Source organism: Paenibacillus sp. Y412MC10 (assembly GCF_000024685.1).
GTDB classification, from domain to species: Bacteria; Bacillota; Bacilli; order Paenibacillales; family Paenibacillaceae; genus Paenibacillus_AQ; species Paenibacillus_AQ lautus_A.
Genome location: NC_013406.1, coordinates 563,449 through 621,119, shown reverse-complemented (window position 1 = coordinate 621,119; position 57,671 = coordinate 563,449). Strand labels below are relative to the sequence as shown.

Sequence of the window (57,671 nt, the reverse complement as noted above, 5' to 3'; positions counted from 1 at the left end):
TCGCGGCCGGTCGTGCCGAATTTGTTGCCGGCCATATAGATCACGTTTGGAGCCTCGGGCAGCTGCTGCAGCTCCCCGTCGTTCAGCAGGTCGCACGAAATCGTCTGTACGCCCGCCTCCTCCAGCTCGCGCCTGGCCTCCTGGTTCGAGAACCGGGATACGCCGATGATCCGTTTGCCGCCACCGCCTTCGCGCACGGCGTTGGCGGCCAGCCTTGCAAGGCTGGGACCCATTTTTCCGCCGACGCCAAGCACCAGGATATCCCCTTCCAAAGACGCCAAATCGGCAACAAGCTGTGCTGAAGGCTCCGCCAGCTTCGCTTCTAATGCTGCAACGGTTAACATGAACAATCTCCTCCTCCGATTGATGATTCTTCTTCATCATACGGCCCCGTTTGATATAAAGACAAATCTTTAAATCGTCTTTAAATAAACGACACATAAAAAAAGCTCCCTGATGTCAGGGAGCAAACGAAACGTTCAGCACGATATATCGAAGCACGAAGAAGGCAGCGATAAAAAGGGAAGCCAGTCCGATCAGCGTAAAAATGAAGATTTTCTCTAAGCGGGAAAACGGGGCTCTCGTTCGCTTCAAGTTCATCACCTCGAATTCCATTATAGTACATAACTAATATTTTATTCTAAAAATGTAAATCGGAAGATTTGCCTCGGCCTTCCTCTCGGCACCTTCTCGATCCCCGAAATCTCCACCAACCCGTTGTCGGTCCAAAGCTGAAGCAGGCGATGCGAGCTGCGGACGGTAATGTCCAGCAGGTGGGCGAGCTCATGGACCTTATATTCGTATTTACCCGAACGGGCGCGCTGGTTCAGCAGCTTGCTTAAATAGGCGCTCGTCATGCCTGCATCTTCTGCTCGCTTGATCAGCCCTGCATCCGTAAAGGACAGCACCTCCAGCACGGGATCGGCCATCTCCAGCGGCCCTATCAGCGTACCATCCTCACGCACGATAAAACAGGCGTTGCCGCCAACCTCCTTGGACTTCCGCATCGCGATGCGCGCATGGGTTCCAGCCATGCTGGCCGACCGGCCGAATCCCATGCCGATGCTGAGCGAAATGCCGTAGGTTTTGTTCACGTCTTTGGCTAAGGGAATCGTTTTGTAACCTCCGGTTTCCCGTTCAAAGATGCCGCGCGTCGTGAAAAACAGATACTCGTCCCCGCCCAGATGGGTCAGATAACCATCCAGGGATTCCACGTAATCGAGCACCATCCGGTGAATATCCAGCTTCAACTTCTGCACCTCATGCTCATTGTTCCGTCTCAGCGCCTGCGTGCCGAAATCGTCTATATTTATCATCCCGACCACAATCTGACCTTCCCAGCTGCGGCGGGATGCCGTGGACAGCAGGGCTCGCTCCAGCGATACCACGATATCCTGATCGGAAGGAAGCAGCCATTCATTGGGTATTCCGAGCCGCGTCAGTTCTTGGGCCACGGATTCCACGCCCGTGAATGCAACAGAGCACCCGCCGGATTCGTATTGATGGCGATGAAACGCGATCAGGCTGCTCTTCGGGGCGTAAGCCGGCCCGTCGTAGACGACAGCCTGTACAGCAGGGATGCCCAGATCCTTCATGGTCCGAACCACCATCGTCTCGGTTAGGGTGTCCACCGATATGCCTCCATCCAGTCGTTCCTGCTGTCCGGCATGGAACAGCGCTTTATATAAACCCGCGTCCGTGACGGGAACGTAATGTACAGGGATCTTGACCTGACCGAGCTCCTTCACCTTGCGCTGGGACAACGGATCCGAGAGGAACAACACTTCGACTTCGCTCCCGATCCGCTCCGCCAGTGCAGGCGCTTCGTCTTCATCCTGGAAAACCAGCGGCGCAGGGTCAAAGGAAGGAAAGGTTTCAATGACCTTCATGATCTTGTCAACGATCGTCCGGGTTCCGATAATACCGATGCGGATTTGCTGGACAGGGGGGCGGGTCCGCTCCATCATGATGCCTTCACTCCCATCTTTCCCATTTCCGAGAAGCCGTGCATGAGCAGGCCGGTACGGATACCTAAATCATACCCGCTATCGAAAATTTGGCAAGCGGAACGCGGTCCTCCCTGCTAAACGAATGAACCTGCGTGCTGCCCCGAGCGTTGACTCCGTACCTCTTGCGAGAGCCATCATGACATCGCGATCCAGAACAATCACATACCCAAAAGCAACAAAAAAGAGCCATTACGGCTCTTAATCGATTTTCTTATCCAGATATATAACGAATTCATAAATCATGCGCATGGTGCGCGGTCTTGAGGTATCCTTGGATGCTGCCTTTCATATGCCTATTTATTGCTATAAGGCTACCAGCCCAGATCCAGGGTCTCCCCCGTCTCCGCATAGGTCTTCAGAATGCTCATGACCATCCACCAGCTGTCCGCTGCCTTTGCGCGGGACGGATGATCCGGCGTGTATTGATCATTGACCAGCGTTAGCTTGGTACAATTCCCTACCGGCTCAAGGGTGAACGTAATGCGGGACTCCAGCTCCTCATGATTCGCGTAATACGACGGACCCGGATGCTCGGACAGGCTCAGTGTCTTCTGCGGCTCATAAGCCAGAACATTCCCATAGACATGAACCGTCTCCTCACCGTCATTCCCCGGTCCCACATAAGCGTAAGGCTCCCCTACTTGAAAAGAAGATCTCAGTTCACTCCCGAAAAAGGTGGCCCGCGTTCCCTCCGGCGAAATCAAGACTTCCCATACCTTCTCCGGCGAAGCTCCGATATAAAACTCATAATATAACGGCTCCATTTTAGTTTCCTCCCATCTTGAAATACGAAGTAAAAACCCGCTTGTCCTACTGTGATATGATGATGTTATCAAGCAGCCGCGATCCAAGTATTGTAAAAATGCGACAGGCCGCAACCTGCGGAAGCACTTCAAGCTCAAAATCCCGTGGAGGCCAGTTGTCCATCAATCCAGGCCTGCTACGGAGATATCGGAGGTGTTTATATCCATGATTCAGCATTCTCATCAGCCCAGCCTCGGCATCTTGAACATGAAAAAAGCCGGAGAGAAATTCCAGCTCCTGCGCGTCCCCCCGTCGGAGGACCTTTCCTATTTCATCAAGCATTATTGGATCATTCATTGGGATTTAACCGATCACGAGCGCCAATCTGGTCGTTCAACCCCGTCGGACCGCTTTTTACGGTGTATCGAGCACGAGGCATTCACACCATCTAGAGGGTGGGGGGGCAAGTATTCGGCGTCAAGTTCAGACCCGGCGGTTTCTATCCGTTCGCGAACACGTCCATGGACCGTCTGACGGATTTCTCCATAGGAACCATGGAGATTCTCCAAGTTGAGCCCCATACGCTGGAGCAGGAGCTATTGACCGCAGAGGAGCCGGAGCTAAAGGTTAGGTACATGGAGGAGCTTATTCGCCGCATTCTTCCCGAAGAGGATGAACAGATCGAACGGATTCATATCATGATCGACCAAATTCATCACAACCGGGACATCATTCGGGTCGAGCAGGTCAGCGAATGTTTCCACATGAGCCCGAGATCACTTCAGCGCCTGTTCAAGCAATACGTCGGAGTAAGCCCTAAATGGGTGATTCGCCTGTACCGGCTGCAGAATGCCGCCGAAATGCTCGATGGCCTGGATCATCAGGATGTGCTGGAGCTGGCCATGGATATGGGTTATTATGACCAGTCGCATTTTATCCGGGATTTTAAAGCGGTGATCGGTAAAACGCCCGAAGTTTATATGAGGGAACGATAACCTGAAGGAGGTAACGGCATGTATACGATCCAGGCGATCGGAACGATACATAACGAAAGAAAGGCGATTCAGGATGATTATTGGGGGGATGTCATCTCGGAGATCAAGCTTGGCGAAGCATGGGATGAAAGCTCCCTGGATGGGATTGAAACGTTCAGCCACCTTGAAATCATCTATGTATTCCATCTCGTCCAGGACGACAGCATCCAATACGCGGCGAGACATCCGCGAAATAATCCGAGCTTTCCCAAGGTCGGTATCTTCGCCCAGCGCGGCAAGAACCGTCCCAACAAGCTAGGAGCCACCGTAGTGGAGTTGGTAAGCAGGGAGGGCAGGTCCGTTTTCGTTAAAGGGCTGGATGCCGTAGACGGGACACCCGTCGTTGATATCAAACCCGTCATGGAGGAATTTTTGCCGAAGACAAAGACCAAGCAGCCCGAATGGGCTACGGACATCATGTCCCGTTACTGGGAATAATGATGAAGATACTTCATATTACAAAAAAAACAGCGCTGCCGCCCGGTCCTTTGTGGTTCAAGGACCGGCCTAAGCCAGCGCTGTTTCTGTTGATCCGTATCATGCTGCATAACCTTAATTGTTAATCAGATTAATTAGAGAGGCTTTGGCCCGAGATCGGCAGACGGATCTCAACCGACGTTCCGCGCTCTTCCTCGCTCCGGATGACGATCCGGCCATTGTGGCTCTCCATGATGCGCTGGACGATCATGATGCCCAGCCCATTGCCGTCCGGCTTGGTGGTATGGAAGGGTTCCCCAATCCGCCGAAGCACGTCCTCCGTCATGCCGGAGCCGTTATCCGTAAAGGTCACGCGCTGATACCCATCCTCCACATCCATCTGGATGTGAATATTTCCGCCGTACGGCAGGGCCTCCATCGCATTTTTCAGGATATTGAGAAAAACTTGCTTGATCTGGTTCCGGTCGCACAGAATCGTTGCATTCCGGCCGAAGCATTGAGTCATCTTTATGCCGCCAAGGCTCGCCTGAATGGCGAACAAATGAAGCACTTCCTCCAGAATCTCGCCGCAATTCTCAAGCTTAAACACAGCCGCCTGGGGCTTGCCCAGGATCATGAATTCCCCTACCATCAGATTGGCCCGCTCCAGCTCGGACATGATCAGGTCATAGTGCCGGAGAGCGGCATCCTTATTGGCCAGCTGAAGCATTCCTTTTACCGTCGTGAGGGGATTGCGGACTTCATGGGCGATGCTGACGGCAACCTGGCCGGCAAACACCAGCTTCTCCGTATTCCGCAGCACTTCCTCCGTACGCTTCATCTCCGTAATGTCGCGCAGAGAGCCCACGACCCGCATAAGCTGCCCTTCCCGGTCATACACCGGCTGAACATCCAGGATATAGTGGTGCATGCTTCCGGATATCTCAAGGGACAGCTCTTCTCCGATGCAAATCTCCTGTCCGTGTATCACCCGCTCATAATACTCGCCAATCGGCTCGATGCCGAACACCGGGCGGCCCACGTATTTCGTCCGGTCACGGTCGCCGGCATCCGGGCACAGCAGGCTTAAGCTGGTTTCGTTCATCTGCAGGATCTGGCCCTCCGCATCGGTGATGATCACGCCGTAATGCTTCGTTCCCAGCAGCACCTGATTCAAGGTTTGCAGCTGCGTGTTCTGTTTGCGGGTCACCATCTCCCGTTCCAGGGAATCGGCCATCGTGCAGAGCAAGGCATATAAATGCGGGTGAACAAACTCCTTGTTCGTCATTAGGGAGATCGTCCCTATGATCGCCTTCCCGTCTTCGCCGTGAAAGGGAGCCGAATAACAGGCCATGCGGTGAAGAATGTGATGAAAATGATCTTCTCCTATCAACGTAAACGGCCGTTTGTACCGAAGGCACAGATCTATCGAGCTGGGGCCGTCTTCTTGGGAATACCCGCTGCCCTCCATGATGCCCAAATAACGGGCTGTTTCTATAATGGTCGGGTCCCCCTCCATATCAAGAATGAAGCCCTCGTTATCCGTCATCGTAATCACGACAGGGTTCCCGGATCCGGAGGAAAGGAATTTATTCACGAAGACTTGGATCACTTCGATATATTCGTTATATTTGGCACGCCTTGCAGCCAGTGCTTCAGCATTCAATCGATAAGTATGTGTTGGAAGAAGCTCCGGGTTCATCCCCTGGTCTATACACTGCTGCTTTGCTTGTTGAATGATCTCCTGATCGGTTATCACACCAAATCGATTGTTCAAAATCACATACCCCTTTTTATCATACTGCCACTTTCATGTCACATATGTTTATTCTAACACTTTTATCGGCAAATGGAGCCCAACCGTAAACTTAATGAGCATGCGAATATGCAGCCTTCATCTTATCATGGGAAAGAGCTCGATATCTCCCTCCTTTTTATGTAACTATTTACAGGAAATATCCGTTTAGACTATAAAGGAGATGAGAATCCATGTTCAAACGTCATGCTGCTTATTACGGCTTCGTCCTTGCTCTTCTGATTCTTGTAACAGCCTGCTCGAGCAGGCCATCCAAAGCGCCGGCTTCGTCGCCCTCCGAACCTGCGACAAGTGCAGTGACGGACCATGAAAGTCCGGCGGAGCGCGTATTATCATTGTTCGAAGGAGAGGACATGAGTGCCGAGGATAAAGCCACGAACATGCTGGCTCACTTGGAGGGCATGGACTGGACGGAATATAACCGCCTGAGCAGCGGCAAAACGCTGGAAACGCTGGAGCTGCTGTATACCCACCGCTCCCTCATCCAGCCCGAGCATTATGCGAGCCTGTTCCTCGCAACAACGAATCTCGACGGTGCCTCTGCCGAGCAATATGCCGCCATCGTCGGTGAATTGTTTACGAAAGACAGGGAGGGCGTGGTGCAGGCACTTGCTGATTTGGGTGACGAAGCAAGTAAGCAAAGCGTCATCTCAAGCATAGCGTACCATCTCGGTTACCAGGATGTTGCCCAAGTGAAACAAGAAATCCATCAGTGGCAAACGAACAAGGTGCTACATGATGCCGAGAAGGACGTCATCGCCTCCCTCATAGCGGCACTCGACAATCCATAATGTCAAAAAAAAGCTGACCCCGAATGGAATCGGGGTCAGCTCTATCACTCGTTATCGTTAAAGACATCCTTATTGGTTCAACAGGAACTCTTCTCCCGCAATGCCCGGCGAGGTCATGTGGTAAGGATCCAGAATGACCAGAATCTGCTCCTCTGTCAAAAGTCCCTGCTCCAGGATGATCTCCTTGATGCTTTGGCCTGTCTTCTGCGCTTCCTTCACCAGCCTGGAGGCTACGTCATAACCCAGATGCGGGTTCAATGCCGTAATGATGCCGTAGCTGTTATCCACGAAGTATTTGCAGCGTTCCTTATTGGCTGTAAGATCAACCATCAAATTCTTGTAGAACACGTCCATGCCGTTCTTCAGAATTTTCAGGGAGTGCATCAGGTTGTTGGCGGCGACCGGAACCATGACGTTAAGCTCGAATTGCCCGGCCTCGCAAGCCAAACTGATCGTATGGTCATTGCCGATCACCTGGAACGACACCTGGTTCATGACCTCCGCCATCACGGGATTGACCTTACCCGGCATGATCGACGAGCCCGGCTGTCTCGGAGGCACGTTCAGCTCGTTCAAGCCGGCTCTCGGTCCGGAAGCCATCAGGCGGATATCGTTGCACATTTTCGAGAAGTTTACCGCACACACTTTAAGCGCAGCAGATAATTCCATGTATGCATCCGTGTTCTGGGTGGCGTCCACCAAATCCTCGGCTTGCTTCAGGGAGAAGCCTGTCTGCTCAATCAAATGCTGGACGACGCTCTGCATATAGTCCGGCGTTGCATTTAACCCGGTGCCTACGGCCGTCGCGCCCATATTGACAACCAATAATCCTTGCGCTGCCCGCTCGATGCGGTGGATGTCCCTTGTCAGCACGTTGGCATAAGCCCCGAACTCTTGTCCAAGCCGGATCGGTACCGCATCCTGCAGATGCGTGCGTCCCATCTTGATGACATCGTCGAATTCCTTGGCCTTCTCCTGAATGCCGGCGACCAAGGTCCGGAACACCCCAAGGAGATCCTGGGTCAGACGGTACGACGCAATGCGGATCGCCGTCGGAATGGCATCGTTCGTGGATTGCGACATATTGACATGATTATTAGGATTGCAGTAGAAATACTCGGCCTTCTGTTTTCCCAAAATTTCCAGCGCCCGGTTCGCCAATACCTCATTCATGTTCATATTGATCGAAGTGCCCGCCCCGCCCTGAATGGAATCGACAATGAATTCGGAACGGAGATTGCCTGCGATGATCTCGTCTGCCGCCTCTATAATGGCGCTGCCTATCTTTTTCGGTAGCAGGCCAAGTTCCATATTAGCCAGTGCGGCCGCTTTCTTTACTTCTCCGAGAGCCGAGATGAGCTCGGCATGAATGGGCACCCCGCTGATCGGAAAATTCTCTACCGCCCGGACCGTATTGATGCCGTAATAGGCATCTATAGGAAGCTGTTTTTCCCCCAGAAAATCTTTCTCCACTCGATACTGCATATCCATGGACAACATCACCATCGCCTTTTGATTATTTTGTATCTTGCTTGTCACCTGTTATCATCCAGCTTGCCCGGATATATACAGAATTCTGCCTTTCAACTTGAAATCCTCTATAGCTTACGCGTTTTGTTAGGGAATATTGAATAATATGTGTGATTGCGCAAAAAACGAGGCTTTCTCTAAGTATAATTACCCAGAAAAAGCCCCTCTTACCCCAAACGACTTGATTTCCATTGACGTCCGTTAAGATGGATGGTTACAGACTCTAAGCCATGGAGGTCTTCCTGTGCACCGGGAAGCCTAACGAAATCACGGCGCCTCCCTCTTGGCGATTCCCCGCCGTGATCAGGCCTCCGCAGCGCTCCACGATGGCCCGGGCAATCGCCAAACCGAGCCCCGTCTCCCCGTTCTTGCCCTTCACAAACCGGTGGAACAGATACGGCAGCAGTTCCTCGGAGATCCCATCGCCGTCATCGGATACGGTGAGCACCACCCGACCTTTTTGGAGACCGGCTTGAATGTAAATATGCTTGCTTGCATGCCTCGCCCCATTCGAAACGATGTTCAGAAGCGCCTGCAGCAGCTTATCCCGGTCGGCATACACCGTCAACGATTCGTTATCCCCGTACGAAAGATGCACGAACAGCCCTTTTTTCACCAGAACCGGATTGATCCTCTCGATCGTTTCCTCTACAAGCTCTTTCATATTGACTTCTGCGGCCTTGAAAATATCATCTTCGCTGTCCAGCTTGGCCAGCAGCGTCATCTCGGTCACGATGTTTGTCATCCGGCCGCTCTCGCTCATAATGATATCGAGCCCTTTGCGAATATCCTCCCCTTCGAATATGCCGTCCCGGATTCCCTCCGCATATCCGGATATGGACATGAGCGGCGACTTCAGCTCGTGCGAAGCGTTCTGGAAAAATTGTTTCTGCACATGATTGTACCGCTCCAGCTCACCGGCCATTTCGTAGACGGACTCTGCCACGGCGCCGAGCTCCCCGCTTGCCGACACGCGCCGGACATCGGAGAATTGGCGTTCCTTCACCTTCTTCAATTCTTCCCGCAGGTGCATGAGCGGCTTAATCAGCCTCTTGGTGATGAATAGGCTTAAGATCACCATGACCACGGCCCCTGCGCCGAATACGAGCATCAAGCGCCCCAGCAGCGCTTGCTCAATCGCCTTGATTTTGCTCACTGGCGTAATCAGCGTCATCGTCCCTTGGGGAACTGCCGTGACCTCGGTTAGGAATTGCCCGTCCACCGATGACGATTTAAACGAAGCTATGCTATCGGGTCTGGCTGCTGCTATGCCCATGTACTGGGCGGTAGGGGTTACAGGAGTCGAGCGGACTATATTCCCTTGGCTGTCCTGAATAATAACGCCTACCTCGGCAACCTGCGCAGAGGCAAACCCGCTAACGGTCAAAGGCTCGCTCTCGATAGGGATGCTCTGTGCAGCCGCCGTTTCCAGCTTTGCCGTCAGCGCCGCCCCAATGGACTGCATGTCCTTTCTTTGCGTGCCGATAAAGTGGTCCAGCAGCACATAATGAATGACGACGGCCGTCACGGACAGCACGAGTATAAGCGACAAAGCGAACGCAAGATTGATCTGATGGACCAGCTTCATATCGATGATTCCTCCCCATCCGTTCTCATTCGGTATCCATGTCCCCATATGGCCTCGATCGGCAGCTGCTCCACTTTCTTGCGCAGCCGTTTAATGAGATGGTCAACCGCCCGGTCGCTCCCAAAATAATCGTCCCCCCATACGGAGGTCAGCAGTTCGTCCCTGGTAAACGCACGGTTCGGATGCTCGGCAAACACTCTCAGCATCTCGAATTCTTTGTTGGTCATATCCACTTCTTCCCCGTTCCAGAACACGCGCCTCTCCTCCAGCTGTAACTGAAGCCGCCCATTGCTAAGCTCCGGGGAAGCGGCCGCAAGCCGCGGGACATTCTCCGCTCGGTTGAATTTGTACCAACGGCTCAGCTGCCGTTTGATTCGGGCGACCAGCTCGCGAGGGCTGAACGGCTTGACCATATAGTCGTCGCTTCCCAGCTCAAGCCCCAATATTTTATCCACTTCGCTGTCCTTGGCCGAGATCATGATGATCGGGACCTCGGCTTCCGCGCGGATCCGCCGACACAATTCGAAACCGTCCATGCCGGGCAGCATAATATCGAGCACCCACATATCCGGCGGATTCGTTCTCCACATGTCCCAGCCTTCCTCCGCCGTGCCAAGGCCCACCGTCCGGTAGCCCTCCTTGCGCAAATAAGCCTCCACCAAATTTCGTATATGCAAATCGTCATCCACAACGGCGATGAGATAGGTTTGGTTCATATCATTACCTCCGAGCTTCATCTCCTCTTTAGTATACCAATCGGCACAAAGCGAATGGGGAATGCCATTGTTTTTCCACAAATACACCAATGTTCTGCCAATGCTGATTCGTACACTGGGTACTGTAAGACAAACCAACCCCGATAAGGAGTGTTAATACGATGAAACACAAACTATTTGGCAAGCTCGCCCTATCCGCTGCCCTTCTTGGAACAGCAGCCCTTCCCGTCCATGCCTCGGGTGCCGAAACCCCAAGCGATGCACCGAACCAAACAGGTAAAAGCGCGCCCGTTGCCACCGCTGCAACCATTTCCGTTATGCCGAATCCGTTGGAATTAGCTGAGAAATACGCGCCGGAAACGGTTCAAGACTGGAAGGAAACGCTGGAGAAATACGGCAAGCTTGCCGGAACCGAGGCAACCTTCTTTTTGTCGGAGGCCGCCGCTGTCGCTGCAGATAACGGAGAGGTAAAGCCGATAGCGGCAAAAGGCGAATTCGGGATATCCATTGCCGTGCAAGCTGCTCCGGCTGAAGCTGCCAAGGGATTCGTGGACAGCGGAGATATTAAGGATATCCAGATTACCAAGATCAAGGAGCTTGTCCCTCTGGAAGGCACAGCCATCAAAGTAGCCGAAGCTGTGAAAACCGATGCCGGCGACGGGAAACACGACGTGATCCGTTTCGAGAAAGCCAGTGTGAAGGCAATGAAGATCCGCGATGCAGAAAGTTTGGAAGTGAAGATCGACGATGAGGAGCTGGCGTTCATCCATGCCCGAATCGGCCTCTTCAAAGCGGTGGATTCCAAGGACTCGGATGCCATTAAAGAAGCATTGGCGAAGCTGCTGGACCAATACAAAGCACAGATCGCCAAGCTGGAAGCTGAAGCGAAGTAACGTCGATACGAGACCGTACATGACAGTCCGAGCCCAGCGTACTTAACCGAAAACAAGCCCTGCCGGTGCCGCGGCAGGGCTTGTTTTTAGCATAGGCTTACGTTTTTTTGGCCATTGCCTTCATCAGCTTCACCGCCGAGCGCACGCGGGGACGCTTCAAGTGCTCCTCCACGTAGCGATAATCCGTCAGGATCACCTTGGCATCCCGCAGACCATAAGCAAAATCATCATCAAACAGCAGGCAGTACTCCCATACCCGCTTCTCCCAATTCGGAATATTCGCCAGCATCCATTCATCCTCCGCTCCCGGGTGAACGTACGTTTCACTGACCCCTTCCGGGAGTCTGTATAGCTTATCGATTAGCGACTGCTTGAAGCTCTCGTAGGTCTCTCCCTCGACGACGGGAAACGGATGCGAGAGCAGATAATCCGGGATCGGCACGCCGAATGTATCGGCGAGGCTCGAGGCGAGCGCCACCGGCCGCTCGATATTCGGCAGCGTGCTGAGCAGCGGATCCTCCGGGTGAATATAACGAAACAAGCGCGCGGGGAGGCGCCAGCGGGAAGTCTTCCACAGCATCTGCGGGATAAGGCTCCGCCCCGTTTCCATCCCGTAAAGGCTTCCCATGTGGTTATCCGCATGGCTGATGCGGATGCCGGCCTTCTTCGCCAGCCGGTATTGCGCCTCCAGCTCTTTTAGCACGGCGCCCGTCTCCGCTCCCCGTTCAAACTCCTGAACCGTCCGGTATTGATGACCGCTAGCGTCATGCAACGAAGAATGACCGGTCAAGCTCTTCCACCGCAAAGCTTCGAATTCGCTCGTCAAGGTCAGATGCAGCCCCACATTGGGTTGGCGCCGGCGTGCGGCCCAGGAGGCTGCCTCCTCAAAGCCGGGGGCCACGGTCATGATGGTCGCCGATGAAACTTTATTCTCCTCCAGCAGATGCCGGATCGCCTCATTCATGGCCTTGCTCTGGCCGAAATCGTCACAGTTGATGATCAGTCTTCGCTCCATGGTCATGCCCGCCTCCTATGGATTTTGAGAATTCGATTTTGGTTGCATACGACAGCACGAAGGAAATGGCCAACAGGCATAAGGGAACGACACTGATTAAGTACCGAAAGGTCGATTCCGGATCGCTTCCCGGGTTGTCGCCGCTTTCATATCCGAATATCATGCCTACGACAAAAAACGCCAGGGCGGAGATCAATCCGCTGGAACGCGTAATAAACCCGCTGACCGCCGTATAAATCCCTTCTCTGCGAAGCCCTGTCCGCTCCGCATCCTCATCGATGATGTTTCCGCTAACCATGGCCGGCGTAACCAGAAATCCCGCCAGACCGAACCCTACCCCGATCCCTGCCAGAATGCCGCTCATCAGATCATAGCCAAACCACAGAGGGATGACGGATAACCCATATATCCCTAGCGACAAACGCCATGCCTTCACGCCGTCCATCCTGCGGATCATCCAGTACCACACGAACACCAAGGGGATGACGGATACAAACACGGCCGCCAGCAGAATCGACACTTGATTGTCCGGGATGCGGAGCACGTATTTTGCGTAAAAAGGGATCGTGGAGCTTATCAGCCCATTCACCGTCTGGGCAAAAGAATTGGAGATGTTGAACACCCAGAACTTCTTGTTTCGCAGCGTTTCACGAAACGCGTGGACAAGCTTGAGCGGCTCGCTTGCGCTGAACGCCTCTACCTCGCGGACGCTCATCATGCACAGGAACATGAACACACCGAACAGCAGCGCGTACAGAATCGCCATGTTCGAAAATCCCATGGCGTCATAGATGATCGGAGTCAGCGCAGTACCGATCAACAATGCCACCACTTGATAGCCCTGCTGGATGGCCGAGGCCTTCGCCCGGATGCGGTCTCCGCGGAACAGTTCGGGGAACAGCGCCCCATAATTGACCCATAATACGGTTGCCACGGCTTCATACAGGATAAGGGCAACCAAAAACCACATAAACAGCCCGTTCTCAGACAATCCTTCCGGCGGCGAGAACACGAGCACGAAGGTCAGCATGAAGAGCGGAATCGCCCCGAATACCCACGGCCTGCGCCGTCCCAGCCTGGTTCTGGTGCGATCGGACCAATACCCCATGAGCGGATTGTTTACCGCATCCCAGATCAGAAATACGGTTCGTGCCAGAGATGCCAGCCCTATGCCAAGACCCAAGGTATCGACGTAAAAAAAGATGTAAAAGGAGCTGAACGCCTGACTCGGAACCATCATGGCAAACATGCCCAGCGAAAATGAATACGGCGAATTCACCCAACTGCGCTTCATCCGTTTCCCTCCATCCGTCATGGACGATTTTGTTGTACAGTATTCGGCATGCGAAGGGAATATACCTGCGCAAACGAAGGCTTAGGTAATCTCGTCTATAGATTGGAGAAAAAGCCATGATCGAGACTTGGAAATGGACGTATATACATATTTTTCATGACAACTGCCCACCCTTCTAGTTAAGGACCACAAAATCTTCGGAAAGGGTCTGTGCCATGGAACTCCTAAAGGATCTTCTGCTAGTGCTTGGGAGAATTTATACCATATACCCGCTGCTCTTGGGCGTTACCCTATTCATGGGCCGCCGCTCCATCGCCGAGCTTCCCGTTTTCGACTACATCATTATCCTGTCCCTAGGCTCCGTGGTCGGAGCAGACATCGCGGATCCCAAAATCGAACATATCCATACCGCCTTTGCGATCATCGCCATCGGCTTGTTACAGAAGCTTGCCTCGATTCTGCTTGTGAAGAGCCGGCGCATCGGCAAGTGGATTACATTTGAACCGCTGATTGTCGTTAAAGACGGGCAGTTCATTTATCCGAATATGAAAAAAGCACGTTACTCGATCGATAACATTTTGCAAATGCTGCGCAAGGAACAGATCTTCGATATGGCGGAAGTCGATATGGCGGTGCTGGAGCCAAGCGGTGCCTTATCCATCCTGAAAAAGATGGAGAAGACCTCCGTCACGCTGGAGGACCTGAAGTTAAAGCGGCAGAATGCCGGCCTGTCCTACGCCGTCGTCAAAGAAGGTCGCATACAAACGATTACCCTCCGAAAATTAAACCTTACCGGAGAATGGCTGGAGACTCAGCTGGGTGAGCGGGGAATTCTCCTCGATCAGGTATTCTTCGCTTCACTCGATGAACAGAAGCGTTTAAACATCACCATTTACGATAAGGAAATTCCGCTCCCTCCCTTGTATCATTAAGGATTCCGAAAAAAGCCTGACGCTGCCGCCAGGCTTCTTCCCGTTTATGACTTATTGAAGAACGATTTTGATGGCATTGCCGATTGGCGGCAGACTCTTGGTCAATACCGGGCCGTAGTAGCCGATAATTTCCGCATCGTCAGTCAAGTCGCTCGTTTTCAAGGCTTTGCCGTCTTTATTCACGACAACCGTCTCGGGCGTCAGATTTAGGACGACCTCATTGGGGGATTGTTCCGTCAACCCTTTGCCCTTGATCGTTACGCGCAGGTTGCCGCCATCCGCATTGATGTCGGTGATGGCGCCGGCCGTAGCCAGCTGCTCCGTCTCTTCCTTGTCGGACTTCACGCTGATTTCGTAAGCATACGTTTGAGGAGGCAGGCTCATCGTCATCGCCAGGCTGTGCACCGCTTCGATCTTCATGCCTTTTGCAAGATCCTTAAGCTCGATCTTCTTGCCTTCCGCATCGCGGATGACCGTGTTCTCATCCACGTTCAGCACGATTCCTTCGGTGCCCGTGCCGTTAATATGAACGGCTTGGCGTTCTTCGTTATGGATAACTTCCGTGATGGTTCCGACCACGGTTTCCTTCTTAACCTCTTCCTCGGACGTGATGTTTACCTTCGTTCCATCAACCGCGACGTTAACCCGGAGCACTTCGCTGAAGAAGCTCGCAGGAACATACAACGTGCCTTTTACGTTCACCGGAGCAGCGCCGAGGGACTTATACATTTTGTTAACCGCATACTGATCTTTGCCCGTTTGCACGAGGGTCCAGATCGGTGATCCCGATTGGGTTAGCTCCGCAGACCGGTCTTGTTGATTCCACTCCAGTTCGAATCCGAGCGCCTCGGATACGCTGCGCAGCGGGATCATGACCTGTTTCGCGCCGGCATTCATGAATCCGGCTCCAGCCACTTCCTTGCCGTTGACCAGAACACCATAATCAATGATCGCCGAGATCACCACCGGCTTCTGTTCCTGAATGTCTCCGGTTTGGGGTGCCGCATAAGCCGCTGCGCCGCCGGAAACCGCCATGGCCGCAACCATCAGCGTCGCTGCTTGCTTTTTCCATTGTTTGTTCATGTTCATCATCCTTTCTAGGTGCCTTAGATTATCATGTACAACTATACTGACGGACGCATCTGCCAAATGTTGCATTGAAATCGAAAGTCCAAGGGCCGAACATAAACCAAAAAGCCGTTCCGGGCGACTTTTCCAATCTCCCGAAACGGCTTTTGTACTGTAAGTGAATATATCAATTAGCTGAATATATCAATTAGCGTTGTATGAATAGCGGGTCCACGAAGCTTCGGCAATACTCCTCCGCAATCTGTTCCGCGCTGTATCCCATATCGCGCATGTACAGAATAATATCGGCCCGCGGCAGGGATGCAAGCATCACGGAGGTGAACAGAGGATCCAGGGGCATCAGCTCCCCCCGCTCCGCCGCAAGCTCCAGCAGACGCTTGATCTGTAAGCGCAAATACGTGAAGGGCGGGTTCTCGCACATAATGTTCTTGGTTTCCTCCAGACGGTCAGAGGTCAGCATCACCCTGAGCCACTCCAGATCCTCGTTGAAATGCAGAATCACCTTCGTCATTACCGTCCGAAGCCGGTGTGCTACCGTTTCGCCTTCGCTATTGCGCAGATAAACGTCCAGCCCTTCCATAAACCGGTCGATCTTGGCTTCCATCAGCGTGAAGCAAATCTTGCTCTTGCTGGGATACCGGCGGTAAAGGGTACCTTGACCGATTCCCGCCGTTTTGGCCACTTGATGCATGGAGACGTCCTCGACTCCGTATTTGTTAAATAAGGCCTGAGCCGTATCCAAAATCTTTTGACCCAACTCGTCATTCTCTTTCGGCAATGCACGCATCCCTTTCTAATTAAACAAACGGGAACCTTATGCGGCAGACTGTTTTTCTTCAACGGGTGAAGACGTACGTTTAACAAATAAGCCCAGCACGAAAGCGATGATTGCAAGAACAAGCCCGATTACGAAAGCATTATGAAGACCGGCAACCATGCTTTGCACCGGATTGAGATCCCCGGTTGTTTCAACGTAATTTTTAGCACCTGCAGTCATGATGCTGATAAAGAGCGCCATACCGACAGCTCCCGCGACCTGCTGCAGCGTATTCATGATCGCCGTTCCATGCGGATACAGCAAGCGCGGCAGCTGATTCAAAGCCGTGGTTTGGGCCGGCATCATAACCATCGAAATCCCTATCATCATCATAACATGAAGGAAGATGACATAACCACCCGTCCATGAAGCGTCGATGCGCGAGAACAGGAAGATGGCGATGCTCAGCAGCGCCAAGCCGGGAATAATCAGAACGCGCGGTCCGAATTTATCGAACAGCTTTCCTGTAATCGGCGCCATCAATCCGTTGATGATCCCGCCCGGCATCATGACCAGACCCGCCGATAGCGCAGTCAAGCCCAGAGCGTTCTGCAGGAACAGCGGCAGCATGATCATGGTGGAGAACATGCTCATCATAAGTACCAGCATCAGCACGGTCACGAGAGAGAACATCGGAAATTTGAAGGTACGCAGATCCAGCATCGGTTCCTCCATCTTCAGCTGACGCCATACGAAGAGCAGCAAGCTGATAGCCCCGGCCGTAATGCACCATATGACCTTCGGATCAGACCAGGTGCCTTCGCCGGCACTGCTGAATCCGTATACGATTCCCCCGAAACCGATGGTAGACAGAATAATCGAAATGTAATCGACTTTCGGCTTGGTCAGTTCCGATACGTTCTTCAGGAACACCGCGGCAAACACGATGGAGAACGCAGCGAGCGGAATGACCAGGTAGAACAACCAGCGCCAGTTCAGCGCATCCACGATCAAACCGGAAAGCGTCGGTCCGATCGCCGGTGCCGTCATGATGACGAGACCGATCATCCCCATAGCGGCTCCGCGATTCTGAGGCGGATAAATGCTAAGTATGGTGTTCATCAGAACCGGCAGCATAAGCCCCGTTCCGACGGCTTGCAGAATACGGCCTACCAGCAGCACCCCGAATACCGGCGAGAAGCCGCATATAATCGTACCTATCAGGAATAGCGACATAGCGCCTATAAACATCTGTCTTGTCGTGAACCAAAGCTGCAGCAGCGCCGTGACCGGCACCAGAATACCGACAACCAGCATGTAAGATGTGGAAAGCCACTGCACCGTCGACTCCCCAATGCCAAACTGCTCCATCAAGCTTGGGAAAGCGATGTTCAGCAATGTCTCATTCAAGATGGACACGAACGCGCCGATAATCAGTGCGGCAACGATCGGCCCTCTCTTTATTTTGCTTAAATCAATCTTGGCCGAACTTGGCCCCACTCCCATATCCAAGACCTTATCCTCCCTGTCTTTTGTCTATACGGACAATTGTCCGGTAACGCGTTTTTTATTCTAACGGACAATTGTCCGCAGGTCAACTGAAAATTTTCATTAAATTTTCAAATTCGTCCGCCCAGATGAAGCCCGCGGCGTTTTCCGCTGCCATAAGCAGCCGAAACAAGCAGGATTCGGCCATTCATAATAAAAGGATCCGCCCCTAAATCGAGACTAGGGCAGATCCTTTTTCTATGCACATTTCGACTTTAGGTTCGCCTTGCCCCGAAAGACCCTTGGCATTTCCTAAATGCAAGTGTCCTAATAGGTCAATCCGCTGCGCGCAAGTCAGTCCCTGAAAACGCTAAGCATTCAGTGCAATCTTTTCTTTGTACACTTTGGCCCAGCCTTCCAAGTTGTTCGTTACGATCAAGAGTTCAGGATACTGGGCAAGGGATGCCAATACCGCCTCGTCATCCGGCGTCCAGACGATGAGCTGAATCCCCCGCTTGCGCGCTTCCTCCATAAACGAAGGGGTCACGTATACATATTTGACGGACACATAGCGAGCGCCGATCTGTTCCAGATAAGGAAAGACCGATGGCGTCGCCCCGTAAATCACAAGCCCCAGCTCGATGTCAGGATCAAGGGAACGGGCCCGTTCTATCGAATAATGATCGAAGGAGGTCAGGAATACCTGCTTCTCCATGCCCGTATCCTTGATCACGTCAATGACCTTCTGTTCCAGCCCGGGATAGGTGTCCCCCATCTGCTTCAGCTCGATGTCAACGATCATCCGATCCTTGGCAAAAAGCAGCGCTTCCTCCAGCGTGGGGATGACTTCCCCCCGGCCTGCATCCAGCTTGCGTATTTCCTCCAGCGTGAAGGCATTGATCGCTCCGGTACCGTTGGTCGTCCGGTTAACCGTGGGATCATGAATCACGACAGGCACGCCGTCCTTCGTCAGCTGGACATCCAGCTCCAGGTGCGAGAAACCAAGCTCCAGCGCTTTCCGAAAGCCCAGCATCGTGTTCTCCGGAAATTTGAGCGGATACCCTCGATGGGCTAATCCCCGTACTTCCATGTGCCATCCCTCCATATATAAGTCGATTGACGGCCTCGATCACACTGCCGCCGCAAGGAGACGGACTTACGCAATCGAAATGGCCGTTTGCAGCTCTATAGGTTTGTTCGCCGTGGGCTTCCCGATCCCTGCTGCGCACCGCAGGAATTAGCTTTATGTCCTTCGCTCGAACAAAGAGACGGTATGGTGGTGTATCCTTACCCACCGTCTCCACACCGTCCTGAATTCCGCAACATATGATTATGCGGTTATTTAAACGTCGAGTTCGCCATCGCGGCCACGATATGCTTCTGCATCACCGTAAAGACCAGCACGATCGGGATGATCGCCATGACGCTGGACGCCATAATGACGTTGAAGAACATCGCTTCATTCCCGGCGATGGAATCCCGCAGCATCGCGATACCGACCGTAAGCACGCGCATGTCGTTGTTGTTGGTCATGATCAGCGGCCAGAAATACGAGTTCCAGGACGAGATGAAGATCAACACGCCCATGGTGACGATCGTCGGCATCGCCATCGGGAACAATAGCTTGTACAGAATGGAGAATCGGCCGGCTCCATCCACGCGCGCCGCTTCCAGCACGTCGTTGTTAATCGATTTGAACGCCTGCCGGAGCAGGAATATCGCATAGGCGGACGCCCCGTGAGGCACGATGAGCGCCCAGAAGGTATTCAACCAATCGAGCTTGGACATCATGACGTACACGGGAACGAAAATTACCTGTTCCGGCACGATCAACGCGGCAAGCACCAACAGAAACAGCGCGTCCCGTCCCCAGAACTTCCCCTTCGCGAATGCATAAGCGGCCATGAGCGCCACGTTCAGCTGCAGAATAATGGTTCCGACCGCCATGAGCAAGGTATTGCCGAAGAACCGCGCGTAAGGGATAACCCGGAAGGCTTCGGCAAAGTTCTGCCAGGCAAAGGTTTCCGGCCAGAATGTAGGAACGGCCATCCGCATCTCAGACTGCGTCTTGAGCGCGCTGATCAGCAGCCAGTACACCGGAAAGAACATGACGAGGGTCACGATCACGGCCCCGATTACGCGGAGCGTCATTATGGTCTTTCGGTTCTTGGCGGATCCAGCCATATAATTATCCTTCATAGTGCACCTTCTTCCTGCTGACCACCCATTGTACCAATGTTAACAGCAATATGATTACGAACAGAATCATGACAAGCGCCGAGGCTCTTCCTGTTTTGAATTCATCAAAGGCCATCGTATAGATCCAGTACACGATCGCATTCGTTGCTTTGAGCGGACCTCCATCGGTCATGACGTCAATCGACTGGAACACCTGCATGGAGGAAATAAAGCTGGTAATGACCAGAAACAAGGTCATCGGCGACAAGAGCGGCAGCGTAATGTTGCGGAACTGCCGGAACTTGCTGGCTCCATCAATGGAGGCCGCCTCGTAATACTCGGCCGGAATCCCCCGCATGCCTGCAATAAAGAGGATCATTGCAAAGCCGACGCCTTTCCAGACCGAAACGGCAACCAGCGCCGGCAAGGCCGTCGAAGGGTTGGTCAGCCATTCGACCGGCTCCACGCCGAACCAGGAAACAATGGAATTCAATAGCCCGTATTGTCCATTATAAATCCATGTAAACACCATGGCCGCGACAACCATCGATACGTAATACGGCATAAAGATGACACCGCGCATGAAGCCGAACAGCCGTGACGATGACACGTTGAGCAGCAAGGCCAGCAGCAACCCGATGACCAGCGTGAATACAACGTCCATGACGGTATACAGGAACGTGACCTTCAAGGAGTGATAGAAATCCGAGTTCGACAGCAGTCGCGTATAGTTATCGACGCCCACGAATTTCTTCACGGGACGGGTCATGTTCCAATTCGTGAAGCTAATATAGACGGAATAACCCAGCGGATAATACAGGAACACGCCCATAAACAGCAAGGCCGGAACTGCGAACGAGAAGTCCTTCCACTTCTCGATCAACGTATGAGACATCCGTTTAGAGACCGAAGCGGTCGCCCGATCGGACGCCGCCTTTGTCATTGCTTTATTGGTCTCCATAGGCATCACTCATAGTCAGCCAGAATATCGTTGATCTTCTTGGCTGCATCCTGCATAAGTGATGTCGGATCTTTTTTGTTCAATACCATTTCCCCTACGACTTCTTTGTAGACTTCGCTGAATTCAGGATAAGCCGGATGCTGCAGACGCGGCGTTACTTCGTCGAAGTGCTCGTATACCGCTCTGTATTGCGGCCATCTTTCGAAATATTGATCGCCTTCCTCGGATTCGATCGCGGATTTTCTTGTCGGCAGGTATCCAACGGATTCCGCCCATTTAATGTTGTGCTCCGCGGAAGTCATGAACTCGATGAATTTCCAAGCCGCTTCTTTCTCCAGATCCTCGGCGCCGTCCATCATGACGATCCCCGCGCCGCCAATGTTGGAGGTCCGCACTTTATCGCCAGGGATAAAGGATACGCCAACCTCAAAGTCCGCATTCTCGCGGTACATCTTCAGCATAGCGGAAGTATGCTGCACCATGGCGATTTCGCCGTTCAGGAACATCTGGCGCATATTGTCGGAAGCCCCTTTACCGAAGCCCATATGCATGCTGCCTTCATTTTGCCACTTGTAGAAGTTCTGAAGGTACCGGAGAGAATCCTCGGTCTCGACAGCGGAAGCACTCAGGTCCTCCGTCAGGATTTGTCCGCCGCCGTTAATGTTCCACGGGTCATAGTACCATGTGTCCCAGCCTGGAACGGAGAAGGCATAGCGAGTCGTTTTATCGCCTTCTTTTTTCGTAACTTTTGCATTGAAATCCTCGATTTCGTCCCACTTCGCAGGCGGCTCTACACCCAGCTCGTCCAGCATCGTTTTGTTGTAGACAAATACGCTGGTGCTCACGATGAGAGGAAATCCGAACTGCTTGCCGTTGTAAGCATAGGCGTTCAGCATCCCTTTAGCAAAATCGTCCATCTTCACTTCGTCGCGCTTGATCCACGGGCCCAAGTCGGCAAAAACGCCGCTGTCCGCAAAATTGGCGAGCGATGATACCTCGACGTTGGTAACGGCCGGCACGTCATTCGCAGCCACTGCAGCCGATAATTTTTTGTGAAGATCAGGATAACCGCCTTGGAACACCGGCTCAACCGTGATATGAGGGTATTTCTTCTGGAATTCGGCAATCATGTAGTTCAAGCCTTCAAGCTGGGCATCCGCGTGGGCATGCCAGTATTGGATTTTAACGGGTGTCGTGTCGTTCTTCATATCCATCGAAGCGGCTTCCACGTCATCCAGCGAGACCTCTCCTCCGGCACTTTCACTTCCACCGCCGCCTCCGCAAGCCGTGGTAATCACCATAAATATGGTCAATAACATTAACAACCATGATTTCTTTTTCATAGATGATCTGTTGTCCCCTTTCGAATCTATTCATCATTCATCATCCAAAATTACCGTCGATCCACTTCATCAAATGCCGGTTGGAACGGCACGCGGATCCCATAGGAACGGGAGAATCCCCATCCAAACAGCCCGCCTATCCCTTAAAAAGCGCACAAAAATAGAGACGTCAAAAAGAGCGCAACCTAAGAGCCACCACCTCCTATAAAAGCTAAAGTAGCTGCTACTCGGGTTATCTCATCGTCTCCACCCCTAGCAAATATGTAATTGTGGTTAATCCGTCATTCCTACGTAAGACCGTTACGTCCAAAAACGCGTGTCTCCCGTAGATACGAGGTCTGCGCCGTTCGCCAGCGCCTCGTCGATTTCTTCTTCGCTTCGTAAAAAACCTCCCACTATGAGCGGACAGTGAATTTCCTTCTTCAGATCGCGGATGACGCGGGGCATAAGTCCCGGCATCAATTCCACTTCGTCCGGACGTGCTTGTCCGATCATCTTCACTGCGGTTCCCAAAGCTGTCGTATCGATCGCAAACACGCGCTGTATCGAGCTGATGCCTGCTTGGCGCGAAGCCAATACCGTATTCGTCTTCGTCGTAATGATCCCGTCGATCTTGTACGAATCCGCCAAATACTGCACTGCCGAATTATCCCGGCCGATGCCGCTTACCATTTCCAGATGGACAAACACTTTTTTGCCTGAGGAGTGCAGTCGGTTTACGATATCCCTTAGTTTCATGATGTCGCCTGTCATCAGGTTCACCCGTTCCACCGCGCTGTTCACAGCCGCGTCGATCTGTTCCAGCTTGGTAATCGAAGCAATAACGGGAAGACGGCGACTCCCTTGATCTGTCATAAGTGCGTGTCCTCCTTATTATGAACACCTCTTATGATAGAGTTATAAGATCATGCGAGTATTAACGATATGTAAAATCTGTGTTAACGCCCCGCTCCTAGGCACCTGCATATCATGAATACGCTTTCTATTCAGTTAACAACAGATTCTGCTATATCCCTGGTTTGGTGGATTCCCTCCTAGATTCAGGATCATGCCGTCCTGCGAAGTCTTGGATAGCGCTTTCATAATAGCTTGTCGAGCTATTTAGTTTCTATCATAGAGGAATTATTTAGCTTGAGTCTATAGCGAAATTTGTTTTATTTTGTCGAATTTAAAAGAATGTCAGCTCAATGTAATAAATATCATGGCAGGAAGCTCGTTTTTGTGATCGTACAGCGATTCAAAGACCCATGAAGGCAGTTTCAGGACAGCGGGCTTTGCGGAGGCTTGGATGCAGGGGTAATCCGGACTCATGGACTCAGCAGGCGCACGAGCTTAATCAATAAGCCGGCCAAGAAAACTTCTTGGCCGGCTCCCCTTGATCCATCCCGTCGAGCACTAGCTATTCGAACAAAGGAACCTTCGGGTCCTTCCCGTTACAGTGAACCAGCATCGCGTGCAGCTGCCCCCTGTGGTGATACAGGTGTGCCACGATTTCGAGCAGCCATTCGTACCTCGAATAGGTGACGCCCCAATAAGAGGTCATCTCCTGATGAAGCTCCTCTTCCGTCATTTCTCGGAACGCCTGCTCCAGATATGAATAGTTGCTCAATAACTCCGCCTGTATGTCCTTCAGGTTATTTAACGACACGCCTGCGTAATAGGCGCTCATCTCCTCTTGGGTGGCTCCTCCGGATATATGATAATCGGCCCGGCAGATGACGGCGATATGCTTGAGCAGCTCTCCGACCGAATGTTTGCCTTCCGTCGGCTTGACGAGCAAATCCCGTTCATCCAGCTTATCGATAATCGCGACAACCGAGACGACAGCCACCTCGATCTGATGTAGGGCATATGTACAATAGGAATTCATAGGTTCTCTCCAATCCGGTATGTATACAGTAATCTGTTCAAAATCACCTCATTATTATAGAACATACGTTCCTAATATTTCAACAAAAAAACAACCTGACCCTTAAGCACTAAGAGTCAGGTTGTTCAGAAGCAAATCTTGTATAAGATCAGCTAACCAGGTCAAATCCGGTTGTATTCTCAAGCACTTCCACATGAAACGCGCTGCCGTCAGCCTTTCGCACAACGCTAACCGACAGGTGCCCGCTTCCGATCGCAATCCGTTCGGCCTTCAGTTCGTTCATCCCCTCCGGAAGGAACGGGGACAACGCGATTTCCTTCTTCGCCGCGTTCGGATACAATCCGAGCATCGCCTGCAGGAAGACGATCGAGGTTCCCGCCGCCCAAGCCTGCGGCGAACAGGTCGTCGGGTACGGAACGGGATGGCCCAGCTTCGCATCATGACCGCAGAACAGCTCCGGCAAACGCTGGTATTCAAAATGCGCGGATGCCTGGAGCAGGCCGGAAATCACCTTGCCTGCCTCAGCTTTGAATCCTTGCTTGCCGAGACCCAGCAGGATCATGGCATTGTCATGCGGCCATACGCTCCCATTGTGATAGCTCACCGGATAGTAGCCGGTGGAGCCAGTACTCATCGTGCGGATGCCGTATCCGTTGAACATGTCGCTTCTAAGCATCCGCTCGGCTTGCGCCTTCGAGCGGCTCTCTTCCGGCAATCCGCTCATGAGCAGATGCCCGGGATTCGAGGTTACGCTTTGTACCTGGCGTTGATCCTTATCCAGCGCAATGGCGTAACACTGCTCATCCTCCATCCAGAAGGCCGCTTCAAAACGGACGCGAAGCTCCTCGGCTTCCGTTTCCAGCTTGCGGGCCAGTTCCGGCTCGCCCAGCTCCGCGAAGACGGGTACCAGCGATTGCTTCGCTTGATACACGTAACCCTGAACCTCCGACAGCGCGATCGGCGATTCCGCATACTCGCCGTTCTCATGGATGATCGAGTTGGCGGAATCCTTCCAGCCCTGGTTCGGGAAGCCTTTCTCGGCTTCCTGCTTGTAGGCCATGAAGCCGGAGCCCGCTTCGAGGGCGGCATCGATATAATCCAAAGCCCGCAGCACGTTCGGCTTGAGCTCCTCCGCTAAGGAGAGATCGCCCGTCCAGCGGTAATACTCGCCGATCAACGCCAGGAACAGCGGCGTGGAATCGATGGTGCCGTAGTACGGCGAGAACGGGGACTGATTCGTCGTGACCAGCTCTCCATAGCGGATCTCATGCATGATTTTGCCCGGCTGCTCATCCCGCCAAGGGTCCGTCTTCTCGCCTTGATAAGCCGCCAGCGTTCTCAAGGTTCCTTTGGCAAGCTGCGGGTTCGCCGGAAGCATGAACAGCGCCGTGATCAAGCTGTCTCTGCCGAACGGAACCGCGAACCATGGCAATCCGGCTACCGTTGTATCGCCGAAACCTACATCCGTCGTCAGCATGCGCAGATCCTGCAATCCTCTCTGGTACAAGCCGCTGAACAGCGCGGAATCCGACTGGAGCTGCGAGCTGTTCCCGTACCAAGCTTCGTACGAGGCTTCGAGTTTCTTCAGCCCCTCTTCATAAGTCAGCGTCTCTGCTGCGGTTTGACGCTCCGTCATCGGCGTGACAAAGAACGTAATCACCTTCTGCTCTTTGGCTTTCAGGGACAAGGAGAACGAAACCGTGCCGGTATCATCCGCATTGCCGCCGTCCGCATCCCAGGCAATGCGCGTCTGCCTTCTCAACTTGTCGGCGCCGACGTAGGCCAGCGTCAACTCTTGATCGCCTGTCCGAATCCCTTCCATTTTGCCGACTTCGCCCGTACGGTATTTACGGACCAGGAACATATCCTGAAAATCCGCATCGAAGGAAACCCCGAACTCGATATTCGAATCGGTCACAAAGTAATTGGTCAGCGTACAGCGCTCATACAGGACGCCATCATAGATGAAGCGTTCCCGAAGCACTTCGATCGCCCCTTCATCCTTGGCATCCTTCATCAGGCGGAAGGAGGCCACATAGCTTTTATCCCCCGTGGAGGACAGAAGTGAAGGCTTCTCGCCATCGATGAACAGCTCCATGCGGCTCAGAAAACGCGTATCCTTCGTATACAAACCATGGCCCTGATCGTCCCCCTGGACAATATCTCCGTTAAGCCCGGTCAGAAAAAACACGTCTCCTTCTTTAATTACGCGGTAGTCCATGCATAAATCCCCCTTTATTCAACAACCTCAAGCTCTGCCTGCAGTCCTTCCTCCGAATGCGGTCCGACCCAGACATGGAACTTTCCGGGCTCTACCGTAAATTCAAGCCTTTCATCCAGCAGCCCCAATGCTTCACGTCCCAGCGTAAAATGCACCTCCCGGCTTTCACCAGGCTGAAGCTGCACCTTGGAGAACCCCTTCAGCTCTTTGACCGGCCGGGTCGAGCTTGCCACCAAGTCGCGGATGTAGAGCTGCGCGGTTTCCTCGCCGGCTCTGGATCCCGTATTCGTGATGCTCACGGATACACGGACGGATTCGTCCCGGCCGATCTGATGCCGATCCAGCTGCAGATCCGTATATTCGAACGTTGTATAACTGAGGCCGTATCCGAACGGATACAGCGGAGAATCGTCGCAATCGATATAATCTTCGTACAGATGGGGCCGCCCGGTATTCTTCCGGTTGTAATACATCGGAATTTGGCCCGTCGCGCGCGGAACGGTAACCGGCAGGCGACCGCTCGGATTGTACTTGCCCGTCAGCACGTCTACAATCGCTAGGCCTGTGGCGGTTCCCAAATGCCAAGCTTCCACCACGGCATCGGCGTGCTCATGCAGCCATGGAGTCGCAAGCGGACGGCCGTTCATCAGCACGGCGACGATCGGCGTGTCAGTCTGACGCTTCAGCTCCCGTATCAGGCGTTCCTGGCAGGGTAGAAGCGTAATGGACGTCACATTGTAGTGTTCGCCGGTCATCGCTTCGGATTCGCCGACAACGACCACGGCGACATCACACTGCTTGGCAAGCTGAACGGCACGCTCGACTCCGCCGTCCAGCTCCTCCAGTATGCCGCTGCCCTGCTCGTAGAACACCTCGGCCTTCGGTGCGATTTCCGATTGAAAAGCATCCCGCACCGTGACAACGTCCTCATCCCGACCTTTCCAAGCCCAGCAGCCCATGGAATTATGGCGATCATCGGCCAGCGGCCCGATCAAGGCCAGCTTCTTGTGCTTGCCGGTATCCAGCGGCAAAATTCCGCTACGATTCTGCAGGAGCACGATCGATTTCCGGGCGCTGTCCCTGGCCTGGGCCAGATGCGCCGCTGGAATGGCTCGCCCTTTCAGCAGATCTCCGGCTTCTTCGGATTCTTCGCTTACATACGGGTTCTCGAACAATCCGAGGCGGATTTTCACCCTCAAAATGCGAAGCACCGCATCATCCAACAGCTGAAGCAGCTCGGGGTTATCCTGGACCAGCGCCTCCAGATGATCGAGATAGACGCCGGAATGCATGTCCATGTCGACGCCGGCGTTCAGCCCCTTCCGCGCGGAATCCTTCCGGTCCTCCGCATAGCCATGGTAGATCAGCTCTTCGATCGACTCCCAGTCGCTGACCACCATGCCGTCAAAGCCCCACTCCCGCTTCAATATATCCCGCAGCAGATAGCGGCTTCCGGAAGCGGGAACCCCGTTCAGTTCGCTGAAAGCACTCATCACCGACAGAGCGCCTGCTCGAATCCCGTGCTCGAACGGCGGCAGCACGGTTTCCCGCAGCGTCCGCTCCGACATGTCCGTCGTATCATAATCCCGGCCGCCTTCAATCCAGCCATAACCGGCAAAATGCTTCACGCATGCCGCTACGGTCGGGTTGCCGTCCCCGTTCGGACTTTGAAATCCACTTACCTTCGCGGCAGCGGCCAGGGAGGACAGATAGGCATCCTCCCCCGTGCTCTCCGCGATGCGGCCCCACCGGGGGTCGCGCGTCACGTCCACCATCGGGGCAAAAGTCCAGCGGATGCCTTCAGCTGCCGCCTCTTCTGCCGCAATGCGGGCGTTCTTCTCCATCCCTTCGAGATCCCAGCTGGAGGCTTCGCCGAGCGGAATCGGAAAGATGGTGCGAAAACCGTGAATGACGTCATCCCCGATGAGAAGAGGAATCCCCAGCCGCGTTTCCTCCACGGCCAGCCGCTGGAGCTCGTTGATTTTTTTCGGACCATGCACATTCAACAGCGACCCGATCTTGCCTTCGGCAACCAGCTTCAGCTCCCGCTCCTCGCACCGGCCGTACTGCACCGTTTGACCGATCTTCTCGGCCAAGGTCATCTGCGCGAGAAGCTCCTTTGCACGCTGTTCCACGTTATCCATGTCTAATCCCTCCCGATGCTTCGATATCAGCCTTTGACGCCTGCGTTCGAAATCCCCTCGATATATTGGCGCTGGAACAGGAAGAAGAACAGGATGATCGGCAGCGTGGACAGAACGACCCCTGCCATGATCATCGGCGTATTCTCGAAGAACATATCCTTCACGCTGTTCAGGCCGACCACCAGCACATACATTTCCGGCGTATTCGCCAGCGTGCTCGGAACGAGGTAACTGTTCCAGGTCCCGGCAAATGCAAGGATCGACATCGTAATCAGCGATGAGCGGGCCAGGGGATACACGATCCGCCAGAAAGCGCCCATCTTCGTCAAGCCATCCATTCGCGCAGCCTCCAGAAACTCGTTCGGAACCGAGATGAAGAACTGGCGGAGCATGAAGATGTACAAGCCTTGATAGAGGAAGGGCACCGTCAATCCCCAGAACGTGTTCAGCCATCCGAGCTGCGCCACGTTCACGTATACCGGGATCAGGATCATATGGTACGGCACCATCATGGTGGCCACGACGATCCAGTATATCAGTCCTTTTCCCTTGAAATTCAGCTTGGCCAGCGCAAAGCCGGCCATCGGGTTAATGATCAGGTTCCCGATGACAACGACGCCGGTCATGATCACGGTGTTCATGAACCATCTCGGCACGTTGTACGCATCGTTCGTGAAGAAGATTTTGAAGTTCTCGAACGTCCAGTTGGCCGGCGACGTCAGGGTATTGACATGGCGCATCGGAATGACGGACGTATAGATGGTATAGAGAAAAGGAAGGGCGAATAAGAGCCCCAGGATAATCGTGCCGATGTACAGAAACGGCCGACCTTTATTCGTTCGGGTCAACATTACTCTCACTCCTTCTCATCCAGGAATTTTTTTTGCAGGTACGTAATCAGCATGATGATCATGAAGAATAGCACCACCGCCGCGCTTCCGTATCCAATGTTCATGTAACGGATCCCGTGCTGGTAGAAATACGTTACCACCGTGCTGGTAGCGCCGGCCGGCGAGCCGAGCGCGCCATAACGGGAAATCGCGGCAATTTGGTCGTAGATCTGGAAACCGGCGATCGTCGACACCGACACGATGAAGAACGTGATCGGCTTCAGGAACGGCACCGTAATGTAGCGGAATTTGTTCCACTTGGACGCCCCGTCGATCTCGCCCGCTTCATACAGATCCTTCGGAATTTCCTGCAGGCCCGACAAGTACACAATCATGGTGAAGCCGGCTTGCTGGAAGATAAACAGAATACATACGAATAAGAGCGCATAGCTGGTGTCCGCAAACCAAGTCACGTTCCCGAAGCCCAAAGCTCCGAAAAACTTCGTCAGGAAGGTGCCCTGCTTGAAAAGCATCATGAACACGGTCGTGATCGCGATCTGCGAGGTAATATACGGAATGAAGAACACGGTCCGGAATATCCCCTTGCCCTTCAGCTTCTGGTTCACCAGGATCGCCAAGAGCAGACCGAGCAGGGTCTGAATCGGAATCGAGATGACGACGATTTCCAGGGAGTGAAGCAGCGCCCGGAAGAATTCTTTATCTTGCAGAATGGTGACATAGTTTTCGAGGCCGATGAATTTGGCTTGGTCCAGGGCAGCAAAGTTCGCATCCTGAAAACTTCTTACGAAAGACTGGATGAATGGATACAGAAACCACCATGCCCACAAAATCAAAAAGGGCAGCGTAAACAACCAGCCCAGCGTCTTATCGGAGTCTGCCAACGAACGGAACCAGGATGGCCTGATCTTGTTCCCTTTCATATCAGCGTGCTTGCTGCTGTAATCGGACATAAGTTATCCCCCGCTTCCAAACTTAAATTGATTGGATCATGAAAATACCCCCACAAAGTGGTGTGAACAAAGGCTCCCGCTCCCCTGATAACAAGGAGCGGGAGCGGGTGTTGCCTCTTTCTTATTTGAACTGGCTTTGAATGTCGTCGAGAATTTGCTGAGCCGTTTTACCGGAGCCGCCCAGAATCAGGCCTTCCAATTCTTTCACGAGCTCATCCGTAAAGCGCTTAGTATCCGTTGGATACCCATAGTCCGTGCTGTACTCCAGCGCAGGCTGCAGCGCCTTGAATTCAGGGTTCTTCTCGAAATACTGCTCGGACAGCGAGGATACGGCCGGATTGAAGCCGAGCTCCATGAATGCGGTTTGCGTATCGTCATTGGTCATGTAATAAGCAGCCTTCAGCGCAGCTTCTTTGTTCTTCGCGTCTTTCAATACCATGTAAGCGTCAGAGCTCATGGTGCTTCCGTTCGTCGTTCCTTTCGGAACCGGAATGGCAACCATTTTCAGGTCCGGATTCGCATCCTTCAGGTACCCTTTGTACCAGTAACCGCCTGTACTCATAGCGCCCTGCTCATTGCTGAATACTTCGCCGTCCCAGCCGAAGCCGAGCGATTTTGGCGTGACCGCGAGTCCTTGGTCATACATGTCGATGATCATTTCCAGCGCTTTGACGTTCTCTGGGGAGTTGATGGTCGCACCATTGCCCCAGCCGCCGCCGAAGCTCTTCACGTAGTTCGTGATATGGAAGGCATCCAGGTTCACGATAATGCCCTTCACATCGCCTTTGTTCAGCACTTTGGCCGCTTCGATCACTTCATCCCATGTGGTTGGGTACTCGCCGAGACCGGCATCCTTCCACATTTGCTCATTGATGAAGAACATTGCCGGCATATCGCTGTTCGGCACGCCGTACTGCTTGCCGTCCACGTTCCAAATCTTCTTTGATGTATCCGGGAAACGGCTCATGTCCACGCCCGTGGTTTGAACCAGATCGTCGATCGGCGAGAACAGCCCTTTATTGATGTACTCGTAAGCACCTTCGTTGGACATCTTGATGAAGTCAGGCGCTACGCCCGCAGCAATTTCACCCGGAAGCGTGTTCCAGAACTGCTCGCTGCTCGGATATTGCTTGATTTTCAGTTCGATCTCCGGATACTGCTCGGAGATGGTGTCAGCTGCTTTCTGATAAATCTCCAGATCCTGTGCCGTACCCCAGAATCCGAAATTCACCGTTACTTTTTCAGCAGCGTCTCCGGCTCCATTATCTGTATTGTCAGCGCTTTTACTGCCGCCGCAAGCGGTTAAACCCACAACAAGAGCCAGGCACAAAACCAGCATGGCCGAAAACTTCTTGTTCCATTTACCCATGATGCTACCCCCCACGTTTCTTTTCGTTTTACCTTACATCTTCATGATAAAGAGCCGGGACAACAAAAAAAATTAATCAAATGATGATTAATTTTTTAAAATTGACTATTTTTTTATAAATAGATTGCACTGCACGAGCGTTTTTATGAAAAATCACACTTTCTTCTCTAATATCACACTTCATCTTTCCTATATTGTTTAGGAGAAAAGCCCGTGTATTTCTGGAATACAATGGCGAAATGGGCCTGATTATTGAATCCCACCATCTCGGCAACGTCATAAATTTTGTAGCGATAGTCCTTGAGGAGCACCTTCGCCTTCTCGATCCGAAGCTCGTTAATATAATCGAACAGGCCCTGACCGACCTCTTGCTTAAACAATCGGCTGACATAATTCGGACTGACGTGGAACAAATCCCCGAACAATTTCAAGGAAAGGCTCTCCGGGTAGTGCTCTTCCGTATATTCCATAATATTGCGCGTGAGTTGGCTGTAACCCTTATGCTCCAGCTGATAGCGATGCTTGAGCCGCTCCTCGAACAAGGCACGGTACGCGGCCGACAGCTGCCCGAACTCATGGATCTCTTCAAAGGCCGATGTTTCTTCTTGAACGTCTCCCCCGCCCGGTACGCCCGTGCCCTCTCCGATCATAAACAGCAGACCTTCGTATACCTTGCGGACATCCTTCTCTTCCATGCATTCTTCTTGCGCCAGAAACCTCTCCCACTGGGACAGCAGCTCCAGGAAGCGGTCGTTCGCCTCCTCCCTGAGAGCAGACTTCATCTGGCTTAAATAGGCATCGGCCTGTCTATAGACGTGCTCACCCTTCTGTTTCAGATGCTGATAATAAAAGATCGACGTATCCGGGTGGTAAAATTGATGGGACAGCGCTTTGCCCGCCTGCTCGTAGCCCGTCCGAATGCCGTCGAAATCGGCAAACCAGTCGCTAATGCCCAGCACGATGTCGATATTGACAAACCGCTTGAGCGCCGAACTGATCATTTGCACCATTTTATTGACGCGCGTCAACGAGGCCAGCAGGCTTTTCAGTTCGCTGTTGCTGATGAATACGGCACTGCACTGTTCATCCAGCTGAAGATATTCGACTTCCTTCTCCGTGGACAGAATCTCGCTGACGACGTTTTGCACCGTATTCGGCAGGATCGACTCGGTTTCCTTGGCGTACCTTTTGATAACCGTGTGATAATCTTTGATTCTGAAAAGGACGACGTACATATTGCCCTCTTTGAGCTCTGTTTCATGCAGATCATGAACATGGCCTCGGAGAGCGTCAAATAATATCTGCTCCTTCCGGTTGCCCGCCGTAGCCGGCCCGACTTGAACCGGAATCCCCCGGCTCCCAAACTGCTCCCGGACGCTCTTCAGCATCGCAGTCAGCTCGCGTTCATTCATGTCGGGTTTGTGGAAATAATCAAAAGCCCCCAGCTTCAACGCTTCCTTCACGTAGGCAATATCATCGAAGCTGCTCAACACGACCGTTTGAACCGGGATCTGCCGGTCCTTGATCGTCCGGAGCACCTCGAGCCCGTCCATCTTAGGCATTTTGATATCCAGCAGAACCACGTCCGGCACAGTTTCCGTTATCAGACGCAGCGCTTCTTCGCCGTCCCCCGCTTCACCGACAATGTCCACGCCCTGAGCTTCCCAGTCAATCGCCGATTTGATCCCGATCCGAACGAGCGGCTCGTCATCTACTATAAGTATTCGCACTTGCTATCACCCTGCTTCTTCTGTGATGATCGGAACCCGAAGCCATGCGACCGTTCCGCCCTGTTCTCCCCTTTGGATCCACAGGCCGTACTCGGGCCCGAAATGAAGGGATATCCGGTTCCGTATATTGTTCAGTCCGATCGAGTTGAAGGTATCCTGCGGACCGTCCTGCTCCACCTTCGCCTGTCCCCCCTCCGGAAAACCGCGCCCGTTATCGCATACCTTCATGATCAGCGCATCCGATTCCTCATAAATCGATATGACAAGGCTGCCCTTGTAATCGATGCCTTCAAAGCCATGGAAAACCGCGTTCTCCACAAGGGGCTGAAGCAGAAACTTCAGGGTCCTATGATTCATTACGGCCGGATCCACCTCGTACGTGACATCAAATTTATTAAGATAGCGGAAATCAAGAATTTTCGTATAGTTCTCCATGAATTCGACTTCCTCGGCAATGGTCACGTAGTCGCCTTCCTTCTTCACCGTAAACTTGATAACCGAAGAGAAAGCCTGCAACGCTTCTTCAATGCCCGTTGCCCCCTGAATCTTGGCCATCCACTTGATCACGTTCAGCGTGTTGTAGATAAAATGCGGACGAATCTGCGATTGCAGCGCATTCATCTCCAGGTTCCGCTTCTCCTCTTCCTCTACGTAAATCCGCTCGATTAAATCGCGAATTTCGTGCAGCATCTGGTCCACGGTATGGCTAATCACGCCGATTTCCCCGTGCTGCTTCGTATCAAAGCTTACGTCAAGCTGACCTTGGGAGACAAGCTTCATTTTGCTGTTCAGCACCGCCAGCGGCTTCATGATCGTGGTGGCGATCCGGGCCGAGATCAGGATGGACAGCACGAGCAGTAAGATCAACGCACCGATCAGAATAGCCACCATCAGGTACACGATCGAGAACAGATCCTTCTTCGGGATGACCGTGACCGCCTTCCAATTCGCCATGGAAGAGGAAGAAGAAATCATGTAGGTATCCCGGTTGATCTGCGTGTTGACCTGGCCGTCCGCTTTATATTGAAAATCGCTTCCCAATACCTCGGACGCCGCCAGTCCGATTTCCTCGGGGTGAACGCTGTGCACGATATGATCGGTTTCGTCGATCAAGTAAAAATTCGTATTCTCGGAAAATGCCGAATCGCTCCACAGCGTCTTGAGTTTATCCACCGAAATGTTAAACAGGATAAACCCGAGATCCTCCTTCGTGTACGGGTCCAAGATGGCCCTGCCCACCGACACGACCGGAATTCCCTTCGTTGACAGCAGTCGCTCCTGATGAATCCCTATCGGGACAAAGCCGCCATACGCTTCCCTGATCTTCCGGACAAAACGCTCGCGGGTAAACTGCTCCTTGAAATAAGCGAAGTTCATATATTCCCGGTTGCTTCGGCCGATGATGGACCGGCTGTTCTCGTGGTAGATAACCACGGAGTCAATCAAGTCCGAATACAGCATGATCCCGCTCTGGATCAAGCCGTTCACTTTATCGAAATCCTGCCCCCGCTCCAGCAATGGATACGTCACCTTGCCGTAATCCTTCCGCATAATGGGATACACCGTGGAGTCCTGGATCGGGAACATGGACAGCCGGAGCAGCGGCTGCAGGGAGGTATCGATATTTTTAATGATTTGTTTGTTGTTTTCCACGGCGGCATCAATCATCGTGCTCCGATTATTCTCCACGTAGACCCAGGATACGATCCCGCCGATCAGAAGAAGGGGAACGATGATGAAGGCGGAGAACGCCGCAATCAGTTTCTTCTCCAGGCTTAAGTGAAGCATTTTCTGCTTTAGTTTCTTCATGGGCCGCGTCTCTCTTTTCTCGTTGTTCGATAGGATCGTCCTTTACCGCGCCGTGCCGCTTATCCGGAATTTTCTCGGCGTCATTCCCGTAAAATTCTTGAATAATTGCGTATAATAACTCTGGCTGCAGAACTTGAACGTAAACGCGATTTCGGATATCGACTGGTTCGTATTGGCCAGCAAATGCTTGGATTCCTCAATCTTCCGCCGATTAATAAAGGTGGTTATGGCTTCGCCCGTCTCCCGCTTGAAACGATCGGACAGATAGCTCGGGTGGACCTTCAAATATTCCGCGACCCTCTGCAGGGTCAGCTCCTCGAAAATATGCTCACGGATGTAAAAGATCGCCAGGTTCACAATGTGAGAGAACGACACGTCTTCCTTCTCGGAGCGGATCATCGACACAAACTGCACCAGCATCTCATATTCAAAATGAACCAGCCGCTCCACATCGCTCATTCGCTCGATCTCCAGGATCAGCGTGTCGCTTAAATGAAAGGCGATCTCGGGATCCACGCCGCCTTTGATGATGGCCCGGGTAAATAAGGTGCAGGAGGCAATCAAGGCATTCTTCTTCGATCGAAGCGGATACGTCGCCAGCACGGCCGCTTCCAGCTCGTTAATTTTGCGCAGCATGTCCATGGCTCTATTCTCATCGCCGAAGCGGATCGCTTCCAGCAGCTCGTGTTCATAGTCGAACGGGGGATGGATAAAATTCTCGCGCAAATAAAACATGCGGGAAGAAAGGTAAAAGGGTTGGTTTCCAGAACGTGAAGGCTCTTTCATTATTTCCCCACCACCTAAAAATATTGATAAAAACCTTGATATTTTAGTATAACATAACTCCGATTGGCTCTAAAATTCAAGCATAACCATGCTAGGAAGGAAGTGTAGACCATGACCTGGAATATATCAAATCCTGATTTGTCGCAGCAAGCCCTGCTGAATATGGAAAGTATTTTTGCACTCGGAAACGGTTACCTGGGTGTGCGCGGCAACTTCGAAGAAGGCTACGGCGAGCGCCTGTCCACCATTCGAGGCACCTACCTGAACGCTTTCCACGACGTGATTGAAATCCCTTACGGCGAGAAGCTCTTCGCCTTTCCCGATACACAGCAAAAGCTCGTTAACAATATTGATGCCCAAACGGTCCTGATCTATTTAGGCGACGAGAAAGAACCCTTCCGCCTGGATCACGGAACGATCACTGCCCATGAACGCCGCTTGCATATGGACAAGGGGTACTCCGAACGAATCGTGCAGTGGAAATCGCCCGAGGGCAAAGAGATCAAGCTGACCTTCCGCCGTCTGGTGTCCTTTGCGCACCGGGAGCTGTTCGCCATCGACGTTCGGATGGAGCCGGTCAATTTCAACGGCCAGATTCGCATCGTTTCCACCGTGAACGGCAAAGTGAAGAACTACACCAATGCCAACGATCCCCGGGTAGGCGCAGGGCATGCGGAACGGATGACCGTCATCGATGCCGGCGTCAAGGGCAGCGATGCCTATGTCGTAGACGAGACGATGGCGTCCAAGCTGCGTGCCGCTTGCGTGACCCGTCACCGCTTGAATGCCGATGCGGACATTCAGCTCGAAGCCGGAACTGGAGAGGTTACCTTCACGGCTGTCCTTCCATTGACCGGACCGATCCACTTTACGAAATACAATCTGTATACCGACAGTCTTCGTCACGGGCAAGACATGCTCGAGCGCGGCATTCAGCTGCAGGAGGAGTTGAAGGATACTTCCTTCGAGGACTTGCTTGCCGAGCAGGGCGAGTATCTGAACGACTACTGGAAATCGGCCGACGTCGTGATTCAGAACGATGACCAGCTCCAGGAAGGCATCCGCTTCAATCTATTCCAGCTGCTGCAATCCGCCGGACGGGACAAGCACAGCAACATTTCCGCCAAAGGACTGAGCGGCGAAGGTTATGAAGGCCATTATTTCTGGGACACGGAGATTTACATGTTCCCGGTATTTCTGATGACGCAGCCGGACATTGCGCGCCAGCTGCTGCTGTATCGTTATTCCACGCTGGAGCAGGCGAGAGACAGAGCGCGGGAAATGGGACACCGACAAGGGGCGTTGTTCCCGTGGCGCACGATCTCCGGAACGGAATGCTCCTCCTTCTTTCCTTCGGGAACGGCGCAATACCATATCAGCGCAGATATCGCCTACAGCTATATTCAGTATTATCTCGCCGAGCAGGACCGGGATTTCCTCTTGTCCTACGGGGCCGAGGTGCTGATCGAAACCGCCCGCCTGTGGGCCGACATCGGCCACTATTATAACGGCGCTTTCCATATCGATGAGGTGACGGGGCCGGATGAGTACACCTGCTGCGTGAACAACAACTATTACACAAACGTCATGGCAAAGCATAACCTGAAATGGGCCGCCAAGAGCTGCGCCATTCTGGAATCCTACGATGCGCAAGGCTTCAAATCCCTATGTGATCGGCTTGGCGTAACCGCGGATGAAATTTCCGCTTGGGCGAAAGCGGCGGACGCCATGCTGCTCCCGTATGATGAAGCGCTCGGCATTAACCCGCAGGACGATACGTTCCTCCGCAAAGCGGTATGGGATTTCGAGAACACGCCGGAGGACAAATATCCGCTGCTGCTGAACTATCACCCGCTCACCATTTACCGTTATCAGGTATGCAAACAAGCGGATACGGTGCTCGCCCACTTCCTGCTGGAAGACGAGCAAAGCTTGGAAACGATCCAGCGTTCGTATGATTACTACGAAGGCATCACGACGCATGATTCGTCGCTGTCTTCCTGCATCTTCAGCATCATGGCCTCAAAGATCGGCAATATGGACAAAGCGTATGAGTACTTCATCGAGACGGCACGCCTCGATCTGGACAATACGCACGGCAACACGAAGGACGGCCTGCACATGGCCAACATGGGCGGTACTTGGATGTCGATCGTCTACGGCTTTGCCGGCATGCGCCTGAAGGAAAGCGGACTTTCCCTCTCCCCGGCCATTCCGAAGGACTGGGAGAAGTATGCGTTCCGCTTGAACTTCCGCGGCCGTCTCATCGGCGTCTCCATCGAGAAGGACGGCGTGACCTTGGAGATCGTCGAAGGCGAATCCATCGAGATCAAGCTGTACGACGAGGCCGTAACGCTTGAAGCCGGGAAACCTGTGAAACATGCGCTGCAGAGCAAATAACGCATTTTTCTTGCGATATCCGGAAGGTCCCTGTTTCGGGTTTATACTTTCCGTTATCTCAAAAAGGAGCTATAAGATATGAATGAAACACGCAAGCTGAAGGCTGTCATCTTTGACTTGGACGGCGTCATTACCGATACCGCGGAGTATCATTATCAGGCATGGAAAGCCACGGCAACCGAGCTGGGCATTCCCTTCACGAGAGAATTCAACGAGAATCTCAAAGGGGTATCCCGCATGGATTCCCTGAAGCTCCTGTTAAGCCAGGCGGAGACGCCTGTGAACTATTCCGATGAAGAGCTGGTACAGCTGGCTGACCGCAAAAACAAGCTGTACGTCGAGCTGATCGAAACGATCACGCCAGCCGACCTGCTGCCGGGAATTACGGAGTTTGTGGCAGACATCCGATCTAGCGGCCTGAAGACCGGCATCGCGTCAGCCAGCAAAAACGCCATCGCCGTGCTTACACGGCTTGGGGTCATGGACCGGTTCGACGTAATTGTCGACGTAACCAAGCTGAAGAACAACAAGCCGGACCCGGAGATCTTCCTCACCGCTGCCGCAGAGCTTGGCGTAGAGCCTGCCGACTGCATCGGCGTGGAGGATGCCGCATCCGGCGTTGACGCCATCAAGGGCGCCGGCATGTTCGCCGTCGCGATCGGCAACGCCGCGAATTTCCCGCATGCGGATGTCGTGCTGTCCAGCACGGTAGAGCTGAATTTCCGTGAGCTGGCGCAGAAATTCGAAGGTTGATAGAAAAATGTAAGGGTGCTCCTAAGGGAGCGCCCTTTTTCGTATGCCCTCCCATTTTTTGCAACCACCCGCCATCTTCGTTAGACTGTAGTTGGTAGTGAGTACAGTAACCTTCCGGTATGTAAGCATAAGCATCATATCGAGAATACGATAAAGGGGACTTTCCATGGAACAGGCTGTCTTGGATCAAGGGGCCGAACGATTCGGCCGAGGTTCTTATTCGCTGAAGTTACTTGGGGGATTCGATCAGAATGTATTTGAATACAACGGTGAAGACGGACGCAGCTTCATTATGAAATTCTTGGACGCGTCCAAATACCGCAAAGCCTCGATCATTCGCGAGCTGACGTGGATGGCCTATCTCGCCGAGCAGGGTCTGAACATGGCGGTGTCCATTCGATCCGCACAGGATCTTCTTATTGAAGAGGTAACCCACGATTCCAAGCGATACCATGTCATTGCCTTTACGAAGGCTCCCGGCAGCCCGTTAACGGATGTAACATCGGATTTTGCGATAATCAAGCAGTGGGGACGCGGGATGGGCCGTATGCATAAGCTCGGCAAAAAGGACGCCACCGCTTCGTCACTCGTGCACCGAATGGCGTTTCCCCAATGGAATGATCATGTGATTTTTACCGATGCGTTCCCGGAGGCTGCAGGTGAAAGACTCCATACGCAGTGGCAGCAGTATCTAAAGGAATTGGAGTCCCTCCCGCAAGATCAGGAAGGCTACGGCATCGTCCACAATGACCTCCACCATCACAACTTTCACGTACATAACGGGGAGATTATCTTTTTCGATTTCGGGGATGTCTCGTACCATTGGTTCGCCTACGATATCGCCATCGCCATCTATCATGCGGTTCAGACGGTTCCGGAAAACAGGAAAGCCGAGTTTGTGGCCCGGTTCCTCGACTCGTTCTTATCCGGCTATCTTCAAGAGAATACGCTGAGCGAGGAATGGATCCAGCGGATCCCGTTGTTCATCGACTTTCGTAATATCTACTCCTATGTCTACTTCGCCAAATTCGTAAATTGGAATGAGATGGATGAACGCACCCGGAAATATCTGTTAGCGATGAAAGCGGATATTGAGGCAGGCAAATCCGTTGTAAAGCTGTCTATTTAATAAGAGAAGGAAGATTGCTCTGCCATGAAACCTAAATCCAAACATCTCCGCCGGCTCGGGTATTTGGGCCTGGGGCTGCTCCTCTCGGCCATCCTTCTATACCTGCTGTTCCTTCGCCCCACGCCCATCAAGGTGGGTGGATTTACGTCCTCCGCGGATGAAAATACCATGATCTTCGAAGTGATAAATAAGGGATTCGCCGATGTGAAGCTGCTGGACGTGCGGGTGAACGATGGCATGAAGCCCGCCAAGGCCGAGTTGGGCGTCAGTTATTCCCTTCATCTGGTCGGAGGCGAAGGCCTTGATGAAGATCCCGATATCGAATTCGTCGATATTCGGGAGGTGCCGCTAAAGCCCGAGCTCATGCCGGACGAGAAGAGAGCCGCCCTTGATCAAGGTTCGCGGATTCCGCTTAATTACGGCATCCGTCTTTATAACAATCAGCCCATCACGCAGATTGAAGTGAAATATAAGTATGGGGGCATCACTTTTACGAGAGAGATGCCGATGGGGCGATTTTTCCGGGATAACGTCTCCACAAAATAAGATTGGAAATATAGGCGATAAAAAACCGGGCTGCTGCAGCCCGGCTCATGCTCAAATTAAAATGACACAACATGATGATTCAAAAAATCCCGCAGCGCAGCCTCCATATCAGGCTCCCCCCCGTCTTCGAGCCATGAATCCTGAAGAACAAGATAGCGGCAGGCGCTGCTCTGCAAATAGCTGTAGATGATTTGTGCAGCATCGATGTCTTGCCGGGTAACCTCGGCAGCATCGCTTTCCGGATCCCTCGTGAAATAGCTGAGAATCAAGGCTTTGACCCTCTGCCTCAACGATTCAATGTCCGCCGTGGTAGCCACAGAGCATCGCTCGCTGTGCAGCACAACGTTCCCCTTAATCAGAAATAACTTGATCGTATCTTCGTTTAAATACTCGTAGACAACGATGCTGTGATTCTCTTCGGCAAACTCGATCACATCCCGTTTACTTAAGAGCAAGTTCACCGCCTCCATGCCGTCCCTGTATTTTGCAGCCTGCTCAAAATCGAAACGCTCTGCGGCGCCCAGCATGGTTCGCTCCATTTCATCATATAAACGTCGGTCGTCCCCTTGAAGCAGAGCAATGAATCGATCCATGACTTCATCAAATTGCCGCGCGCTTTCGCCGCCAAGACACTTGCCAAGACAGAGGCCAATCGAATAATTCAAGCAGGGAGTATTTGCCGAAGAAGCAGCAGGTGCATGATTGCAGGCGATTTTACAGCATTCCTTAACCTTCTGAACTGCATGTTCAAGACTATGTCTGCTGGCTGTATAGGGACCGAAAAAACGAGACGGTTCGTGTGTGCCTTCATCCAGTGTATCTGTAATTTCCAGCCATCGCCAATCTCGCTTTTGCCGCAATACGATATAACTATAACCTAGCGGATTTTTCATCTTGCGGTTATACATCGGCTTTATGTCCTGAATAAGCCTGCATTCCAGCATGAACGCCTCAAACTCCGTGTCGGTGACGATATGCTCGAGGTCTTTGACATGCTGAACCAGCCTCTTCACTTTTGGGGAGTGCGATTTATTGTTGTAAAAATACGATTGTACTCTCTTCTTGAGACTTTTGGATTTGCCAACGTAAATGACCGTTCCACGCGAATCTCTCATGAGATATACGCCCGGCGACAGCGGCAGCTCTTGTATTTTTGTTTTCATTATGACTGTCGATCCTCTCAACGAATCTATCAAACATGGCGTTTTCGTTCACTTCCAAGATACCATATGCACACCAAAAAGCACCACATTCACGGGCTGATTCAACTCGATGGACGTGGTGATTTTATTAGCGACTAGGGCTACGGCCTCTATTACCCCCGTCTCACATAGGGTGGATTGATTGTCGTGCTCCCGCATGCGACCGAAGGCCCCATAATAACTGATTCTCGAATATAATTGTTGGAACAGGATCAGGCAAGTAGAAAGTTGAAGGCAGGTTATTCAAGGTGTCTCAAGGTAGTACAAAAAAACAATAAGACGAACTCTGATAAGAAGCAGTCCGTCTTATTGTTAATCAGAATCAATTTAATTTATTGAAGTGTTCTTCACTTATTAGATCGAATAACTGTGGGGCATTGAAGGTAGCTTCATCAAATAGAACATCACTTCCAGAATCGCCACAATATAATTGTACATTCTTTTGTTCATCTAGAAATTCAAGATGGAAGAACGGTAGGATATAGCTTTCAGTTTCACTCATCTCATAATGATTGAAGAAATCCACAACTTCCTTATCAATAGGTACACGTAATTCAAGTAGGCCGTCATCACCAAAAGTCCTTTGAACCGTTTGTTTTTTCAGAAAGGGGGCGTCAGCATCATCTTGTGCCCAACATCTTATCTTAAGATACTTACATTCTTTGCAAAAAAACAAAATAATTTTTTTTACCAGATCTTTTCTTTGTTCTGTTTCAAGTTTGCTACTCAGTATATGTGTGTACAATTCTTTGAACTCACCTCATTTCTGACAACTAACATTCTATTTATCATTATATACTGTCATTCATTTTCAGGAATATCTTCGTTTGGTGGTATCCCTGGAACCGTTTCAGATTCAACCGGAACTCCTGGAGCTTTTTTAGATTCGTCTGGTTCTTGTGCCTTCTCATTAGGAGGAGCAGAAAGTTCATCTGATCCAGTATCGATAGGTGGTTGCTCACTATTTCCTTCCGGTTGATCTCCCGCTGATCTAGCAGCAGCAACCAAAGCTATAGCACTTGCAGGCCATGTAGCCCAAGCGATTACAACTATTGCTACAACTACACCAACAGTTACAGCAACTTCCCAATTTGTTGCTTTATTCAGTTGCGCCTTAACTTCTTCCTGCATAGCTTCTTTGGCTTCAGTTATGGCAAGTAGGGGGTGGCAGTTCGTCTTAGAGGTATTATTTACAGTGTCATGAACATACCAACAAATGCTTCCAGCTAGATTAGTTCTCGCTGAGATATGAAGATTGGCTTTATGTATTGAGTAGTTTCCACGAGAATCTTTTTCCCATACGTGAATGTTTGTATGAAGTATGTTCTGTGTTTCATTCCATGGACCTGCCCATCCATTGTGTAGTTGAATAACATCAATTTTATAATTACCTGGGTAAAATTGGGCGAATAACCCGGCAGATCCACTAGCTCCTACTTTAAGGGGAGCGGATACCAATAAAACTAGTGCTAAGATTGTTGCTAAGACAGCACTTCCCCTCTTAATGAAAAACTTTTTCACCAAAGACATTTGATCACTCCTTATTTTTATTGGATGGTAACAATAACTCATAAAATATGATATATTTTTTTCTATAAAAGGGTAATAGTTCCATATAATAAATATAATGCATATTTTTTGTGAAAGTATTGAATAAAAAGACGAAAAAAATGGCGGATACTGTAGAAAGTAATGAGGAACTGACTCGAAGGTTTACATTAATCTTACGACTTTGGAAAAGTGATCGTCTCTATACGTGAATTGCAATATGAGCGAATTGAATTAACAGAGTATATAAAACATTATCTTGATATTCTATTAGATTATTTATTACAAGAAGACCATCTAAACTCTCGATCAAGACGAACCTAAGCAGCAATCTCTTTTTCGTCTTTCCGAGTAAGCTTAATCCGTCATTAGTTATGTTAAGTCGATCCATTTTCTCTTCAAGTTCAATTACAAATCCCCTCACATCCTCGCTGAAATAAAATAGAGACTATCTATTTTATTTCAGCTTTTTCTAGTGAACCAGAAAGAAGACACAGCCATATTCCTCTAGCTTCGCATTCGATACTGCTGCCGGTATGCCCTCGGAGACAGCTGAACCGTCCGCTTGAACATCTTCCCGAAATGGGAGAAGTTGCTGAAGCCCGATCGCCAGGCGATATCCGTGATGGAATCATCGCTCTCCCGCAGGAGACGCTGCGCTTCCTTGACCCGAAGCAGGTTGAGATAATCGCTGAAGGTAAATCCCGTCGTCTGCTTGAACAGCCGGCTGAGATAGTGCGGGCTGATCCGGAACGCCTCCGCTACCTCGGGCAACGTTAAGGCCTGCCGGTAGTTGTCGTTAAGATACCGGACGACCGCCTGGGTCTTCGGATGAAGGACCGGCTCCGTATCGGCGGAACGAACCATGCCCAAATGCCGGCTGCGGTAGGCGAAGAGCAGCAATTCGACCGTTCGGTGCCGAAGCAGCCAGCTGCTTCCCGCTTGAGGATGGATCATCTCATTCACCATGTCGCCGACCATTCGCTCCACCGCTTCACTCGCTGGCGAAGGAAGCCTTAGAATGGGAACATCCCAACCGAACGGCTCCTTCAACCCTTCGGCCAGCTCAGGCGGTACGGCCAAATCCGCAAACAATTCCGGGTTTATATAGAGGACAAGGCGATCATGGTCGGGCCGGCCGCTGTCCAGCGTCTTATGAACGGCATTCCGGTCCACGAAGACAAGATCACCGGCCCGAACCCTGTAGGAGCGATCCTTGATGAAGTAGATCCGCTCGCCCGATAACAGGTAATACAGCTCATAATGATCGTGGAGATGGTCGGCCGACATCGAGAAATAGCCAATGCGGCGGTCATACTCCATGCTCAAATATCCGGTGGGATCATGATAATCTGCTCGAAAAGGCTTGGTCATGCGGGCTGCCCCCTTTTCTTGGATTATAGCAAAATATGCGGTATTTGAAAGCGATTACGCATGAAATGCGGCGAAAGCAATGCTCCCTTGTTATAGGCTAGAGCTATATTCAAGGAGGCGATAGAGATGAGTGACAAGAAACGTTATGTATTGGTCGGTACCGGCGGCCGCGCCGAATTTTTTTATGGCGCCCTGGCCCAAAACTTCCGCGACAAATCTGAGCTTGCTGCCTTTTGCGATATCAATCAAACCCGCATGAATTACGCGAATCAGCTGCTGCGGGAAAAATATAAGTACACCGAGGTGCCTACCTATCCCGCGGACCAATTCGACCGGATGATCGAGAACGAAAAGCCCGACTTCGTCATCGTGACCAGCATCGACCGGACCCATCACAAGTACATTATCCGCGCGATGGAGCTTGGATGCGATGTCGTGACCGAGAAGCCGATGACGATCGACGAGGAAAAATGCCAGGCCATCCTGGATGCCGCCAAGCGGACCGGACAGAACATCAGGGTCACCTTCAACTACCGTTACGCCCCCCACCATACCAAGGTACGGGAATTGATCATGAACGATACCATCGGCCAGGTGACCTCGGTTCATTTCGAATGGCTGCTGAATACCCGCCACGGCGCGGACTACTTTCGGCGCTGGCACCGGGACAAGCGGAACAGCGGCGGATTGCTCGTTCATAAATCCACCCATCACTTCGACCTGGTCAACTTCTGGATCGGTTCCCATCCTGAAACCGTTTTCGCATTCGGCGATCTCATGTATTATGGTAGAGAGAATGCCGAAGCCCGGGGCGTTACGCAATTCTATAATCGCGCGACCGGCAACAAGGTTGCGAAAGAGGACCCTTTTGCGCTCCATCTGGATTCCGATGCGCATCTCAAAGCCATGTACCTGGATGCCGAGCCGGAGGACGGCTACCAGCGGGACCAAAGCGTATTCGGGGACGGCATCAACATTGAAGATACGATGGGCGTCCTCGTGCGATATCAGAACAAGGCCATTTTAACGTATTCGCTGGTCGCCTATCAGCCGTGGGAAGGCTATCGCATCGCCATCAACGGCACCAAAGGCCGGATCGAGATGAACATCGTCGAACAATCCTACGTCAATTCACTGGGCGACAAGAGCCTGGAAGGCGCGTTAATCGGGAAAACGCTGCGGGTGCTTCCGATGTTCGATGCCCCGTACGAGGTTCACGTCGAGGAGCAGCAGGGCGGACATGGCGGAGGCGACCCGGTGCTGCTGAATGATCTGTTCGGGGAACCGGTGGAAGATCCTTATGCCCGCGCGGCCAACCATATCGATGGGGCGAGATCCATACTGACAGGAATTGCAGCCAACCGCGCCATCGCCACCGGCATGCCTGTACGAATCGGTAATTTGGTTCGTTTCTAAGCCGTACACGGCTGCTCCAAGCATTTTTCCTTCAAAGGCTGCGTATTTTGCGCAGCCTTTTTTCACATGTCGCAGACCGCCTAGAAATCCGCTTTTCGTAAAGGAGGAAATGGATGTTCTTCTCATTAAAAAGCCGTTTGATCGCCTTTATCGTCGCACTCTTCGTCCTCTCTTTCGGCACGCTCTCCTTCCTGCTGTTTACGGAATCGCGCACCGTGATCCGCTCCTACATCGAATCCTCGGCCCTTGAAAAGATGGAGGAATACGGTTCCTACGTGGATATGGTCCAGATGCAGATTTATGACGTCGCTTCCCTGGTCTTTAACAGTGACACGGCCAAGAACTGGGATAACGCCATCGGCGATCCGCTGCTGCCCGAAGGGGAGAAAATGCTGGCCAATCTTGCGATGAGCCGATTTCTGACCCAAGCGACCAACAGCTACACCAGTATCTCCGACGTATCCATCTACCGGCGCAGCGGGCTTCGAATCGGCGGCGAGAACCAAGTCGAAACCGACCCTGCCTTTTTGCGGGAATCATGGTACACGAACTTCTTCGCGTCCGGAGACCGCTGGCTGCCAGCGCATACGGACCAGCATGAACGCGTCCGGGATCACGGCAATCCCGTCGTCAGCCTGCTGATGCCCATCGGGACCTTCCATCATGCCACGGCACAAAACGTGATGAAGGTTAACGTCAGCGAGTCTTATTTTCTGGAGCCGCTCAGCCGGATCCATTTGGCCAAGAACAGCACGATTTTTCTGCTGAACGAACAAGGAAGCCCGATTCTATCTCAACAGGCGCATGAACTCGGCGCCGGAGCCCTATCGGAGATCGATCGCATTCGAAACGGCCCGCTGAAATCGGGCGTCATCTATCTGACCAACGATGAGGGGCAGCGGGACATTCTGGTTTACAAGAAACTGGGGCGCACCGGCTGGATGCTGGCCGGCCTGGCGCCGGAGAAGGAGCTGTACTCCTCTCTTCACAAGCTTCAGAGTACCATTCTGTTGGTTACCGTCGTTCTGATCCTGGTCTCCCTGTTTGCCGCCGCATGGCTCTCCTATGGCGTCACCAAGCCTTTAACGCGTCTGGTGCTGGCGATGAGGCAGGTGCAGCGCGGAGCCTTCGACCAGGCGGAGTCCGTTCTGCCTCCTGACAAAAACGTTAAGAGCGAGGTCAGTTACGTCATCTCCACCTTCCGCTATATGATCAGCCGCCTGCGGCAGCATATCCAGAACGAATTCGAGCTGAAGCTGCTCCGCCAGCAGGCGGAATATAAAGCGCTGCTCATGCAGATCAATCCCCACTTCATGTTTAACACCCTGGAGCTGGTGAGCAGTCTTGCCATGCAGCGCCGGACGGACGATACCGTGCAGGTGATCGAGGACCTGGGCAAAATGATGCGCTTCTCCATGAATACCAGCGACGACCGGGTCCCCTTAACCGAAGAACTGGCTTATGTCCGCCACTATATCTCCATTCTGCAAACCCGCTTCGGGCATAAACTCGACATCTCCATCCACGAGGAAGGCCGGCTGGATTCGCTGGTGATGATCAAGTTCATTCTGCAGCCGCTGATCGAGAATGCGGTCAAATACAGCTTTCAGCATCAAACCACGGCACAGGTCGACATCCAAATCAGCAGGCAGGACAACCGCCTGTTTCTCCGCGTCGCGGATAACGGTCCCGGCATGCCCTCCGAGATCATCCGCAAGCTCCAGGATCCCGCGGCGGCCTCCCAATTGGAGCCGATCCTCCGAAGCGAGAGCTGGCACATTGGACTTGGCAACGTAATTGCTCGCTGCCGCTTGCATTACGGCGACTTATTTGCCGTTCATATTCGGAACGGGAGCGAAACCGGCACATGCATCGAACTGATTCTACCGGTACAGGAGGAATATCATGTACAACGTATTGATCGCAGATGACGAGATCGAGGTTCGTGAAGGGCTGAAGCTGAAAGTCGACTGGGAAAGCATGGGCTTTGCCATTTCGGGGGAGGCCGGGAACGGCCTGGAAGCTGAAGAGCTCTTGAAATCCCATTCGTATGACCTGCTCATTACCGACATGAACATGCCTGTCATGGACGGCGTCCGGCTGCTGGACGTTTGCCGGAGCCACAATCCGACCATACAGATCATCATCATTACAGGATACGAGGATTTTCAATACGCCAGAGCGGGCGTCCGCAGCCAGGCCATGGACTACTTGCTGAAGCCCGTTGCCCGGGACGACCTGAAATCCGCCTTAAGCAAAATCAAACACGAATTGGATAAGAACCGCAAGGTACGGGACGATTCGGAAATGCTGCAGTGGCGGTTATCCCAGTATTACAAAGAAATGAAGGAACGCTTCCTGCTGGATCTCGTTCGCGGCGACCGCCTGCCCTCCGCCTCCATGCCGGAACGGATTCGACTGTTTCACCTGGAGGATTGGCAGGATGGCCGCGTATGCTTCATCACCGCGGGCATGAGGGAATCCGGCATGCAGAAAGCACCCGAAGGCCGAGCGCCCGAGCAGCTCCGCCTTCCGTTTCAAATGGTCTGCCATGAAATCGCCGAATCTTATCCGGGCGGCGTTCAAGTGTTTCATGACGCAGCTCATCCCGGTATCATGCATTTCATTGCGCTTGACGGCATTCAGCATGCATTCGCGGATAAACTCGTCGCGCAGGCATCCTCGTATTTAACCGTGGAGGTGCAGGTAGGATTAGGGCTGCCCGTGTCGGGGCTTGAGCGCTGGAAAGAGGGTTATATCCACTCCCTCCTGGCCTGGAATCTGGCAGGACGCCAGAACGGACCGGATCAGGCACCCGTAACCGACCAAAGTCCGTTGCTGCCGGACGAAACAAGCCGCGCGCTTCATCGCTGCCTGATCCGGGGCGAATTGGAATCCTTCCGCAGCATCATCCGGAGGGAGCTGGGCGAGTCATTCCGGCTATCGCCTGCCCGCTTGGTACGGAGCCTTTTTCAAATCACGCTGATTATGGAATCCGCCGCTTTCGACAACATACGGCATTCACGGGGAGGGGGGCCTCTATGGATTTCACCCGAATGGGTTTTATGGCTGGAGACCCCGGAGCAGGCGGAACGCCTGCTGATGCAGTGGGCACAGGATTTTGTTGACAACCTCACAGAATCCGGAGACAGAGACGCTACCCTGATTGAATCCGCCAAGCGGTATATCGAGGAAAATTACATGCAGGAATTATCGCTGACCTCGCTGGCCGAGCAGTATAACTACCACCCTACCTACTTCTCGGAAATGTTCAAGGAAGGGGCTGGGGTCTCGTTCATCCAGTACGTTACGGAGGTTCGGATGAAACACGCCGTACGCCTGCTGCAGGAGACCCGATTGACGGTATGGGACATAGCCGAGCTGACGGGTTTCTCTTCACCCGGCTATTTCAGCTCCAAATTCAAAAAAATGTTCAATCAAAGCCCTTCCGAGTTCCGACTGTCGCAATCCGAAAAAATCGAACACGATGATCCGAAGAAATGAGATTCCGCCCTCTCTCCTCCCCCGGTATGATGTGTTTACCGGGCGCACCGACATACCGATTGTAAGCGCTTCAGGCCATCAGGTAACCGCCCATGCTCATTCATCCTGAAGGGAGGCACATTATGAGAAAGCTGTCCAAGCCCTTATACGGCCAGCAGAATAAGACAGCCTACTTGTTTCTTCTGCCTTGGCTCATCGGCTTCTTCTGTCTGACGCTGGGGCCGATGATCGCATCGCTGTACTTGTCCATGACCAAATTCAACCTGCTGTCATCGCCGACTTGGACGGGACTCAGCAACTATGTCCAGATTTTTACCGAAGACGATACGTTTCAACGATCCTTGTGGCTAACGTTCTATTATGTGTTCTTGTCCGTGCCGCTGAGACTTGCGTTCGCGCTGCTGATCGCCATGGCCTTGAACAAGGGCATCCGCGGACTCGGCATTTACCGGACCGTGTATTACATCCCCTCTCTATTGGGAGGCAGCGTTGCCATTGCCATCGTCTGGCGCCAAATCTTTGACGGCAGCGGGCTGGTCAATCAGTTCCTCGGCTGGTTCGGCATCACGGGCCCCTCGTGGATCGCCCACCCCGACTATGTGGTGTATACGATTATCACGCTGTCCGTCTGGCAGTTCGGATCGGCCATGGTCATCTTCCTTGCCGGTCTAAAACAGATTCCGACTGATTTATATGAAGCATCCGGCGTAGACGGTGCCGGAAAGATCCGTCAATTCTTCGGCATCACGCTGCCGATGCTGTCACCCGTTATCTTTTTCAATCTGATCATGAGCATGATCAATTCGTTCCAAGCCTTCACGCCGGCCTACGTCATCGGAGACGGGCGGGGAGGACCGCTCGACGCCACGATGTTCTACACCTTGTACCTGTATCTGAAAGGCTTCTCGTTCTTCGATATGGGTTATGCCTCGGCACTGGCATGGATCATGCTGGTCATCATCGGGGTGTTCACCGGAATCGTTTTTCTTACATCAAAATTCTGGGTCTTCTACGGGGATAACCAGGAAGGGAGGTAATGGATATGCCGCTTAAGCGACAACTGGTTCAAGCCGGGAGGCATGCCGCCATTATCCTCCTCGGCCTGCTCATGCTGTATCCGGTGCTATGGCTCGTCTTCAGCTCGTTTAAACCGAATCATCTTATCTTCACCAACAGCAGCCTCATTCCGACTGCCTTCACGCTGGATCATTACGTGAACGGCTGGAGCGGGCTCCAGGGCATTTCCTTCGGCCGATTCTTCGGCAACTCCGTGCTGATCTCGGTCATGAGCGTCATCGGGAACATCGTCTCCTGTTCCCTGGCAGCCTACGCCTTCTCCCGATTGAAGTTCAAATTCAAAGGCCTGTGGTTCAGCATCATGCTGGTGACGATTATGCTGCCTTACCACGTAACGCTCGTGCCTCAATACATTCTGTATAACGAGCTTCATTGGATCAATACGTATTTCCCGCTCATCCTGCCCAAATGGCTGGCGCATGACTCTTTCTTCATTCTGCTGATGGTTCAGTTCATCCGCGGCATTCCGCGGGAGCTGGACGAGAGCGCGACCATCGACGGCTGCGGACAATCGCAGATCTTCTTCCGCATCGTGGTGCCGCTTCTCGTCCCTGCGCTGATTACGACGGCCATCTTCACCTTCATCTGGAGCTGGGACGACTTCTTCAGCCAGATGATTTATTTAAGCAAGATTGATTTGTTCACTGTACAGCTGGGGATCCGATCCCTGTTCGATCCTTCGGGGCAATCGGATTGGGGGGCGCTGCTCGCCATGTCCACGCTATCGCTGCTGCCTGTGACGATCATTTTTCTGGTGTTTCAACGGTATTTTCTCGAAGGCATTGCCACAACCGGCCTGAAGTAGCCTCAGAAGCTGCCTGCCGACGTGCGAGGGCGTGCTGCAAATGAACCAATTATGATTAGACTGGGGGATTATCCATGTTGAAGAAATGTTTCGTTGGCATGTTGGCTTCGCTCCTATTATTCGTCACCGCCTGTTCCGGAACGGATCACACGGGAGAAGGCGGGAATGCGGACGCAGGGGCCGAGCCGAGCGGCCAAGTCGAGCTGCGCATGATGTGGTGGGGCGACCAGAAACGGGCCGATATTACGAACGAAGCCCTGAAGGTGTTCCAAAGCAAACATCCGAACATCAAAATCGTCGGCGAATTCTCGCCTTCCTCCGGATATTTCGATAAGCTGAACACCCAGCTGGCTTCCGGCACCGCGCCGGATATCTTCTTCCTGGGCGGAAACGTGGTGGACTATGCCAAAAAAGATGTGCTGCTGAACCTGGATCCGTATGTCGGCAGCGAACTGAAGCTGGACGGCATGGATGCCACCATGGTGGAATACGGCCGGCTGGATGGGAAGCTGCAGCATATTTCGGCCGGCGCAAACGCCCGGGGAATCGTCATCAACAAGGCACTGTTCGAAAAGGCAGGCATTCCTCTGCCGGAGCAGGATTGGGATTGGGAGGACTTTGCCGCCATCAGCAAAGAATTGTCCGATAAGCTTGGCGACGGCGTATACGGTACCTATAATTTCACCGTCGACGGAATGGATATCTTTCTGAAGCAGCGCGGAAAACAGCTGTATGATATGGAGAACGGAAAGCTCGGCTTCGCGAAGGAAGACATTCAGGAATGGTTCGAGTATTGGGAACAGGCTTCGAAGGCCGGCGGTGTCGTTACGCCTGAACTTCAGGTGTCCAATCCGCACGATGATACCAGCAAATCCTTGTTGATTACGGGTAAAGCCGCCATGAGCCTCCTCCCCTCCAATCAGCTGGCCGCATTCCAGAGCCTGACGGAAGATCCGCTCATCCTCCACCCGGTACCTAGAGGTCCGAAGGGTACGGGCGTGGTATTCGAGTCCAGCCAAGGACTATCCGGATATGCCAACACCAAGCACCCGAAGGAAGTCGCCACGCTCATGGACTTCTGGATCAACGATCCCGAAGCGGCCAAAATCCTCGGCAACGACCGCGGCGTGCCGGTGACGGAAGCCAACCGCAACCTTCTCCAGGAGGAAGCGGGTCCTGTGGAAGAGATTGTGTACAATTATACGAGCCTCGTATCGGAAGCCACGAAGACCGAGCCTTTTGACGTGAGTTATAATCCGCCGGGATTCGCCGAGTTCTCCAAGCTGGCCCAGACGACGACCCAGGAGATCGGTTTCGGCCGGAAAAACGTCGAGCAGGCCGTTGCGGACTTCTACAACGGCACCGTGCGCATATTTGAATCGAATCAATGACAAAGCTTTCAAGGAGGCGGACATGACAGAAGCTATGCTGGACCGGCTGCGCCGGATTTCGATACCGGATCGGGTGCAGCCGGGCAAACCGGAAGACCGGAAGCTGCTGCAGGAGTGGCAGGCGACAGGCGTCCGATTCGCGGCATCGGGCGGGCGGCTGGAAACGGCTTATTATACCGCGCTGGAGAAGCTGCTGACCTGCATCGTGCCGATGAACGGCAGCGATCCGATTCTGCAGGAGGGCGGTATCTATCTCGGCTGCTGGCTGGAGAGCACCGGCACCATCAATGCGGAGCTGCTATCGCGACTGATTCCCTCGGTCTCGGAAACAACCTACCTCGCCTTTGCCGATCAGCAAAGAGAGGATGGGCTGCTCCCTTATAAACTGACGGAGAACGGTCCTTCGTTCCGCCAGATCCAGCTCGTCACGCCGCTGGCGCGCTGCGTCTGGAACCATTATGAGCTTCATGGAAGGGACCTCTCCTTCCTGAAGACCATGTACCAAGCCATGTCGCGTTACGACGATTGGATCGCGCGTTACCGCAACACCCGGGGAACCGGCTGTGTGGAGGCTTTCAGTACTTTTGATACCGGGCATGATCTGTCGCCAAGGTTCTGGCATGTTCCGGACACGCCTTATCGGAACGATGCCGCAGCCTTCCACCCGGACTCCCCGGTTCTGCCCTTCCTGGCACCGGATTTGACGGCCAACATCTACTGTCAGCGCATGTATTTGGCCCGCATGGCCGAAGAGCTCGGCGAATCCGGAGCCGATTGGAGGGCCAAAGCCGAAGCCAGCCTGGACAGCCTCTTCCGTTACTGTTATGACGAAGACGATAAATTCTTCTATGACCGGGATCGGAACGACGAACTGGTCCGGGTCCAATCTGACGTGCTGCTGCGCGTGATGGCCTGCGAGGTGGGCGACGCCGAGCTGTTTGGCAACATGCTGCGGCGGTATTTGCTGAATACCGGCAAATTCTTCGCCAAATATCCGTTTACGTCCATCGCAATGGACGACCCGCGGTTCGATCCGTCCTCCTCTTACAACAGCTGGGGCGGGCCGTCCAATTTTCTGAGCTTGATCCGGGCGCCGCATGCCTTTGAACATCATCACCGCTATGTCGAGCTGACCTGGGTACTGCAACCGATTCTGTCAGCCTTGTCCAAGGCGAAGCGCTTCCCGCAAACCTTGAGCCCTTGGACAGGTGCAGAGGGCTTTACCGAGGCGTATTCCCCTTCCATTCTGTGCCTGCTGGATTACGTGGAACGGCTCTGCGGCATCATGCCGATCGGATCGGATCGACTGTGGTTTACGGGATTGCTTCCGGTCGATATGGACCATGGCGAAGAAGTCGCCGGCAACACGGCCTATAGCCGAACTGTGAACGGGCTGCACTACGAACTGGTGAATACCCCGGACAACGTCACCGTATACCGGGAAGGCCGCGTTCATATTCAAGGGCCCGCCGGGATTCGGCTGGTCACGGACCGCAGCGGACAATTGGAGGGCGTGATCGGCATGAGCGTGCGAATTATTGAAGGCGAGCTCCGCTATCAAGGCACATCCATTCCGATCCGGATCAAAGGCAATGAAATGCAGCAGTATTCAGACGGAGATTTGAAGACGGAGAGGGATATCGGCATCATCTATCCTAGCTATCGTTAATTGAAGGAGGTGAACGCTTAAGCGTGAAAACTGCAGACATTCAGCTTCGGGACCCCTACGTACTGCCTGATCCGACACAGCGAACATACTACATGTACGGCAGCACCGACAAAAATATATGGAAGGAAGGAAACGGCTTCGATGTCTATATCAGCCGGGATCTAATCGATTGGGGAGGCCCTTATCCGGTCTTTCGCAAACCGGACGATTTCTTCGCGGACGTGAACTTCTGGGCACCCGAAGTCTACTATTACCACGGGCGTTACATCATGTTTGCCACCTTCCGCCGAAAAGATAACGATCTGCTGGGAACTGCGGTGCTGTCGGCTGAACAGCCGACAGCACCCTTCTCCCTTCATAGCGATGGGCCCGTGACCCCTGTCGACTGGAGTTCCCTGGACGGCACGCTCTATGTCGACGAAAGGGATCAGCCGTGGATGGTATTCTGCCGCGAGTGGCAGCAGGTCGGCGACGGCGAGATTTGCGCCATGCGCCTGAGTCCCGATCTCACGGAGGCCGCCTCGGATCCCGTAACCCTGTTCCGAGCCTCCGAAGCCGCTTGGGCCACGCCGTTCCACTCGCCCCGTTTTCCCGGATCGGGCAACTATGTGACGGATGGCCCGTTTCTGTTTCGAACAACGTCGGGGAATCTGCTCCTATTATGGGCCAGCTTTGTGGATGGCCGATACGCGCTCGGCGTTGCCAAGTCGCCAACCGGCAAGCTATGCGGGCCTTGGCTCCAAGAACCCGAACCTTTATATTCCAGCGACGGCGGGCACGGCATGATGTTCCGTACCTGGAACGGCCAGCTGATGCTGACCGTGCATACCCCGAACCGCACGCCGGATGAACGACCGATCTTCATTCCCGTCGCGGAGGACGGTGATAGCATCAAGGTGGATGGGATGTATCGGACAACGCGTATGCCCAAGTAAAATCCATATTAAAAAGTCCGCTCTCCATGAAGATGGCAGAGCGGACTTTTTAATAGTTTTTTTGCATTCCTAAGCTATGCCTTGCTTTGATTTGCAGTACAAACAAAAGGAAGCCGTACGCATACGGCCTCCCTCTACTCTCATTTATTACAGCTTCACGATTTTACCGGTCTCTTGGGATTCGAATGCACCCAGGATCACGTTCAAGGAACGAAGTCCTTCCTCACCAGAAATGCTAGGCGGCGTGTTCGTGAGAATGGATTCGACGAACGCGTCGATGACGCCGCTCGGAACCTGCTTCTCATTGGTTGCCATGGCGCCTACCTTGTAGGTCTCCACCGTACCGTCGGTCAGCTCTACAACCACCTCGTCGCCGTTAACGGTACCGATCTTCATGGCACCTTTCTCGCACCACAATACCGTTCCGTTATCGCCGGATCTGTAATGCGTCCAGCTTGCCATCAGCGTGCCCACGGCCCCGCTCTTCATGCGAACGATGCACGTCGCGTTGTCGTCCACATCGGTTCCTTCTTTATGGACCGTTCCGATAAAACCTGCCACTTCCACGATCTCATCGTTCAGCAGGTAACGGATAAAGTCGGATTTGTGCACGCCGAGATCGCCCATGGCGCCCATAATCGCTTCTTCCTTGCGGAAGAACCAGCTGTCGCGTCCATCCAGGCTCCAGCTCTCCGGACCGCCGTGGCCGAAGGAAGTACGGAAGGTAAGCACTTTGCCGAGCTTGCCGGAATCCAGAATCTCCTTCGCTTTTACGTGCGGAGGCATGAGGCGTTGATTGTGGCCTACCATCAGGTACACCCCGTTCTTGCGGGCGGCCTCGATCATTTGCTCTCCTTCTTCAGCCGTCGTAGCCATCGGCTTCTCCACCAGCACATGAAGGCCGGCATTCGCAGCCGCGATGCTCATCGGAGCATGCAGATAGTTCGGCGTACATACGCTAACGGCGTCCAGCTTCTCGTTCTTCAACAGTTCTTGGTAGTCTGCGTAGGCTTTACCGCCATACTGGGCCGCCATCTCTTCGGCGCGTTCCTTCACCGGATCGGCAAAAGCAACCAGCTCCACGTTAGCATTGTTCGCGTATTCAGGAATATGTCTGCGCTGGGCGATCGCGCCGCAGCCAAACACTGCCACTTTAATTTTGCTCATTGAAAGTCTCCTTTTTTGCTTATAGATTAAAATTGGTTCAGGTAGTTCTGCTTCAGCCAGTTCATGCTGTTCTCCACGCTTTGCAGCGGCGGGTTCTGACATACGTCCTGCTCGACGATCAGCCATTCCGTGCCTGCATCGGATGCAGCCTGAATGACGCCCGGCAGGTTAACCGAGCCTTGGCTCAGCTCCAGCGTCTTCATGTTGCCTTCCGCATCCTTGCTGAAGTCTTTCAGGTGAAGCAGCGGAAGACGTCCGGCGTATTTCGGAATGTAGGTAAGCGGATCTTGTCCGGCGAATTGTACCCAGCATACGTCCATCTCCACTTGCACGGCTTCCGGCGTCGTTGCGGAATACATCGCATCAAAAACGAACTGGCCATCAACCTCGGCTTCGAATTCGAATGCATGGTTATGGTATCCAAAGATCA

50 protein-coding genes (2 of these 50 only partly in view) are annotated in these 57,671 nt (G+C 52.8%); 17 read left to right on the top strand and 33 right to left on the bottom strand.

Going from position 1 to position 57,671, the window contains the following annotated elements:
- From GYMC10_RS02625 to GYMC10_RS02615, 4 genes are all read right to left on the bottom strand, one after another.
- Positions 1-344, bottom strand: the 5' portion of a protein-coding gene (locus GYMC10_RS02625) for an NAD-dependent epimerase/dehydratase family protein (protein ID WP_012818718.1). 673 nt of this gene lie to the left of the window's left edge; only the first 344 of its 1,017 coding nucleotides appear in the window; it begins with the start codon at positions 342-344; the stop codon falls past the left edge of the window.
- Between the two features lie 115 nt (positions 345-459).
- The gene (locus tag GYMC10_RS32840) at positions 460-594 is read right to left on the bottom strand and encodes a hypothetical protein (RefSeq protein ID WP_012818717.1); all 135 of its coding nucleotides are present in this window, start codon (positions 592-594) and stop codon (positions 460-462) included.
- Between the two features lie 41 nt (positions 595-635).
- Positions 636-1,967, bottom strand: coding sequence for a hypothetical protein (locus GYMC10_RS02620; RefSeq protein WP_012818716.1), 1,332 nt, complete (start codon positions 1,965-1,967; stop codon positions 636-638).
- Between the two features lie 353 nt (positions 1,968-2,320).
- Positions 2,321-2,773, bottom strand: a complete 453-nt coding sequence (locus GYMC10_RS02615) for an SRPBCC family protein (RefSeq protein WP_012818715.1) — start codon at positions 2,771-2,773, stop codon at positions 2,321-2,323.
- Positions 2,774-3,208: 435 nt separating this feature from the next.
- Here GYMC10_RS02615 and GYMC10_RS02610 point away from each other — a divergent pair, with 435 nt between their 5' ends.
- Together GYMC10_RS02610 and GYMC10_RS02605 are read left to right on the top strand one after the other, a co-directional pair.
- Positions 3,209-3,748, top strand: coding sequence for a helix-turn-helix domain-containing protein (locus tag GYMC10_RS02610; protein WP_083775399.1), 540 nt, complete (start codon positions 3,209-3,211; stop codon positions 3,746-3,748).
- An 18-nt stretch (positions 3,749-3,766) separates the two neighbouring features.
- Positions 3,767-4,225 (top strand): SAM-dependent methyltransferase, encoded by a 459-nt coding sequence (locus GYMC10_RS02605; protein WP_012818714.1) that lies wholly within the window; start codon positions 3,767-3,769, stop codon positions 4,223-4,225.
- 130 nt (positions 4,226-4,355) lie between these two features.
- Here the strand turns inward: GYMC10_RS02605 and GYMC10_RS02600 are convergent, their stop codons facing one another.
- Positions 4,356-5,987 carry an ATP-binding protein gene (locus tag GYMC10_RS02600; RefSeq protein WP_012818713.1) on the bottom strand — a complete coding sequence of 544 codons (1,632 nt, stop codon included), beginning with the start codon at positions 5,985-5,987 and terminating at the stop codon, positions 4,356-4,358.
- Positions 5,988-6,193: 206 nt separating this feature from the next.
- On the opposite strand from GYMC10_RS02600, the gene GYMC10_RS02595 reads away from it, so the two are divergent.
- A complete protein-coding gene (locus tag GYMC10_RS02595) occupies positions 6,194-6,811 on the top strand; it encodes a hypothetical protein (RefSeq protein ID WP_012818712.1) in 618 nt (205 codons plus the stop codon).
- 69 nt (positions 6,812-6,880) lie between these two features.
- On the opposite strand, the gene GYMC10_RS02590 is transcribed toward GYMC10_RS02595, so the two are convergent.
- From GYMC10_RS02590 to GYMC10_RS02580, 3 genes are all read right to left on the bottom strand, one after another.
- Positions 6,881-8,311: an aspartate ammonia-lyase gene (locus GYMC10_RS02590; RefSeq protein WP_012818711.1), complete on the bottom strand. Its 1,431-nt coding sequence runs from the start codon at positions 8,309-8,311 to the stop codon at positions 6,881-6,883.
- Positions 8,312-8,564: 253 nt separating this feature from the next.
- Positions 8,565-9,929, bottom strand: a complete 1,365-nt coding sequence (locus tag GYMC10_RS02585) for a sensor histidine kinase (protein WP_012818710.1) — start codon at positions 9,927-9,929, stop codon at positions 8,565-8,567.
- Positions 9,926-10,645, bottom strand: a complete 720-nt coding sequence (locus tag GYMC10_RS02580) for a response regulator transcription factor (RefSeq protein WP_012818709.1) — start codon at positions 10,643-10,645, stop codon at positions 9,926-9,928. Before GYMC10_RS02580 ends, GYMC10_RS02585 begins: the two co-directional genes overlap by 4 nt.
- Positions 10,646-10,806: 161 nt before the next feature.
- On the opposite strand from GYMC10_RS02580, the gene GYMC10_RS02575 reads away from it, so the two are divergent.
- Positions 10,807-11,538, top strand: coding sequence for a hypothetical protein (locus tag GYMC10_RS02575; RefSeq protein WP_012818708.1), 732 nt, complete (start codon positions 10,807-10,809; stop codon positions 11,536-11,538).
- A gap of 97 nt (positions 11,539-11,635) precedes the next feature.
- Here GYMC10_RS02575 and GYMC10_RS02570 read toward each other — a convergent pair whose 3' ends face one another.
- Together GYMC10_RS02570 and GYMC10_RS02565 are read right to left on the bottom strand one after the other, a co-directional pair.
- Positions 11,636-12,559, bottom strand: a complete 924-nt coding sequence (locus tag GYMC10_RS02570; RefSeq protein WP_012818707.1) for a polysaccharide deacetylase family protein — start codon at positions 12,557-12,559, stop codon at positions 11,636-11,638.
- Positions 12,525-13,847, bottom strand: coding sequence for an MFS transporter (locus tag GYMC10_RS02565; protein WP_012818706.1), 1,323 nt, complete (start codon positions 13,845-13,847; stop codon positions 12,525-12,527). The genes GYMC10_RS02570 and GYMC10_RS02565 overlap by 35 nt, the downstream gene beginning before the upstream one ends.
- 215 nt (positions 13,848-14,062) lie before the next feature.
- Here GYMC10_RS02565 and GYMC10_RS02560 point away from each other — a divergent pair, with 215 nt between their 5' ends.
- Complete coding sequence (locus tag GYMC10_RS02560; RefSeq protein WP_012818705.1) at positions 14,063-14,779, top strand: DUF421 domain-containing protein; 717 nt, start codon at positions 14,063-14,065, stop codon at positions 14,777-14,779.
- A 51-nt stretch (positions 14,780-14,830) separates the two neighbouring features.
- On the opposite strand, the gene GYMC10_RS02555 is transcribed toward GYMC10_RS02560, so the two are convergent.
- The 17 genes from GYMC10_RS02555 to GYMC10_RS02475 form a co-directional block, all read right to left on the bottom strand.
- On the bottom strand, positions 14,831-15,862 hold the full coding sequence (locus GYMC10_RS02555; protein ID WP_012818704.1) for a copper amine oxidase N-terminal domain-containing protein: 1,032 nt from the start codon (positions 15,860-15,862) through the stop codon (positions 14,831-14,833).
- Between the two features lie 193 nt (positions 15,863-16,055).
- Positions 16,056-16,655: a TetR/AcrR family transcriptional regulator gene (locus GYMC10_RS02550; RefSeq protein WP_251500652.1), complete on the bottom strand. Its 600-nt coding sequence runs from the start codon at positions 16,653-16,655 to the stop codon at positions 16,056-16,058.
- A gap of 27 nt (positions 16,656-16,682) precedes the next feature.
- The gene (locus GYMC10_RS02545) at positions 16,683-18,131 is read right to left on the bottom strand and encodes an MDR family MFS transporter (RefSeq protein ID WP_397360276.1); all 1,449 of its coding nucleotides are present in this window, start codon (positions 18,129-18,131) and stop codon (positions 16,683-16,685) included.
- Between the two features lie 352 nt (positions 18,132-18,483).
- The gene (locus tag GYMC10_RS02540) at positions 18,484-19,203 is read right to left on the bottom strand and encodes a glycerophosphodiester phosphodiesterase (protein ID WP_012818701.1); all 720 of its coding nucleotides are present in this window, start codon (positions 19,201-19,203) and stop codon (positions 18,484-18,486) included.
- 248 nt (positions 19,204-19,451) lie between these two features.
- Entirely contained in the window at positions 19,452-20,312 is an 861-nt protein-coding gene (locus tag GYMC10_RS02535) for a carbohydrate ABC transporter permease (protein WP_009593684.1), read from the bottom strand.
- Positions 20,302-21,258 (bottom strand): carbohydrate ABC transporter permease, encoded by a 957-nt coding sequence (locus GYMC10_RS02530; RefSeq protein WP_012818700.1) that lies wholly within the window; start codon positions 21,256-21,258, stop codon positions 20,302-20,304. The genes GYMC10_RS02535 and GYMC10_RS02530 overlap by 11 nt, the downstream gene beginning before the upstream one ends.
- Complete coding sequence (locus GYMC10_RS02525; protein WP_012818699.1) at positions 21,258-22,595, bottom strand: ABC transporter substrate-binding protein; 1,338 nt, start codon at positions 22,593-22,595, stop codon at positions 21,258-21,260. The genes GYMC10_RS02530 and GYMC10_RS02525 overlap by 1 nt, the downstream gene beginning before the upstream one ends.
- A gap of 300 nt (positions 22,596-22,895) precedes the next feature.
- Positions 22,896-23,450: a glycerol-3-phosphate responsive antiterminator gene (locus tag GYMC10_RS02520; RefSeq protein WP_012818698.1), complete on the bottom strand. Its 555-nt coding sequence runs from the start codon at positions 23,448-23,450 to the stop codon at positions 22,896-22,898.
- Between the two features lie 544 nt (positions 23,451-23,994).
- Positions 23,995-24,465, bottom strand: a complete 471-nt coding sequence (locus GYMC10_RS02515) for a DinB family protein (RefSeq protein ID WP_012818697.1) — start codon at positions 24,463-24,465, stop codon at positions 23,995-23,997.
- 148 nt (positions 24,466-24,613) lie between these two features.
- Positions 24,614-26,686 (bottom strand): amylo-alpha-1,6-glucosidase, encoded by a 2,073-nt coding sequence (locus GYMC10_RS02510; protein WP_012818696.1) that lies wholly within the window; start codon positions 26,684-26,686, stop codon positions 24,614-24,616.
- Between the two features lie 14 nt (positions 26,687-26,700).
- Positions 26,701-28,830, bottom strand: a complete 2,130-nt coding sequence (bglX, locus tag GYMC10_RS02505; protein ID WP_012818695.1) for a beta-glucosidase BglX — start codon at positions 28,828-28,830, stop codon at positions 26,701-26,703.
- Between the two features lie 26 nt (positions 28,831-28,856).
- Complete coding sequence (locus GYMC10_RS02500) at positions 28,857-29,681, bottom strand: carbohydrate ABC transporter permease (RefSeq protein WP_009593690.1); 825 nt, start codon at positions 29,679-29,681, stop codon at positions 28,857-28,859.
- A 5-nt stretch (positions 29,682-29,686) separates the two neighbouring features.
- Positions 29,687-30,631, bottom strand: coding sequence for a carbohydrate ABC transporter permease (locus GYMC10_RS02495; protein WP_009593673.1), 945 nt, complete (start codon positions 30,629-30,631; stop codon positions 29,687-29,689).
- A gap of 121 nt (positions 30,632-30,752) precedes the next feature.
- Complete coding sequence (locus GYMC10_RS02490; RefSeq protein WP_012818694.1) at positions 30,753-32,000, bottom strand: ABC transporter substrate-binding protein; 1,248 nt, start codon at positions 31,998-32,000, stop codon at positions 30,753-30,755.
- Between the two features lie 173 nt (positions 32,001-32,173).
- Positions 32,174-33,730, bottom strand: a complete 1,557-nt coding sequence (locus tag GYMC10_RS02485; RefSeq protein WP_012818693.1) for a response regulator — start codon at positions 33,728-33,730, stop codon at positions 32,174-32,176.
- A 6-nt stretch (positions 33,731-33,736) separates the two neighbouring features.
- Positions 33,737-35,539, bottom strand: a complete 1,803-nt coding sequence (locus tag GYMC10_RS02480; RefSeq protein ID WP_012818692.1) for a sensor histidine kinase — start codon at positions 35,537-35,539, stop codon at positions 33,737-33,739.
- A gap of 42 nt (positions 35,540-35,581) precedes the next feature.
- Entirely contained in the window at positions 35,582-36,325 is a 744-nt protein-coding gene (locus tag GYMC10_RS02475) for a helix-turn-helix domain-containing protein (protein ID WP_012818691.1), read from the bottom strand.
- A 111-nt stretch (positions 36,326-36,436) separates the two neighbouring features.
- Here GYMC10_RS02475 and GYMC10_RS02470 point away from each other — a divergent pair, with 111 nt between their 5' ends.
- The 4 genes from GYMC10_RS02470 to GYMC10_RS02455 all read left to right on the top strand — a co-directional run bounded on the left by GYMC10_RS02470 (position 36,437) and on the right by GYMC10_RS02455 (position 41,153).
- Positions 36,437-38,725: a glycoside hydrolase family 65 protein gene (locus tag GYMC10_RS02470; protein WP_012818690.1), complete on the top strand. Its 2,289-nt coding sequence runs from the start codon at positions 36,437-36,439 to the stop codon at positions 38,723-38,725.
- A gap of 78 nt (positions 38,726-38,803) precedes the next feature.
- Positions 38,804-39,478 (top strand): beta-phosphoglucomutase, encoded by a 675-nt coding sequence (gene pgmB, locus GYMC10_RS02465; RefSeq protein ID WP_012818689.1) that lies wholly within the window; start codon positions 38,804-38,806, stop codon positions 39,476-39,478.
- 166 nt (positions 39,479-39,644) lie between these two features.
- Positions 39,645-40,607, top strand: a complete 963-nt coding sequence (locus tag GYMC10_RS02460) for a phosphotransferase enzyme family protein (protein ID WP_012818688.1) — start codon at positions 39,645-39,647, stop codon at positions 40,605-40,607.
- Between the two features lie 24 nt (positions 40,608-40,631).
- Positions 40,632-41,153, top strand: coding sequence for a hypothetical protein (locus GYMC10_RS02455; protein ID WP_012818687.1), 522 nt, complete (start codon positions 40,632-40,634; stop codon positions 41,151-41,153).
- Positions 41,154-41,209: 56 nt separating this feature from the next.
- Here the strand turns inward: GYMC10_RS02455 and GYMC10_RS02450 are convergent, their stop codons facing one another.
- The 4 genes from GYMC10_RS02450 to GYMC10_RS02430 form a co-directional block, all read right to left on the bottom strand.
- On the bottom strand, positions 41,210-42,316 hold the full coding sequence (locus GYMC10_RS02450) for a GIY-YIG nuclease family protein (protein WP_012818686.1): 1,107 nt from the start codon (positions 42,314-42,316) through the stop codon (positions 41,210-41,212).
- Between the two features lie 361 nt (positions 42,317-42,677).
- A complete protein-coding gene (locus GYMC10_RS02445; RefSeq protein WP_036664739.1) occupies positions 42,678-43,100 on the bottom strand; it encodes a hypothetical protein in 423 nt (140 codons plus the stop codon).
- A 56-nt stretch (positions 43,101-43,156) separates the two neighbouring features.
- Positions 43,157-43,885, bottom strand: a complete 729-nt coding sequence (locus GYMC10_RS02440) for a hypothetical protein (protein WP_012818685.1) — start codon at positions 43,883-43,885, stop codon at positions 43,157-43,159.
- Positions 43,886-44,410: 525 nt separating this feature from the next.
- Positions 44,411-45,277, bottom strand: coding sequence for an AraC family transcriptional regulator (locus GYMC10_RS02430; RefSeq protein WP_009595482.1), 867 nt, complete (start codon positions 45,275-45,277; stop codon positions 44,411-44,413).
- Positions 45,278-45,403: 126 nt separating this feature from the next.
- Here GYMC10_RS02430 and GYMC10_RS02425 point away from each other — a divergent pair, with 126 nt between their 5' ends.
- From GYMC10_RS02425 to GYMC10_RS02390, 8 genes are all read left to right on the top strand, one after another.
- Positions 45,404-46,693: a Gfo/Idh/MocA family oxidoreductase gene (locus tag GYMC10_RS02425; RefSeq protein ID WP_012818684.1), complete on the top strand. Its 1,290-nt coding sequence runs from the start codon at positions 45,404-45,406 to the stop codon at positions 46,691-46,693.
- 113 nt (positions 46,694-46,806) lie between these two features.
- A complete protein-coding gene (locus tag GYMC10_RS02420; RefSeq protein ID WP_012818683.1) occupies positions 46,807-48,624 on the top strand; it encodes a sensor histidine kinase in 1,818 nt (605 codons plus the stop codon).
- Positions 48,599-50,197 (top strand): response regulator, encoded by a 1,599-nt coding sequence (locus GYMC10_RS02415; RefSeq protein ID WP_012818682.1) that lies wholly within the window; start codon positions 48,599-48,601, stop codon positions 50,195-50,197. The genes GYMC10_RS02420 and GYMC10_RS02415 overlap by 26 nt, the downstream gene beginning before the upstream one ends.
- Positions 50,198-50,319: 122 nt before the next feature.
- A complete protein-coding gene (locus GYMC10_RS02410; protein WP_009595490.1) occupies positions 50,320-51,234 on the top strand; it encodes a carbohydrate ABC transporter permease in 915 nt (304 codons plus the stop codon).
- 5 nt (positions 51,235-51,239) lie between these two features.
- Complete coding sequence (locus GYMC10_RS02405; protein WP_012818681.1) at positions 51,240-52,079, top strand: carbohydrate ABC transporter permease; 840 nt, start codon at positions 51,240-51,242, stop codon at positions 52,077-52,079.
- Positions 52,080-52,153: 74 nt separating this feature from the next.
- The gene (locus GYMC10_RS02400; protein WP_012818680.1) at positions 52,154-53,470 is read left to right on the top strand and encodes an ABC transporter substrate-binding protein; all 1,317 of its coding nucleotides are present in this window, start codon (positions 52,154-52,156) and stop codon (positions 53,468-53,470) included.
- A 22-nt stretch (positions 53,471-53,492) separates the two neighbouring features.
- Complete coding sequence (locus tag GYMC10_RS02395; protein ID WP_012818679.1) at positions 53,493-55,139, top strand: MGH1-like glycoside hydrolase domain-containing protein; 1,647 nt, start codon at positions 53,493-53,495, stop codon at positions 55,137-55,139.
- Positions 55,140-55,162: 23 nt separating this feature from the next.
- Positions 55,163-56,074 (top strand): glycoside hydrolase family 43 protein, encoded by a 912-nt coding sequence (locus GYMC10_RS02390; protein WP_012818678.1) that lies wholly within the window; start codon positions 55,163-55,165, stop codon positions 56,072-56,074.
- A 147-nt stretch (positions 56,075-56,221) separates the two neighbouring features.
- Here GYMC10_RS02390 and GYMC10_RS02385 read toward each other — a convergent pair whose 3' ends face one another.
- On the bottom strand, positions 56,222-57,241 hold the full coding sequence (locus GYMC10_RS02385; protein ID WP_012818677.1) for a Gfo/Idh/MocA family protein: 1,020 nt from the start codon (positions 57,239-57,241) through the stop codon (positions 56,222-56,224).
- A gap of 26 nt (positions 57,242-57,267) precedes the next feature.
- Positions 57,268-57,671: the 3' portion of a sugar phosphate isomerase/epimerase family protein gene (locus tag GYMC10_RS02380; protein ID WP_012818676.1), read on the bottom strand. Its footprint extends 370 nt past the window's final position; only the last 404 of its 774 coding nucleotides appear in the window; its start codon lies beyond the right edge, outside the window; it ends in the stop codon at positions 57,268-57,270.

Excerpts from the sequence above, each read along its gene's own strand:
- GYMC10_RS02400 (WP_012818680.1), top strand. The coding sequence starts at position 52,154 with ATGTTGAAGAAATGTTTCGTTGGCATGTTGGCTTCGCTCCTATTATTC.
- GYMC10_RS02405 (WP_012818681.1), top strand. The coding sequence starts at position 51,240 with ATGCCGCTTAAGCGACAACTGGTTCAAGCCGGGAGGCATGCCGCCATT.
- GYMC10_RS02500 (WP_009593690.1), bottom strand. The coding sequence starts at position 29,681 with ATGTTGACCCGAACGAATAAAGGTCGGCCGTTTCTGTACATCGGCACG.
- GYMC10_RS02550 (WP_251500652.1), bottom strand. The coding sequence starts at position 16,655 with ATGCGTGCATTGCCGAAAGAGAATGACGAGTTGGGTCAAAAGATTTTG.
- GYMC10_RS02460 (WP_012818688.1), top strand. The coding sequence starts at position 39,645 with ATGGAACAGGCTGTCTTGGATCAAGGGGCCGAACGATTCGGCCGAGGT.
- GYMC10_RS02510 (WP_012818696.1), bottom strand. The coding sequence starts at position 26,686 with ATGGACTACCGCGTAATTAAAGAAGGAGACGTGTTTTTTCTGACCGGG.
- GYMC10_RS02580 (WP_012818709.1), bottom strand. The coding sequence starts at position 10,645 with ATGAACCAAACCTATCTCATCGCCGTTGTGGATGACGATTTGCATATA.
- GYMC10_RS02620 (WP_012818716.1), bottom strand. The coding sequence starts at position 1,967 with ATGATGGAGCGGACCCGCCCCCCTGTCCAGCAAATCCGCATCGGTATT.
- GYMC10_RS02555 (WP_012818704.1), bottom strand. The coding sequence starts at position 15,862 with ATGAACAAACAATGGAAAAAGCAAGCAGCGACGCTGATGGTTGCGGCC.
- GYMC10_RS02595 (WP_012818712.1), top strand. The coding sequence starts at position 6,194 with ATGTTCAAACGTCATGCTGCTTATTACGGCTTCGTCCTTGCTCTTCTG.
- GYMC10_RS02605 (WP_012818714.1), top strand. The coding sequence starts at position 3,767 with ATGTATACGATCCAGGCGATCGGAACGATACATAACGAAAGAAAGGCG.
- GYMC10_RS02575 (WP_012818708.1), top strand. The coding sequence starts at position 10,807 with ATGAAACACAAACTATTTGGCAAGCTCGCCCTATCCGCTGCCCTTCTT.
- GYMC10_RS02490 (WP_012818694.1), bottom strand. The coding sequence starts at position 32,000 with ATGGGTAAATGGAACAAGAAGTTTTCGGCCATGCTGGTTTTGTGCCTG.
- pgmB (WP_012818689.1), top strand. The coding sequence starts at position 38,804 with ATGAATGAAACACGCAAGCTGAAGGCTGTCATCTTTGACTTGGACGGC.
- GYMC10_RS02440 (WP_012818685.1), bottom strand. The coding sequence starts at position 43,885 with ATGTCTTTGGTGAAAAAGTTTTTCATTAAGAGGGGAAGTGCTGTCTTA.
- GYMC10_RS02530 (WP_012818700.1), bottom strand. The coding sequence starts at position 21,258 with ATGCCTATGGAGACCAATAAAGCAATGACAAAGGCGGCGTCCGATCGG.
- GYMC10_RS02515 (WP_012818697.1), bottom strand. The coding sequence starts at position 24,465 with ATGAATTCCTATTGTACATATGCCCTACATCAGATCGAGGTGGCTGTC.
- GYMC10_RS02385 (WP_012818677.1), bottom strand. The coding sequence starts at position 57,241 with ATGAGCAAAATTAAAGTGGCAGTGTTTGGCTGCGGCGCGATCGCCCAG.
- GYMC10_RS02450 (WP_012818686.1), bottom strand. The coding sequence starts at position 42,316 with ATGAAAACAAAAATACAAGAGCTGCCGCTGTCGCCGGGCGTATATCTC.
- GYMC10_RS02540 (WP_012818701.1), bottom strand. The coding sequence starts at position 19,203 with ATGGAAGTACGGGGATTAGCCCATCGAGGGTATCCGCTCAAATTTCCG.
- bglX (WP_012818695.1), bottom strand. The coding sequence starts at position 28,830 with ATGGATAACGTGGAACAGCGTGCAAAGGAGCTTCTCGCGCAGATGACC.
- GYMC10_RS02495 (WP_009593673.1), bottom strand. The coding sequence starts at position 30,631 with ATGTCCGATTACAGCAGCAAGCACGCTGATATGAAAGGGAACAAGATC.
- GYMC10_RS02425 (WP_012818684.1), top strand. The coding sequence starts at position 45,404 with ATGAGTGACAAGAAACGTTATGTATTGGTCGGTACCGGCGGCCGCGCC.
- GYMC10_RS02585 (WP_012818710.1), bottom strand. The coding sequence starts at position 9,929 with ATGAAGCTGGTCCATCAGATCAATCTTGCGTTCGCTTTGTCGCTTATA.
- GYMC10_RS02520 (WP_012818698.1), bottom strand. The coding sequence starts at position 23,450 with ATGACAGATCAAGGGAGTCGCCGTCTTCCCGTTATTGCTTCGATTACC.
- GYMC10_RS02455 (WP_012818687.1), top strand. The coding sequence starts at position 40,632 with ATGAAACCTAAATCCAAACATCTCCGCCGGCTCGGGTATTTGGGCCTG.
- GYMC10_RS02535 (WP_009593684.1), bottom strand. The coding sequence starts at position 20,312 with ATGAAGGATAATTATATGGCTGGATCCGCCAAGAACCGAAAGACCATA.
- GYMC10_RS02395 (WP_012818679.1), top strand. The coding sequence starts at position 53,493 with ATGACAGAAGCTATGCTGGACCGGCTGCGCCGGATTTCGATACCGGAT.
- GYMC10_RS02565 (WP_012818706.1), bottom strand. The coding sequence starts at position 13,847 with ATGAAGCGCAGTTGGGTGAATTCGCCGTATTCATTTTCGCTGGGCATG.
- GYMC10_RS02545 (WP_397360276.1), bottom strand. The coding sequence starts at position 18,131 with ATGGGAGTGGGGCCAAGTTCGGCCAAGATTGATTTAAGCAAAATAAAG.
- GYMC10_RS02470 (WP_012818690.1), top strand. The coding sequence starts at position 36,437 with ATGACCTGGAATATATCAAATCCTGATTTGTCGCAGCAAGCCCTGCTG.
- GYMC10_RS02410 (WP_009595490.1), top strand. The coding sequence starts at position 50,320 with ATGAGAAAGCTGTCCAAGCCCTTATACGGCCAGCAGAATAAGACAGCC.
- GYMC10_RS02420 (WP_012818683.1), top strand. The coding sequence starts at position 46,807 with ATGTTCTTCTCATTAAAAAGCCGTTTGATCGCCTTTATCGTCGCACTC.
- GYMC10_RS02415 (WP_012818682.1), top strand. The coding sequence starts at position 48,599 with ATGTACAACGTATTGATCGCAGATGACGAGATCGAGGTTCGTGAAGGG.
- GYMC10_RS02525 (WP_012818699.1), bottom strand. The coding sequence starts at position 22,595 with ATGAAAAAGAAATCATGGTTGTTAATGTTATTGACCATATTTATGGTG.
- GYMC10_RS02615 (WP_012818715.1), bottom strand. The coding sequence starts at position 2,773 with ATGGAGCCGTTATATTATGAGTTTTATATCGGAGCTTCGCCGGAGAAG.
- GYMC10_RS02475 (WP_012818691.1), bottom strand. The coding sequence starts at position 36,325 with ATGAAAGAGCCTTCACGTTCTGGAAACCAACCCTTTTACCTTTCTTCC.
- GYMC10_RS02430 (WP_009595482.1), bottom strand. The coding sequence starts at position 45,277 with ATGACCAAGCCTTTTCGAGCAGATTATCATGATCCCACCGGATATTTG.
- GYMC10_RS02560 (WP_012818705.1), top strand. The coding sequence starts at position 14,063 with ATGGAACTCCTAAAGGATCTTCTGCTAGTGCTTGGGAGAATTTATACC.
- GYMC10_RS02570 (WP_012818707.1), bottom strand. The coding sequence starts at position 12,559 with ATGACCATGGAGCGAAGACTGATCATCAACTGTGACGATTTCGGCCAG.
- GYMC10_RS02480 (WP_012818692.1), bottom strand. The coding sequence starts at position 35,539 with ATGAAGAAACTAAAGCAGAAAATGCTTCACTTAAGCCTGGAGAAGAAA.
- GYMC10_RS02590 (WP_012818711.1), bottom strand. The coding sequence starts at position 8,311 with ATGTTGTCCATGGATATGCAGTATCGAGTGGAGAAAGATTTTCTGGGG.